Below are 56273 nucleotides of genomic sequence, written 5' to 3' on the forward strand. Positions count from 1 at the left end.
CCGCGGCCGTCTCTTGCAGGGTTTCCTGCAGTACCTCCTGCGGCATCTCGAACGGCGGGACCGGCGGTTCGGGTTCGACCCGCGGGGCCTCCAGCTGCAGCTCGGCCATGGGCAACAGGCCTGGCTCGACCCTGGGCGGGACAGCGCCTGAAGCCGGCGCACCCGACGAGCCGATCAACTGCTCCATGAGCGCCACATAGGCGGCAATGTCCTGATCACCGACCTGGCTGCCCGGCGTGGCAATGCGCATCAGGAAATCGGTGCCCTGCAGCAGCGCATCGATATGCTCGGGATGCAGGTAAAGCCGCCCTTCCTGGGCGCTGACCAGGCAATCTTCCATCACATGGGCCACGCTGACGCCAGCGTCGACCCCGACAATCCGCGCCGCGCCCTTGAGCGAGTGAGCGGCGCGCATGCAGGCTTCCAACTGGTCGGCCTGGATCGGATTGCGTTCCAGCGCCAGCAGGCCGGCACTGAGCACCTGGGTCTGGGTTTCGGCTTCCAGGCTGAAGAGTTCGAGCAGCGAGGCGTCGCGCATTTGATCGGGGGTCATGTCAGGCTCCGGGTCACGGCAGACAGCAACTGCTCTTCATCCAGCCAACGCAGGCTGCGGCCCTTCCATTGCAGGACGCCACGGGTGTACTTGGCACTGGCCTGCTGGCCGGAAACCGCGGCGGCGTCCAGGGTGCGCTCGTCGATGGCATGGATACCCTCCACCTCGTCCACCGGCACCACCACCGGGCCGCCCTGGGCGGCGATGATCAGCATGCGCGGAATGACCCGCGCGCCCGACACGACCGTGCCGCTGGTGTCCAGCCCCAGCAGTTCCACCAACGACAGGCAGGCCACCAGCGCACCACGCACATTCGCCACGCCCAGCAAGGCCCGCGAGCGCTGGTGCGGCAAGGAATGGATCGGTTGCAGCGGCGCCACTTCCACCAGGCAACGGGTGGCAATGCCCAGCCACTCTTCGCCCAGGCGGAACATCAACAGCGAACGGGTGACGACATCCGTATCGGCCTCGGCCGTGTGCTCAGGACGCTCCTGCTGCAACGCATAGCGGTCGAGCAGACGAGTGGCCGCGGCGGAATACACCGAGCAGTTGCGGCAATGCACATGCCCGGCCAGCAACGGGCAACTCTTGTCGCCATGGATACCGATGCGGTTCCAGCAATCGTCGATGGCCTGCGCATCTTCGTGGGTCACGTTCAACGAAACAGAGCCGCTCATGATTTACGCTCACTGTCTGCTGCACGGCCGCTACGGGCCGCACGCTCCTGCAATCGACGGGCACCGGCGACGTCGCCCTGGGAAGCCAGCAAGGCGGCCAGGTGCGCCAGCGCTTCGGCATGTTGCGGGTCCAGGTACAGGGCCTTGCGATAGAAACCCTGGGCTTCCAGGGCGCTGCCCGCCACGTCGCTGAGCAGCCCTAGCCAATAGAACACCTGCGCCACCGGCTCGTGGGTATCCAGGTAGTGCTCGCAGGCCGCCCGGGCCTCGGCGCTTTTACCTTCGTTGGCCAGGGCCGCGATGCTCGCCAGCAGGGTCGTGGCGTCGCTGACCGGCCTGGTCGGCGCCGGGCGCTGGCTCGCCACGGCGGCACTGGAAAACGGCCGGCTGCGCACGGGCGGCGCGATGCTGCGCACCGGCTGGCGTGTCGGCAATGCGCTTGGGACAAAGGCCGGCGCGGGTTCGGGCTCGGGTTCGTTATGCCGGCTGAAGGCAAAGGACTGGGCAATGCCGATCGAACGCATGCCCAAACGGCCCAGCAGGCTGCCTTCGGCCGGGCCGATGAACAGCACGCCTTCAACGTGAGTCAGGCGCTTGAGCACTTCGAACACCTGGCGCTGGGTCGGCTGATCGAAATAGATCAGCAGGTTGCGACAGAAGACAAAATCGTAGGGCGGTTCATGGGCCAGCAAGGTCGGGTCCAGCAGGTTGCCGACCTGCAGGCGCACTTGCTCGCGCACCCGCTCGCTGAGGCTGTAGCGCTCATCTTCGGCGGTGAAGTGCCGCTCGCGAAAATCGCTGTGCTGGCCGCGAAAGGAGTTCTTGCCGTACACCGCCTGCCTGGCCCGCTCGACCGACAGCGGGCTGACATCGAAGCCATCGACCTTGAATTGATGGGGGGCGAGCCCGGCGTCGAACAGGGCCATGGCAATCGAGTACGGCTCTTCGCCGGTGGAGCACGGCAGGCTGAGGATGCGCAATGCGCGCATGCCCTTGAGTTGGGAAAGGCGCGAGAGGGCGAGTTTGGCCAGGGTCGCGAAGGACTCCGGGTACCGGAAAAACCAGGTTTCCGGGACGATCACCGCCTCGATCAACGCTTGCTGTTCATCGCGCGAGCCTTGCAGGGTCTGCCAGTAATGGTCGGTGCTGGGCGCCTGCTGGGCGATGCTGCGCTGGCGCACCGCGCGCTCGATGATCGCCGGCCCCACCGAGGCCACGTCGAGGCCGATGCGCTCCTTGAGAAAATCGAAAAATCGCTGGTCGCTGCTCATGACGACTCCCCGAGCAACGCCGGATCCAGTGGCGGCGAGGGAAACAGCAGCGCGCGCACCTCGGCATCCAGCAGATCGTCGACCCGCACCCATTGCAGCAGGCCCTGGGCGTCTTCATGGACCGGCCCCAGGTACGGCGCATTGCGGTTATCCAGGCCGTAGGCCTTGAAGTCCTGCGGGTTGCACCGCAGGGTGTCGGTGGCCTGCTCGAGGATCAGCCCCAGCAACCGCGCGGGCTGTGCCGCCTGCGGGCGGTAATGCACCAGCACCAGGCGGGTGCTGGTGCGCTCCTGCGCCGGCTGGCCAAAGGTCAGGGCGCTCAGGTCGAGCACCGGCACCACCGCGCCGCGATGGGCAAAGACCCCGGCCACCCAGGACGGCGCCCGGGGAATCGGCTTGAGTTGCAGGCGCGGCAATACCTCGACCACCTCGACGGCCTGCAAGGCGTAACGTTCGGTGCCGATGCGGAACACCAGGAACAGCGCGTCTTTGGTCGCCGTCCCTGCGCCGCCTTTCGCTGCGAGCTCGTTCATCAGACTTTGAAACGCGAGACGCCGCTGCGCAGCCCCACCGCCACCTGGCTCAGTTCATCAATGGCGAAACTAGCCTGGCGCAGCGACTCGACGGTCTGGCTGCTGGCATCGCCCAGTTGCACCAGGGCGTGGTTGATCTGCTCGGCACCGGTGGCCTGGGCCTGCATGCCCTCGTTGACCATCAACACCCGCGGCGCCAGGGCCTGGACCTGATGGATGATCTGCGACAGCTGCTCGCCGACCTGCTGCACCTCGGCCATGCCGCGGCGCACTTCTTCGGAGAACTTGTCCATGCCCATGACCCCGGCCGAGACCGCCGACTGGATCTCCCGGACCATTTGCTCGATGTCGTAGGTGGCGACCGCGGTCTGGTCCGCCAGACGCCGCACTTCGGTGGCCACCACGGCAAAACCGCGCCCGTATTCGCCGGCCTTCTCGGCTTCGATCGCGGCGTTGAGCGACAGCAGGTTGGTCTGGTCGGCGACCTTGACGATGGTCACCACCACCTGGTTGATGTTGCCGGCCTTCTCATTGAGGATCGCCAGCTTGGCGTTGACCAGGTCGGCCGCGCCCATCACCGAATGCATGGTTTCTTCCATCCGCGCCAAGCCTTGCTGGCCGGAGCCGGCCAGCACCGAAGCCTGGTCGGCGGCGGTGGAGACTTCGGTCATGGTGCGCACCAGATCGCGCGAGGTGGCCGCGATTTCCCGGGAGGTCGCGCCAATTTCGGTGGTGGTTGCCGCGGTCTCGGTGGCGGTGGCCTGTTGCTGCTTGGAGGTGGCGGCAATCTCGGTGACCGAGGTGGTGACCTGGACCGAGGAGCGCTGCGCCTGGGACACCAGGGAGTTGAGTTCGGTCATCATGTCGTTGAAGCCGGTTTCCACGGCGCCGAATTCGTCCTTGCGCTCCAGGTTCAGGCGGCTGGTCAGATCGCCCGTGCGCATGACGTCGAGGATCTTCACGATACGGTTCATCGGCGCCATGATCGCGCGCATCAGCAACAGGCCGCACAGGCCCGCCGCCAGCACCGCCACCAGCAGGGAAACGCCCATGGTGACCTTGGCCTCGGCCACCGCATCGTCGATCTGCGAGGCGGCCGAATCGGCGACCCCCTTGTTCTCGTCGATGATGTCGTTGAGTTTCATCCGACCGGCGATCCAGGTGGGCGTCAACTGCTCATGGAACACGCGGACAGCCTCGGCTTCCTGATTACGCCGATGCAGATCCAGGACCGAGGCCTGAATCCTGAGAAATTCCTGATGGCGCTTTTCAAACTCGTCGAACTCCTGCCGGTCTGTCTCGCCGCGAAGCGTTCCCTTGTAGCTGGCCATGTATTTCTGCAGGCGTTGCTCGAAGCTTTTGAAGTCCGCCTCATCCTTGGCACTGACGCCCTTGCCTTCGTTCAGGCCGATGATTTCCTGGGTATGCAGGAAACTGTCGACCCATGAACCGCGAATCATCGAACTGAAATAGACCCCGGGAATGGCATCGGAACGCATGCGGTCTTCACCGGCCTCGATCTTCAACAAGCGGGAGTACGAGGCTATGACCATCAGCAGCATGATGGTGATAATCACCGCAAAGCTCGCCAAAATGCGTTGGCGCAACGTCCAGTTCTTCACAGTCAGTCCTCGGGGCCATTCAAATGGTGGGGAGTATAGCCGAGGGCGTACCATCATTTATCAGCGTGTTGCGCACCACGTCTCACTCAGAGCGAAAGGCAGGGTCCGCTCTGGAGGGCTACTTTCCGCCAGATGGCTCGAGCGCCGCCAGTGATGATCCGGCACAAGCAGAGGGTATTTCAGCCATCAAAGAGGGCGTGCGAAGCTTTCTCCAGCGCACGCCCGATTGGCGTCAAAGACTGGCCTGGCGCACCTGTTTTTCCAGTTCGAGCTTCAACCCCGGCTCCAGCTTGAGCTGACGCGACAGCTCATCCAGGTAGGCCTTCTCCATGAAGTTTTCCTCGTCCACCAGCATCACGCTGGCGACGTACATTTCGGCGGCCATTTCCGGCGTGCCGGCGGCCCGCGCGACATCCGCCGGGTCCAAGGGTTTGTTGAGTTCGGCGTGCAACCAGTGCTGCAGCTCCTGGTCGTTGTCCAGCTTGGTGAACTCACCTTCGATCAGGGCGCGCTCACGCTCGTCGATATGGCCATCGGCCTTGGCTGCGGCCACCAGCGCCTTGAGAATCGCCTGGCTGTGCTGCTCGACCTGCTGCGCGGGCAGGCGGTCGAGGGTCTGCGGCTCGCTTTTCGGCGCACCGGCCTGCTGCGCCTGCCAGTTGCCGTAGGCCTTGTAGGCGATCACGCCCAATGCCGCCAGGCCGCCGTAGGTCAACGCCTTGCCCCCGAACTTGCGGGCTTTTTTATTGCCCAGCAGCAAGCCCATGGCGCCGGCCGCCAACGCCCCGCCACCAGCACCGGATAACAGGCTGCCGAGCCCACCGGCCCCGCCACCGAGCAACCCGCCCAGCGCGCCCTTGTCGGCAGCGGATGCCTTGTTCTGCTGGGCCCCGCCCTTGTTCTGCAACAGCTCCTGGCCGGACTTGAGCAATTGATCGAGCAATCCACGGGTGTTCATCCAAACCTCCAGCAATTTGAGTTGATCGAATCAATAAGGCCACCAGCCTAGATCGAAGTGCCCAGCGCTTGGGCTCGAGTGTGCTTCCAGATGTTGCTTCGCCGGACTCGGCCATGCGCCTGGGCAGTCGTTCGATTAAAAAGATATACACTCGAAAAAATCGATAAAAACGCCTGACCGGTGATTGCCCATGATGACCCTGCGCCAGATCCGTCACTTCATCGCCGTGGCCGAGACCGGATCGATCTCGTCCGCCGCCCAGGCAGTGTTCATTTCCCAGTCGACCCTGACCCTGGCGATCCAGCAGCTCGAACAGGAAATCGGCGTCAACCTGTTCAACCGCCATGCCAAGGGCATGACCCTGACCCACCAGGGCCACCAGTTCCTGCGCCAGGCGCACCTGATCCTGGCCACGGTCGACAACGCCAAGCGCAGCCTGCAACAGAGCACCGACCAGGTGGCCGGCCAGTTGATCGTCGGCGTGACCAGCCTGGTCGCCGGTTACTACCTGGCGGATTTGCTCACGCGTTTCCAGCGCGCCTACCCCAATGTGGAAATCCGCGTGATGGAGGATGAGCGCCCGTACATCGAGCACTTGCTGGTCAGCGGCGAAATCGACGTCGGGGTGTTGATCCTCTCCAACCTAGAGGACCGCCACGCCCTGCAGACCGAAGTGCTGACCCACTCCCCTCACCGCCTGTGGCTGCCTGCCCAGCATCCGTTGCTGGAACACGACAGCATCAACCTGGCGGATGTCGCGCGCGAGCCGCTGATCCAGCTCAACGTCGATGAAATGGACCGCAACGCCCAGCGCCTGTGGTCCGGCGCCGGCCTGCAACCGCGCATCACCTTGCGCACCGCCTCCACCGAAGCGGTGCGCAGCCTGGTGGCGGCCGGGCTTGGGGTGTCGATCCAGCCGGACATGACCTATCGCCCCTGGTCGCTGGAGGGCGACATCATCGAAGCCCGGCCCATCGCCGACCTCAGCCAGACCCTCGACGTCGGCCTGGCCTGGCGTCGTGGCGCGGCGCGCCCGACGCTGGTGGACCCGTTCCTGACCGTGGCCCGCGAACAGCCCCACGGCGGGCGCAAGCCATCTATTTAATCGAACGCTGCATTCAGTATTTAGTATTTGTCGAGCACCGGCCCCGCCACTAGTCTCTGATCATCCGTCCAGAGAGGGCCGGGCCTCCGTCACTGGAGAGCACCATGGCCATACAAGAAAAGAGAACCCGGAAAATGGCTGGCGCGCAGACTCCGTTGTCCACCGCTTTGTTGATCGATGGCGAATTGGTCGCCGGCCAGGGGCTTGTCGAGCCGATCCTCAACCCGGCCACCGGCGAAGTGCTGACCCAGATCGCCGAGGCCAGCAGCGAACAGGTGGAAGGCGCGATCCTCGCCGCCCACCGCGCCTTTACCGACTGGTCGCGCACCACGCCCCAGCAACGCTCGAACATCCTCCTGGCGATTGCCGATGCCGTGGAAAAGCAGGCCGACCACCTGGCCCGCCTGGAATCGCTGAATTGCGGCAAACCGCTGCACCTGGCGCGCCAGGATGATCTGGGCGCCACCGTCGACGTGTTCCGTTTTTTTGCCGGCGCGGTGCGCTGCCAGACCGGCCAGCTGGCCGGCGAGTACCTGCCGGGCTACACCAGCATGGTGCGGCGCGACCCCATCGGCGTGGTGGCGTCCATCGCACCGTGGAACTACCCGATCATGATGGCCGCCTGGAAGATCGCCCCGGCCCTGGCCGCCGGCAACACCCTGGTGTTCAAGCCGTCGGAGCACACCCCGCTGTCGATCCTGGCCCTGGCGCCGACCCTGGCCGAACTGCTGCCGCGCGGCGTGCTGAACATTGTCTGCGGCGGTGGCGAAGGCGTCGGCAGCCACCTGGTCAGCCATCCCAAGGTGCGCATGGTGTCGCTGACCGGCGATATCGTCACCGGGCAGAAGATCCTCCAGGCCGCCTCGAAAACCCTGAAACGCACGCACCTGGAGCTGGGCGGCAAGGCCCCGGTGATCGTCTGCAACGATGCCGACCTGCAGGCCGTGGTCGAAGGCGTGCGCAACTACGGCTACTACAACGCCGGCCAGGACTGCACCGCGGCCTGCCGGATCTACGCCCAGGGCGGAATCCATGACCGCCTGGTGGCCGAGCTGGGCGCCGCCGTGAGTAGCCTGCGGTTCGCCGGCAAGCGCGATGCCGACAACGAGATCGGCCCGCTGATCAGTACCCGCCAGCGCGATCGCGTGGCCAGCTTCGTCGAACGCGCCCTGGGCCAACCGCATATCGAGCGGGTGACCGGCGCCGCGGTGCATTCGGGCGCCGGCTTCTATTACCAGCCGACCCTGCTGGCCGGCTGCCGGCAGCAGGATGAAATCGTCCAGCGCGAAGTGTTTGGCCCGGTGGTCACCGTCACCCGTTTCGACGAGCTGGCGCAGGCGGTGGAGTGGGCCAACGACTCGGAATACGGCCTGGCCTCGTCGGTCTGGACCCAGAACCTGGACAAGGCCATGCAGGTGGCGGCCCGCCTGCAATACGGCTGCACCTGGATCAACAGCCATTTCATGCTGGCCAGCGAAATGCCCCACGGCGGCTTGAAACGCTCCGGCTACGGCAAGGACCTGTCCAGCGATTCGCTGCAGGACTACAGCGTGGTGCGGCACATCATGGCCCGCCACGGCAATGACCTGGAATAACGGCACTAAGCTAATAACAAGCCCTTAGGGCGCGCTCCACCACGTTCACAACTGCCCCGACCATAATTTGAAGAAGAGGGTTTCCCCATGTTCGTGCACAAGACCGCACTGCTCAGTGCAATCACCACCGCCCTGCTGGCCAGCGCCAGCCTCCAGGCCGCCGAACCGCTCAAGGCCGTCGGCGCCGGCGAAGGTCAGCTGGATATCGTGGCCTGGCCCGGCTACATCGAACGTGGCGAAAGCGACAAGAACTACGACTGGGTCACCGGCTTCGAGAAAGAGACTGGTTGCAAGGTCAACGTCAAGACCGCGGGCACCTCCGACGAGATGGTCAGCCTGATGGCCAAGGGCGGCTACGACCTGGTCACCGCATCCGGCGACGCCTCCCTGCGGCTGATCGTCGGCAAGCGCGTGCAGCCGATCAACACCGCGCTGATTCCCAACTGGAAAAACCTCGATCCACGCCTCAAGGACGCGCCCTGGTACGTGGTCGACAAGCAGACCTACGGCACGCCCTACCAGTGGGGCCCGAACGTGCTGATGTACAACACCACCGTCTTCAAGCAGGCGCCGACCAGTTGGAGCGTACTGTTCGATGCGCAGAACCTGCCGGACGGCAAGCCCAACAAGGGCCGCGTGCAAGCCTATGACGGGCCGATCTACATCGCCGACGCCGCGCTGTACCTCAAGAGCGCGAAACCGGAACTGGGGATCCAGAACCCTTACGAACTGACCGAGGCCCAGTACAAGGCGGTGCTCGACCTGCTGCGCGCCCAGCAGCCGCTGATCCACCGCTACTGGCACGACACCACGGTGCAGATGAGCGACTTCAAGAACGAAGGCGTGGTCGCCGCCAGCTCCTGGCCATATCAGGTCAACGGCCTGATCAACGAGAAACAGCCGATCGCCTCGACCATTCCCAAGGAAGGGGCCACCGGCTGGGCCGACACCACCATGCTGCACAGCGAGGCCAAGCACCCCAACTGTGCCTACAAGTGGATGGACTGGTCGCTCACGCCGAAGGTCCAGGGTGACGTCGCCGCCTGGTTCGGTTCGCTGCCGGCCGTGCCGGCGGCCTGCAAGGAAAGCGAACTGCTGGGCGCCGAGGGCTGCAAGACCAACGGCTTCGACCAGTTCGACAAGATCGCCTTCTGGAAAACCCCGCAGGCCGAGGGCGGCAAGTTCGTGCCGTACAGCCGCTGGACCCAGGATTACATCGCGATCATGGGCGGCAGGTGAGCCCCCTGTAGCCGCTGCCGCAGGCTGCGCCAGGTCCGCTGGACCTTCTGCGCCCTGAGGATCGCCGCGCCCCTGCGGGGCGATCGCAGCCTGCGGCAGCGGCTACAGGTTCCTGCGCCAGGTTCGCTCCGGCAGGAGCGGCCTTCGCCGCCAGACCTGATCCCGCTTATTTCGACAGCGCGCTTTTCCGGAGCACCGCACCATGACGCTTGCAGTCCAGTTCACCAACGTTTCCCGGCAGTTCGGCGAGGTGAAGGCCGTTGACCGGGTTTCCATCGATATCCAGGACGGCGAGTTCTTTTCCATGCTCGGCCCTTCCGGTTCGGGCAAGACCACCTGCCTGCGCCTGATCGCCGGTTTCGAACAGCCGAGCGCCGGCTCGATCCACATCCACGGGGCCGAAGCCACTGGGCTGCCGCCCTACCAGCGCGACGTCAATACGGTGTTCCAGGATTACGCGCTGTTCCCCCATATGAACGTGCGCGACAACGTGGCCTACGGCCTGAAAGTCAAAGGCGTCGCCAAGGCCGAGCGCCTCAAACGCGCCGAGGAAGCCCTGGCCATGGTCGCCCTGGAAGGCTACGGCGAGCGCAAGCCGGTGCAGCTGTCCGGCGGCCAGCGCCAGCGCGTGGCCCTGGCCCGGGCGCTGGTCAATCGGCCGCGGGTCCTGTTGCTGGACGAACCCCTGGGAGCGCTGGACCTGAAGCTGCGCGAACAGATGCAGGGCGAACTGAAGAAGCTGCAGCGCCAGCTCGGCATCACCTTCATCTTCGTCACCCACGACCAGACCGAAGCCCTGTCGATGTCCGACCGCGTGGCGGTGTTCAACAAGGGCCGCATCGAGCAGGTCGACAGCCCGCGCAACCTGTACATGAAACCGGCCACCACCTTCGTCGCCGAGTTCGTCGGTACCTCCAACGTGATTCGCGGCGAGCTGGCCGAGCGCCTGAGCGGCAGCCAGCGGCCCTTTTCGATCCGCCCGGAACACGTGCGCTTCGCCGAAGGCCCGCTGTCCAGCCACGAGATCGAAGTCAGCGGCCTGCTGCACGATATCCAGTACCAGGGCAGCGCCACCCGCTACGAGCTGCAGCTGGACAACGGCCAGACCCTCAGCATCAGCCAGGCCAACGACCAATGGCTGGACAGCAGCGCCCAGCACCAGACCGGGCAACGCATCAGCGCGCGTTGGGCCCGCGAGGCGATGATCCCGCTGGCCGATACCCTGGCGAGCGGGGTGTGACATGAACACCCTGGCAATCACTCCCCAAAGCGCCGGCGGCTCGCCGCTGCGGCGCTTTTCCAACCTGCTGTACCGACGGCCGAACCTGTACCTGGCGCTGCTGCTGGTACCACCGCTGCTCTGGTTCGGCGCGATCTACCTGGGCTCCTTGCTGGTCCTGCTCTGGCAAGGCTTCTACACCTTCGACGACTTCACCATGGCGGTCACCCCGGACCTGACCCTGGCCAACTTCGCCGCGCTGTTCCAGCCGTCGAACTTCGACATCATCCTGCGCACCCTGAGCATGGCCATCGCCGTCTCGCTTGCCAGCGCCGTGGTCGCCTTCCCCATCGCCTACTACATGGCGCGCTACACCAGCGGCAAGACCAAGGCGTTCTTCTATATCGCGGTGATGCTGCCGATGTGGGCCAGCTATATCGTCAAGGCCTACGCCTGGACCCTGCTGCTGGCCAAGGGCGGCGTGGCCCAGTGGTTCGTCCAGCACCTGGGGCTGGAGCCGCTGTTGCAGTTCATCCTGGGGATTCCCGGGGTCGGCGGCAGCACCCTGTCGACCTCGCACCTGGGACGCTTCATGGTGTTCGTCTATATCTGGCTGCCGTTCATGATCCTGCCGATCCAGGCGTCCCTGGAGCGCTTGCCGCCGTCCTTGCTGCAAGCCTCCGCCGACCTCGGCGCCAGGCCAAGCCAGACCTTCATGCAGGTGATCCTGCCGCTGTCGGTGCCGGGTATCGCCGCCGGCTCGATCTTCACCTTCTCCCTGACCCTGGGCGACTTCATCGTGCCGCAGCTGGTGGGCCCGCCCGGCTACTTCGTCGGCAGCATGGTCTACGCCCAGCAAGGGGCGATCGGCAACATGCCGATGGCCGCCGCCTTCACCCTGGTGCCGATCGTGCTGATCGCCATTTACCTGTCCATCGTCAAACGCCTGGGGGCCTTCGATGCGCTCTGATTCAGCCACGCACGGGGAAAAAGCCTCAACGGGCCTGCGCCTTGCCGCGTGGGGTGGGTTGCTGTTCCTGCACTTCCCGATCCTGATCATCTTCCTCTACGCCTTCAACACCGAAGACGCGGCCTTCAGCTTTCCGCCCCGGGGCTTCACCCTGAAGTGGTTCAGCGTGGCCTTCGCCCGCCCCGACGTGCTCGAGGCCATCAAGCTGTCGCTGCAGATCGCCGCCATCGCCACCCTGATCGCCCTGATCCTCGGCACCCTGGCCTCGGCGGCGCTGTACCGGCGGGACTTCTTCGGCAAGCAGGGCATTTCGCTGATGCTGATCCTGCCCATCGCCCTGCCGGGGATCATCACCGGCATCGCCCTGCTGGCGACCTTCAAGACCTTGGGGATCGAGCCGGGGATGTTCACCATCATCGTTGGCCACGCGACCTTCTGCGTGGTGATTGTCTACAACAACGTGATCGCCCGTTTGCGCCGCACCTCCCACAGCCTGATCGAAGCCTCGATGGACCTGGGCGCCGACGGCTGGCAGACCTTCCGCTACATCATCCTGCCGAACCTCGGCTCGGCGTTGCTGGCCGGCGGCATGCTGGCGTTCGCCCTGTCGTTCGACGAAATCATCGTCACCACCTTCACCGCCGGCCATGAACGCACCCTGCCGCTGTGGCTGCTCAACCAGCTCAGCCGACCGCGGGACGTACCGGTGACCAACGTCGTCGCCATGCTGGTGATGCTGGTGACCATGCTGCCGATCCTCGGCGCCTATTACCTGACCCGCGGCGGCGAGAGCGTCGCGGGCAGCGGCGGCAAATAAAACCGGCTTGGAACCCGGGCCTGTAGGAGCGAGGCTTGCCCGCGAAGAGGCCTGCACATTCAACATCGATGTTGACTGCTAACGCGTTTTCGCGGGCAAGCCTCGCTCCTACAGAGGCTCGTTTCCATAGAAAAACAATAGCTTCGAAGAGGACACGAACATGCAAACCAAACTCTTGATCAACGGCCAACTGGTCACTGGTGAAGGCCCTGCCCAGCCGGTATTCAACCCGGCACTGGGCAAGGTGCTGGTGGACATCAACGAGGCCAGCGAAGCCCAGGTCGATGCCGCGGTGCGCGCCGCCGACGCGGCGTTCCAGAGCTGGTCGCAAACCGTGCCGAAAGAACGCTCGCTGCTGTTGCTCAAGCTGGCCGACAGCATCGAAGCCCACGGTGAAGAGCTGGCCCGGCTGGAGTCGGACAACTGCGGCAAGCCGCTGAGCGCGGCCTTGAACGACGAGATCCCGGCGATTGCCGACGTGTTCCGCTTCTTCGCCGGCGCCAGCCGTTGCCTCAGCAGTTCGGCCGGCGGCGAATACCTGCCGGGCCACACGTCGATGATCCGTCGCGACCCGGTGGGGGTAATCGCCTCCATCGCGCCGTGGAACTACCCGCTGATGATGGTCGCCTGGAAAATCGCCCCGGCCCTGGCCGCCGGCAACACCGTGGTGCTCAAGCCCTCGGAGCAGACCCCGCTGACCGCCCTGCGCCTGGCCGAACTGGCAGCCGGGATCTTTCCCGCCGGCGTGCTCAACCTGGTCTTCGGCCGCGGCGCCACGGTGGGCCAGCCGCTGGTGACCCATCCGAAGGTGCGCATGGTATCGCTCACTGGCTCCATCGCCACCGGCTCGAACATCATTTCCAGCACCGCCGACAGCGTCAAACGCATGCACATGGAACTGGGCGGCAAGGCGCCGGTGATCATCTTCGACGATGCCGACATCGACGCCGCCGTGGACGGCATCCGCACCTTCGGCTTCTACAACGCCGGCCAGGACTGTACCGCCGCCTGCCGCATCTATGCGCAGGAGGGCATCTACGAACGCTTCGTCGAGAAGCTCGGCGCAGCGGTCGCCAGCATCAAGTACGGCCTGCAGGGCGACCCGGACACCGAGCTGGGCCCGCTGATCAGCGCCCAGCACCGCGACCGCGTGGCCGGCTTCGTCGAGCGCGCCATCGCCCAGCCACATATCCGCCTGGTCACCGGCGGCAAGACGGTGGACGGCGACGGTTTCTTCTTCGAACCGACGGTGCTGGCCGACGCCCAGCAGGACGACGAAATCGTCCGCCGCGAAGTGTTCGGGCCGGTGGTCTCGGTCACCCGTTTCGCCGACGAAGCCCAGGTCCTGGGCTGGGCCAACGACTCGGACTACGGCCTGGCGTCCTCGGTGTGGACCGCCGATGTCGGCCGCGCCCACCGCCTCTCGGCGCGCCTGCAATATGGCTGCACCTGGGTCAACACCCACTTCATGCTGGTCAGCGAAATGCCCCACGGCGGGCAGAAACTCTCCGGCTACGGCAAGGACATGTCCATGTACGGCCTGGAGGACTACACCGTCGTGCGCCATGTGATGTTCAAGCACTGACCCGCATCGCGGGCAAGCCTCGCTCCTACGGACTGTATAAATCCGTAGGAGCGAGGCTTGCCCGCGATGGTCGCGACACGAATCAGAGAACGATGTGGCAAGGCCGCCTGCCCTGCTAATAGCAATTACCGTCGGTTTCAGCGCAGAACTCATAGGGCGTGTTGCTGATGAACCAATCGAGCCAGTGATGCTGCCAATCCGGCCACTGAATGATGTAGGTCTTGGTGGCCTTGATGAACTCCAGGCCAAAGATGCTGATGCTGTTGTCGTCCTCGTACATCCGCAGGTCCAGCGACCAGTCCCGGATCAAGGGCGTGCGGTAGACCCGATCCGGGTCCTCAAGGTCGATGACCTGCAGATAGCCCTTGCCGCCGAAAGGCACCAGCAGCCCGCCGGCCGAGGCATGCTGCAACAGGTAACGACCGGAGGGGCTGGTCGCCGAATAGGGCTCGCGTTCGAGCACTGTGTAGAGCGCGCTGGCGAACACCAGTACACAGGCTCCCAGCAGGCCCCCCACGACCGCCAGGGTCTTCTTGTACTTCATCGCGCGCACGCCGAAAAACCGCAATTCATTTGCCCGATCTCCTTGAAAGGCGGCTATTGAACGAGGCCTGGCCAAGCCGATCAAGTTGCGGCACCATCCGCCGCCACAAAACGCCTGGTTTCCCCGCCCGCGGCGCGGAAACTTCTCCGGCAGCAAGGATGCGCCCATGCCTCGTCATTCCCGAATCGTCAGCCTGATGCTGCAAGTGGCCGTCTGGCTGGTGCTGCCGTTCGCCGCCCTGCAACTGGGCCTGGTACTGACCCACGCCGTCGCCGCGCCCTTTGTCTCGGCGGTGGCGGCTCCCACCGGGGTCCTGTCCCTGGTGCTGATCCAGATCACCCTGGTGTATGCCGCCGCCAAAGGCTGGCACGCCTGCGGCATGCCGGCCCACTATCGCTGGCTGGGCCTGTGGCTGGGTTGCGTACTGGTGCTGTATGCCGTGCCGAGGCTCATGCCGTTGATCAGTAGCAGCCCATGAATCACAGAGGCTGTTCAGCCTGTTGGTGATCTTCACCTGGTGCAAAACCCGCTGAAGATCAGGCCAGCCTGAGGTAAAGATGGATGTCCTCGGGCTCCAGGCGATGCAGCTCTGGATCGGGGGCCGACAACAGCTCGCAGCCCAGGCGGCAGTAGAAATCCACGGTGTTGCGCGATGGCGTGGCCGAGACATAGAGCCCCTCGCCGCCCATGCGCCGTGCCTGCTCGGCGGCCAGGCCGAACAGCCGCTGGCCCAGGCCGCGCCCGCGATAAGCCTGGCTGACATGCAGGAACTTCAGTTGCCGCAGTTGCAAGCCGGCGCTGTGGATAACCAGGCAATCGACCACCGCCGCGGCCACCAGCCGCTGCTCGTCGAACACCCCGTACAGCCAGCCGCCGCGCTGTCCACACGCCTGCAAGACCTGCGCGTCATGCTCGGCTTCGCCAGGCGGCCAGCCGGTCACCACTTCGCGCTGGGGATAACACAGCAGTTGCCCGTCCTGCAGGCGGTAGAACGCTTCGATCAGTTCCGCGCGGTCAATCAGTTTGAACAGCGGGATGTCTTGCGGGGTCAAAGGGCGTTCATTGAGCATCTTGGGTTTCCTGAAGCCGTCCGTGGTTTTACGTATCGATACACGCGGGGCATTTTTTGCCCCGGGCGAACCGATTATTCTATCCGCCAGCTGTTAAAAGTCCGTTGTGTTTGGCCGAAGGCATGACCGAACCTCCATTTCCGATCCAGCGCAGCCAGGAAGGGCTCGGGATCTCCTGACAAGGTTCACTTATGCATCGCAGGCATCTTCTGAAAGCATCCATGGCGCTGGCAGCCTACACCGGCCTGTCGGCCACGGGTCTGTTGGCCACCCGGGCCTGGGCGGGCGCCGCCGACGGCGAAGCGCAGGCCTTCGATTTCGAGATTCTCAAGGCCCAGGCCAAGCAATTGGCCGGCAAGCCCTACGTGGATACCAAGCAAGTGCTGCCGCCGACCCTGGCGACCATGACCCCGCAGAACTTCAACGCGATCCAGTACGACGGCAACCACTCGCTGTGGAAGGAGCTGAACGGCCAGCTGGACGTGCAGTTCTTCCATGTCGGCATGGGCTTCAAGCAGCCGGTGCGCATGTACAGCGTCGACGCCAAGAGCCGTCAGGCGCGGGAAGTGCATTTCCGCCCGTCGCTGTTCAACTACCAGAACACCAGCGTCGACACCGCGCAGCTCAAGGGCGACCTGGGCTTTGCCGGCTTCAAGCTGTTCAAGGCCCCGGAACTGGACAGGCACGACGTGGTGTCCTTCCTCGGCGCCAGCTATTTCCGCGCGGTGGACAAGACCGGCCAGTACGGCCTGTCGGCCCGCGGCCTGGCGATCGACACCTACGCCAAGAAACGTGAAGAGTTTCCCGACTTCACCAAGTTCTGGTTCGAGACCCCGGACAAGGACAGCACCCGTTTCGTGGTCTATGCCCTGCTCGACTCGCCCAGCGCCACCGGCGCCTACCGCTTCGACATCGACTGCCAGGCCGAGCGCGTGGTGATGGACGTCGACGCGCACGTCAACGCCCGCACCGCCATCGAACAGCTGGGCATCGCGCCGATGACCAGCATGTTCAGCTGCGGCACCCATGAACGGCGCATGTGCGACACCATCCATCCGCAGATCCACGACTCGGACCGCCTGGCCATGTGGCGCGGCAACGGCGAGTGGATCTGCCGCCCGCTGAACAACCCGGCGACCCTGCAGTTCAACGCCTTCGCCGACAAGGACCCGAAGGGCTTCGGCCTGGTGCAGACCGACCACGAGTTCGCCAACTACCAGGACACCGTGGACTGGTACAGCCGGCGCCCGAGCCTGTGGGTCGAGCCGACCACCGCCTGGGGCGAAGGCTCGATCGACCTGCTGGAGATCCCCACCACCGGCGAGACCCTGGACAACATCGTGGCCTTCTGGACCCCGAAAAAACCGCTGGCCGCCGGGGACTCGCTGAACTACGGCTACAAGTTGTACTGGAGCGCCCTGCCACCGGTGGGCACGCCGCTGGCGCGGGTCAACGCCACCCGTTCGGGCATGGGCGGCTTCGTCGAAGGCTGGGCCCCGGGCGAGCATTACCCGCCGGTCTGGGCCCGGCGCTTCGCCGTGGACTTCAATGGCGGCGGCCTGGAGCGACTGCCGGAGGGCACCGGCATCGAACCGGTGGTCACCGCGTCGAACGGTCAGGTCAAGGATTTCCATGTGCTGAAGCTGGACGAGATCCAGGGGTATCGCGTGCTCTTCGACTGGTACCCGACCAACGACAGCGTCGATCCGGTGGAGCTGCGGCTGTTCATCCGCACCAACGATCGCACCCTGAGCGAGACCTGGCTGTACCAGTACTTCCCGCCGGCACCGGACAAGCGCAAGTACAGCTGAGGAAGCACTATCGCCTGTAGCCGCTGCCGAAGGCTGCGATCGACCGGGAACCGGTCGTCAACGGGCGCCGCGGATGGAGCGATCGACCGTTGTGTCCAGAGGCGGTCCGCTACGCGGCCCATCGCAGCCTGCGGCAGCGGCTACAGGTCGCGGTGTATGACACGGCATAAAAAACCGGCCCTCACAGGCCGGTTTTTTTATGCCCCGCTCAGCTCACTCACGCAGGTCCGACTCGTGAATCGGCTGGTCGCGATGGGTCGCGCGCTGGTACTGCGCCGGCCAGATCGCCTTGTGCCCGCTCAGGTCGTCGTCGGCATGCAGCGGCCAGTACGGGTCGCGCAGCAACTCGCGGGCAAGGAAGATGATGTCGGCCTGACAGGTACGCAAAATGTGCTCGGCCTGGACCGGCTCGGTGATCATGCCCACGGTGCCGGTGGCGATCCCCGACTCCTTGCGCACCCGTTCGGCGAAGCGGGTCTGGTAGCCCGGGCCGGTGGGGATCTCGGCATTGACCGCGGTGCCGCCCGAGGAAACATCGATCAGGTCCACACCCAGGGCCTTCAGGCGGCAGGCCAGCTCGACGGTTTCGTCCGGGTTCCAGCCGTCCTCCACCCAGTCGGTCGCCGACACCCGGACGAACAGCGGCAACTCTTGCGGCCAGACCGCCCGCACCGCCTCACACACCTGCAGGACCAGGCGAATGCGGTTATCGAAGGAGCCACCGTACTGGTCACGGCGCTGATTGCTCAGGGGCGAGAGGAATTGATGCAGCAGGTAGCCGTGGGCGGCATGCACTTCGACCACCTTGAAGCCGGCGACCAGGGCGCGTTTGGCCGAGTCGACGAAGGCCTGGACGATCGCGGCGATCTGCCCCTCGTCAAGTTGGGTCGGCGGTGTATGTTGCGGGTCGAAGGCAATCGGCGAAGGGCCTACCGGGACCCAGCCGCCCTCCTCGGGCTTGACGCTGCCATGCTTGCCCAGCCACGGCCGATGGGTGCTGGCCTTGCGTCCGGCGTGGGCCAGCTGGATGCCGGCGACTGCGCCCTGGGCGGCGATGAACCGGGTGATGCGTTGCAAGGGTGCGATCTGTTCATCGTTCCACAGGCCAAGGTCCTGGGCGGTGATGCGCCCGTCGGCGGTGACCGCCGTGGCCTCGGTGAAAATCAGTCCGGCGCCGCCCACGGCACGACTGCCGAGGTGCACCAGGTGCCAGTCATTGGCCAGTCCATCTACGCTGGAGTACTGGCACATGGGCGATACCGCGATGCGGTTGAGTAAGGTCAATTGACGAAGGGTATAGGGTTCAAGCAGCAGACTCATGGGGCACCTCTCGATCAGTGGTCAGGCTCCAGGGTTCTGTTTGAAAAGTCGACGAGTGACTGGAAAGGAACAGCGCCCGCCCCCGCGGGAGAAAAAGGACAAGACGTCACAAGGCCAATCAAGCAGTGTTTAGAGACTAGTCGACAACGGCGCGACCAGCAGGGTTCCGAGACATTTTGCCGAGGAAGGTAACGGTGGCCTGGCGTTTTTTCGCGAGCAAGCTCGCTCCTACAGAAGCAACACACTCCCTGTAGGAGCGAGCTTGCTCGCGATAGCGTCAGCAGCCTTAACGCGGTTCGATATGGGCGATCATCAGTTGCACGGTTTCCTGGCCGCGGAACTCGTTGAGGTCCAGCTTGTAGGCCAGTTCCACCCAGCGGATGGTCGGGTTCGGCCAGATATCGCGGTCGATGCCGAAGGCGATGCCGTCGAGTTTCACCGAGCCGCATTCACTGCGCAGTACCACCTTGAGGTGACGCTCGCCGACCACGCGCTGTTCCACCAATTGGAATACGCCATGGAACAGCGGCTCGGGAAAGTGCTGGCCCCAGGGCCCGGCATGGCGCAGGGCGCGGGCCAGTTCGAGGTGGAACTCTTCCACCGCCAGGGTGCCGTCCGACAGCAGGCGTCCGGTCAGGTCTTCCTCGCGCAGCTGGCGGCGCACCTCGGTGTCGAAGGCTTCGGCGAAGGCCGGGAAGTTCTGCTCCGGCAGCGACAGGCCGGCGGCCATGGCGTGACCGCCGAACTTGCTGATCAGGTCCGGATGCTTGGCCGCCACCGCGTCCAGGGCATCGCGGATATGAAAGCCCGGCACCGAACGCGCCGAGCCCTTGAGCATGCCTTCGCCGGCGTCGGCAAAGGCGATGGTCGGCCGGTGGTAACGCTCTTTCAGCCGCGAAGCGAGAATCCCGATCACCCCCTGGTGCCAGTCGGGCTCGAACAGGCACAGGCCGAATGGCATCGACTCCACCGGCAAGTCCTTGAGCTGGGCCAGGGCTTCGCGCTGCATGCCCTGCTCGATGGATTTGCGATCCTGGTTCAACTCGTCCAGCTGGCCGGCCATTTCCCGCGCCAGGGCCATGTCATGGCTGAGCAGGCATTCGATGCCCAGGCTCATATCGTCCAGGCGCCCGGCGGCATTCAGCCGTGGGCCAAGGATGAAGCCCAGGTCGGTGGAGGTGATGCGCGACGCCTCGCGCTTGGCCACTTCGAGGATCGCCTTGATCCCCGGCCGCGCGCGCCCGGCACGAATCCGCTCCAGCCCCTGGTGCACCAGGATGCGGTTGTTCGCGTCCAGCGGCACCACGTCGGCGACGCTGCCCAGCGCCACCAGATCCAGCAGTTCGCCGATGTTCGGCTGCGGCTTGGTTTCGTACCAGCCAAGGCTGCGCAGGCGGGCCCGCAGCGCCATCAGCACATAAAAGATCACCCCGACCCCGGCCAGGGCCTTGCTCGGAAACTCGCAGCCGGGCTGGTTCGGGTTGACGATGGCATCGGCCGCCGGCAACTCGTGGCCCGGCAAGTGGTGGTCGGTGACCAGCACTTTCAGCCCGGCCGCCTTGGCTGCCGCCACGCCCTCGACACTGGAGATGCCGTTGTCCACGGTGATCAGCAGCTGGGGCTGGCGCTCCAGGGCTACCGCGACGATTTCCGGGGTCAGGCCGTAGCCGTATTCGAAACGGTTCGGCACCAGGTAATCGACATGGGCCGCGCCCAGCAGGCGCAGGCCAAGCATGCCCACGGTACTGGCGGTGGCGCCGTCGGCGTCGAAGTCGCCGACGATCAGGATGCGTTCGCGCTGCTCCAGCGCCGTCACCAGCAGGTCCACCGCGGCCTCGATGCCCTTGAGCTGCTGGAACGGGATCAACCGCGCCAGGCTCTTGTCCAGTTCAGCCTCGGACTGCACGCCACGGGCGGCGTACAGGCGGGTCAGCAACGGCGGCAGATCACCGAGAAACGGCAGGGTGGCGGGCAACTCACGAGGTTCGATACGCATGGGGTGACAGAAGCTTCTCTTCGATACGGGGGATACAGCGAAACAGCGCGCGGCGTGGCGAACTCAGCGCTCGCCCAACAGCCATTCCAGCTGGACTTCGTGCTGGCCACGATCGTCGGTGACGAAGATCGTGCCTTCGCTGATCATCACGTCCCACTTGATAACGCGCGGCATGTCCTTGGCCAGGACTTCCAGGACGTCCTGGGGCACGCCGGCGATATTGAGGTTCTTCAGGTTCTTCACCGCGTCCACCACCCGGGTCTGCCACACGCGCAGGCTGCCGTAGGCCAACAGGCTGGTGCGCTCGGTACGGCGCGAGCACCAGGTCAGGCGCTCGGCGTCCGGCTGGCCGACTTCGATCCAGTGCAACACACGGTCGTCCAGGCTTTTTTCCCACAGGGCCGGCTCATCCACTTCCGACAGGCCACGACCGAACGACAGGTGTTCGTTGTACCAAAGGGCGTAGGCCAGCAGGCGCACGGTCATGCGCTCTTCGGTTTCCGACGGATGGCGGGCGATGGTTTGCTTGACGCTTTCGTACACCCCGCGATCGAGGTCAGTCAGGTTCAATTCAAACTTGTAGGTGGTAGACGGCTGGGCCATGGACGGGGCTTCTTGATACGAGGAAAGGCGGCAAGTCTAACCGATGCACGGGCCAATCCACGAATCGCGCACCATCATCCTTTGGCGAGGGAGCGCCGGGCTATGTTAAAACGCTCTACCGTCCAATCTTTGTCCTACAAGGATCTTCCATGCCGCTTACCGCCAAACCCCTTGCCGGCCTGAAAGTCGTCGAACTCGGCACCCTGATCGCCGGCCCGTTCGCCTCGCGTATCTGCGCCGAATTCGGCGCCGAGGTGGTCAAGGTCGAATCGCCCGATGGCGGCGACCCGCTGCGCAAGTGGCGCAAGCTGTATGAAGGCACGTCGCTGTGGTGGTTCGTCCAGGCGCGCAACAAACAGTCCCTGACCCTGAACCTCAAGCACCCGGACGGCCTGGAGGTGCTGAAGAAGCTGTTGGCGGAGGCCGACATCCTGATCGAGAACTTCCGCCCCGGGGTCCTGGAAAAACTCGGCCTGGGCTGGGACACCCTGCACGCGCTCAACCCCAAGCTGGTGATGGTGCGCCTGTCCGGCTTCGGCCAGACCGGGCCGATGAAGGACCAGCCCGGCTTCGGCGCGGTCGGCGAGTCCATGGGCGGGCTGCGCTACATCACCGGTTTCGAGGACCGCCCGCCGGTGCGCACCGGCATTTCCATCGGCGACTCGATTGCCGCCCTGTGGGGCGTGATCGGCGCGCTGATGGCCCTGCGGCACCGCGAGGTCAACGGCGGCCAGGGCCAGGTGGTGGACGTGGCGTTGTACGAAGCGATCTTCGCCATGATGGAAAGCATGGTCCCGGAGTTCGACGTCTTCGGTTTCATCCGCGAACGCACCGGCAACATCATGCCCGGCATCACGCCCTCCTCCATCCACACCAGCGCCGATGGCAAGCACGTGCAGATCGGCGCCAACGGCGATGCGATCTTCAAGCGCTTCATGCAGGTGATCGGCCGCGAAGACCTGGCCAACGACCCGGCCCTGGCCAGCAATGACGGCCGCGATAGCCGGCGCGACGAGCTGTATGGGGTCATCGATCGCTGGGTCAACTCGCTGCCGCTGGAGCGCGTGCTCGAGTTGCTGAATCAAGCGGAAGTCCCCGCCAGCCGCATCTTCAGTGCCGAGGACATGTTCAGCGATCCGCAGTTTCTCGCCCGGGAAATGTTCCTCCAGGCCAAGCTGCCGGACGGCAAGGCATTCAAGATGCCCGGCATCGTGCCGAAACTCTCGGACACCCCAGGCTCGTCCGAATGGGTCGGCCCCGCGCTCGGCGAACACAATGCCCAGGTACTGGGCGCCCTGGGTTACGACGAGCAGCAGATCAAAAGCCTGCGTGACAGCGGCGCGATCTAGCGTTGAACACGATTTCGCGACAATGAGAGTTTTACCGACAAGGATCAGCAGCCTGATGAACCCATGCAGTGGCGGGCGAATGATTCGCGGGATAGGTGTGTTTTGTATGTTGCTGGCACTCGGCACCTGGCCCCAGGTCAGCCAGGCCAGGAACACCTTGATCTGGGTCCTGCGCGACCTGCCGCCAACGACGATTTTCGAAGGCCCGCAAAAAGGCCGCGGGGTGATCGACCAGGCCTTGCCTGTGCTGATGGCCAGCCTGCCGGAGTACGACCACCAGATCGTGCACGTCAACCGCGCCCGGGGCATGCAGATGCTCCGGGAGCAACCCTTCGTCTGCGATCCGGCGCTGATGTTCAACCTGCAGCGGGCACAGTGGATCGCGTTTTCCATCACCAGTTTTCGCGTGTTCAGCAACGGCCTGGCGGTGCGTCGCAAAGACCGTGATGGCGTGCAGCCGTTTATCCACGACGGCCAGATCGACTTGCGTGCGCTCCTGGCCAGCGCCCCGCACAACGTTGGCGTGGTGGCCGAGCGCAGTTATGGCGAGCAGATCGACAGCCTGCTCGCACAGGCGCCGCCCGGAGCCCTGATGGCCCACTACGGCAACAGCGCCATCGGCAACCTGCTGCAGATGCAAAGGCACGGACGCCTCAAAGCCCTGATCGGCTACCAGCCGGAGATTCGTTTCCAGGCGCAACAGCAAGGGATCGATCCGAACGAGCTGGAGTTCTACCCGATCCAGGGCATGCCCAAGTATCAATCGGTGAACGTCGGCTGTTCGAACACAGCGCAGGGCCGCCAGGCGGTGGAGCGCATCAACCGGGCGCTGCTCGAACTGCGCCCGGACACCTTGCTGGAGCTTTATGCCCAGTGGCTGGAACCGTCGCTGCGCGAGCAATACCGCAGCGATGCCCTGGCGTTTTTCCACGACGCGCCGCAGCGCTAAAAAATCCGGGCAAAAAGAAACCCCGAGCAGTGGGGAGACGACTCGGGGTTAAACGTGGTCTGCAAGCAGACCCGTGCAACAAGCGACAAGCACCGGAGCACAATGCTTGATCCTGTTGCCAAGGGTCTGACTGATGGGCTGAAGCGAAGGTTCCCGAAAATTTCCAATCAGCGTGCGCTGTCGAACGCCTTCTCCTGGGCCACATTGCGCAAGGCCGCGATGACACAGGGTTCCAGGCGACCTTCGGCGATCAATACGTCGCGGTGCAGGCCGTCGACGACATCGGTCAACTGGCGCTTGTCGGTCAACTGGACCTGGTTGAACTCACGCTCGACCACGATGGCCCCCAAGGCATTCTTCAGGGTCACCAGGCATTCCCCTTGCGCGCGCGGGGTCAGAGTTACCTGATACGGGCTCAAAGCTTCACCCAACAATAGGCTGATACTTTCCATCTCGATCACCACTCAATAGCTGGAATTAAGGCTCGAATACACCAATGCCGGTAGCTTTCTGGCATTCAAGTGACCACCGCCCAGAGAAGAAAGTTCGCAACCGCTGGCGGTTGCCGACCTGAGTTGATCCAGCATGCCCGCAAAACATGACAGATAAAAAACAGCCCGTATCAGACTAGAATCGGCACTTCAAACCAGAAACGAACGCGACGGTGCCGGCTGATCGATCAGCGCCTCGATCTTCTTGTAGCGCGATACCGCCTGTTGGCAGGAGTAGCGCCGAGGGTCGATCCGGACCGGCATCGCAACCTGCTCCCGGGGCGGATTTTCAGGCCTTGCGCAGGTCTTTCTGGCAGGTGGGGTTGTGGCCATGGGGGCCCTCTCCTCAAGCGGTTGGCAAAGCCCGGCGGCGCAGCGATGACGGTTGCCCGGCTGCTGGGCCTGGCCAAAATGCTGCCTTCTCACCGGAGCGAGTCTTGAATCAAACACTCAATAAAAAACTGCGGATCGTCCTGGCCGACGATCACCCGATTTTCCTCATCGGCCTGCGGGCCGTGCTGGAGCGCGACGACAACCTGGAGATCGTCGGCGAAGCCAGCTCCCCGACCGCCCTCGGCGAACTGCTGCAAAGCTGTCCCTGCGAAGTCCTGGTCACCGACTTCATGATGCCGGGAGAGCAGCAGAACGATGGCCTGCGCCTGATCGAGCAACTGCGCCGGCATCACCCCGAGCTGCCGATCGTGGTGGTGACCATGCTCAACAACGCCGGGCTGTTCCGCTCGATTCTCGACCTGGGCGTCATGGGCCTGCTGAGCAAGGCCAGCCTGGCCGATGAGCTGCCGGCGGCGATCAGCCATGTGCGTCGCAACAAGGTGTTCGTCGCCCAGGCCATCCAGCAACTCCTCAGCCTGGCGGGCGAGGTCGGGCCGGATCGCCTGCTGTCCGGGGAACAGCTGTCGCCCCGCGAACTCGAAGTGATCCGCCTGCTGGCGGCCGGGCTGACGGTCGGGGAAATCGCCGCCAAGCTCAGCCGCAGCAAAAAGACCGTCAGCACCCAGAAGGTCAGCGCCATGCGCAAGCTCGGCCTGTCCAGCGCCGCGGCGCTGTACATCTATGTGCAGGAACACGGGCTTGCCTGAGTACGGGCTCAGCCAGCCAGTTCGTCGAGGTCGTCACGCAAGCGCCGGGCGATCCACTGGCGCACGGCGACCGCGCTCATGGGTTCGGCGATGAAGCAGCCTTGCAGGCGCGCCTGCCCCAGCCGTTTGGCCGCCTGGTAGTCGGCGGCGCTCTCGATACCGGCCAGCACCAACCCCAGCGACATGCGCCGGGCCATGCTCATGGCGCCGGCCACCACCGCCGACTTGCGCTCATCGGCCGCCAGCCCACAGACAAAGGCCGGCGGGATCTTCAGCTCGGTGAACGGCAACTCCAGCAGGCGCTGCAGGCTGGTGCCACCGGTGCCGAAGTCGCCAATCGACAGCTTGCAACCGATCATGCGCAGGCGCAGCAGGGCCTCGACATGGGCGGTGTCGGTTTGCAGCTCGGTGGTCTCGACGATTTCCAGGGTCAGCAGGCGTGCCGGTACTTCAAAACGGCGCAGCAGGGCTTCCAGCTGGCGCGCGAAGTTCGGCAGTTCCAGCATGCCCACCGGGATGTTCACCGAGATCGCCAGCGAACGGCCCATGACCAGGCGCACCCCGGCCGACAGCTGCATGGCCTGCTCCAGCATGAGCCAGGTGAAGGCTTCTTCCAGCCCGGCGAACTCGATCACCGGGAGGAACTCGGCGGGCAGCATCAGGCCATGCTCCGGATGCTGCCAGCGGGCCAGCGCCTCGACGCCCTGGACCTCGCCGTCCTGGCTGACCACCGGCTGAAAGTGCGCGACCCCATGGCGCAGTACCGCCGCCTGCCCTTCCTCGGCAGTCGGCACTTCAGGCTGGAATACATCCAGCCCCAGGGTTTCGCGCACCTGGGCCAGCGACAAGGCTTGCGGGCCCGGCTCGAAACATTGCTGGTACAGGCTCAGCAGTTCATTGACCAGGGTCACCGAAGCCGGCTTGGGCAGGCAGCCCAGCACATTCAGGCCCTGCTGCCGGGCCATGGCCGCGGCGCCTTCGCGGACATCCGCTTGCGCGTCGCTGAGAATGATCAGCGCCTTCGCCCGCTGTTGCTCCGCCAGGTAACGAATCAGCTCCAGGCCGTCGGCCTGCTCCAGGTACAGATCGCAGATGGCGATGTCCACCGGCCCCTTGCTGTCCAGGGATTGCCGGGCGGCGGCAACGCTTTCGGCGTTCAACACGTTGAACACGCCGTTGGCGTTGAGCATCTGGTGCAGGGCCATCAACTGGAACGAATTGTCTTCAAGAACGAGCACTTTCAACGAGTGCATGCAACGACCTCCGATACGGCGAGAGCGGCGAGAATCCGCAGCGGGCCGGTACGTTAATCGCAGAGGGCAGGTCGCCCCATAAGACAAGTCTTAATCGCTACCCAGGTGCGGCTCGATATCGCTGCGCAAGCAACCGATGGCTTCCTTAAGACGCAGCCAGTGCTCCGCCAGCACCGCCGTCGAGCGGGCCCGGGCAACGCCCTCCAGGTCGATGCAGACCTGGGCCAGCGGCAGCGCATCGATCAGGCAGCACACCCCTTTGAGGCGGTGGGTGGACGCGCCGATACGCGCCCAGTCCTGCTCCAGCACCGCCGACTCCAGGGCCACCTGCTCCTGCCCCAGGTTGCTCCACAGCTCGCGCAGCATGCGTTGCAGGATCGGCTCGTCGGCCTGGGTCATGCTGCGCAGGGTCTGGATATCAAAGGATGGCGGCGGCAAGAAACGCGCAAGCATCTGCGCCAGCCGGTCCAGGGTCACCGGCTTGACCAGCAGCTCGTCCATGCCGGCCTGCTCGCAGCGCTGCTGTTCATCCTCGAAGGCATTGGCGGTGCAGCCGATCAGCGGGCAGGCGTCGCGCCCTTCCCGGGCCTCGATCTCACGTATCGCTTCGCTCAACTGATAACCGCTCATGCCCGGCATGTGGCAGTCGGTCATCACCAGGTCGAACGCCTCGCCCTGCCAGCGCGCCAACGCCGCCTCGGCGCTGTCGAGCGCCACCACCTTGTGCCCGAGGAACATCAGTTGCTGGCTGAGCACCATGCGATTGGCCCGCACATCGTCGACCACCAGCACCGACATGCGACGGCTCTGCGGACGCTCGCTGGTCACCTGGGGCGACTGGCTGAAAGCCTCGACCACTTGCTCCGGATAGAGCTCTAGGGTCACGCGGGTCCCCGCGCCGGGTTGGCTTTGCAGCAGAATGCGGCCGCCCATCAGCTCCACCAGTTGCTTGCAGATACTCAGGCCCAGGCCGGTTCCGTCCTGCTCCGGCGTCGTCTGCACATGGGCCTGAATGAACGGATCGAACAGGCTCGCCTGTTTCTCCGGGCTGATGCCTGGCCCGGTGTCGACCACGCTGATGCACAGGCGATCGGCGCCATGTTCATCGGCCTGGCGCTCGACGGATACCCGCACCTCGCCGACCTGGGTGAACTTCAGGGCATTGCTCAGCAGGTTGTGCAGCACCTGGCGCAGGCGCAATGGATCGAGCCAGTAGAAGCCGTCCGCCGCCTTGTCGAAGGCCAGCGTCAGGTGCAGCCCCTTGTTGCGCGCGGTGACCTCGAACAATTGCTGTATGTCTTCGAAGAAGCCTCGCAGGGCCACGGTCTGCGGCGCCAGCTGCATATGCCCGGCCTCGATCTTGGCCAGGTCGAGGTTGTCGCCCATCAGGCCGACCAACTCCTGCGCCGACTGATAAGCCACGCGCAAGGCATCGGAAAACGGCATGCCGCGCAGGCGCGCCTGTTCCTTTTCCAGCTCCAGCAAACCGATGATCGCGTTCATCGGCGTGCGAATCTCATGGCTCAGGGTCGAGAGAAAGGCGCTCTTGGCGTAGTTCGCCTGATCCGCGGCGCGACGTGCCTCCAGCAGATCTTCCTCGAGGCGCTTGCGCTCGGTGATGTCGATCCAGCCCCCCAGCAGCCCCTGCAACTCGCCCTGGGCGCTGTAGAACGGCACCGTCCATTGATAGACCTGCACCGGGCCGTTCCTCGATTCGATCTGCCGGTCGACGAACACCGACTCCTGGGTCTCCAGCTGCTCCAGGAACTCGCGGTGCAGTTGCCGGGCCGTGGCCTCGGGCAACACATCCAGCTCGGTCAGGCACAGCCCCTTGATCTGTTCCAGGCGCATGCCGGTCTGGGTTTCGTAGCTTTTGTTGCAGGTGATCAGGCGTCCGGCCAGGTCGCGGACGAAGATCGGGTTGGGGATGCCGTCGAGCAAGGCGCGCTTGAACGCCAGCTGGTCGTTGAGCCGTTGCTCGGCTTGCAGGCGCTGGCGGATCTGCCCCTTGAGCCGGGTGTTCCAGGCCAAAGACAGCAGGCCGAACAGGATCGCGGTAAAGGTGACCCAGTAGATCCACGCTGGCACTCGCTGCCACATCGGCACCGGCACCGGCGTCACCCCCAGCCATTTCAGGCGGATGGCGCTGAGCTCGGCCACCGGGAAGGCTTCCAGGGCCTTGTTCAGGATACTCAGCAGCTCGGGCTGGTCCCGGCGCACCGACAACTCGTCGGCCGACCACTTGCCCTCGACGCTGCGGCCGATGCGCAGGCCGTTCGCCGGGTAGCCCTGCACCTCGACTTCGTTCTGGATGGTCGCGTCGGCCTCGCCGCTGGCCACCAGGGCCCGCGCCTCCAGGTAGGTGTCGACCAGACGCAGGTGGACCTTCGGGTAGTTCTGCCGGACGTAGCTCTCCAGCGCATGCTTGGCCGGAAGCGCCAGGACCTTGCCGGCCAATTGGTTGAAGGTATTGAGCTGGATGTCGTCGGCGCGCACCACGAACACCCAGGCCGAACCGCCAAAGGCATGGGTGAAGTCGAGGAAGCCGCAGCGCTCATCGTTGGCCGACAGCGTGGTGTTCATCTGCGCCCGGCCCTTGAGCAGCAGATCCAGGGTGTGGGCCGTGGAGAAGGTTTCCTCCTGGACGAATTGCAGCCCGGTCATCCTCGAGATGCGGTTGAGCAGGTCGATATTCAGCCCGGCCCACTGGCCGTCCTTGTCCTTGAACACGTAGGGCGGAAACTGCTGGGACGCCACCACCACATGCTGATGCTCGAGCAGCCAGGCGCGCTCCTGCTTGCTCAGCTTGATCCGCTCGTCGCCAGTGCTGGCACCCAGCCCGGTGGTCCAGCGGGCCAGGATCTCCCGCCGCGTGGAGTCGTCGATGCTTTGCAGCGCCTGTTCGATCAGGCGGCCGAGCAGCGGGTCGGTCTGGCGCGTGGCGAAGGCAAAGCCGATCGGCGGCAACCGGCTTTCCGTGCGGACCTGCAACCCCAGGTAAGGGCGCAGCGCCTTGTAGGCACGGACGATCACCTCGTTGCCGATAAAGGCATCGACATCCCCCTGTTTCAGGGCTTCCAGGCCGCTGTACAGATTGGGCGAAAGAATGATCTGGCTGTGGGGATAGGCCGCATGGGCAATCTTGGCGTCCGCATAGCCCTCCAGCAGCACCACTTTCTTGCCAGCCAGGTCTTCGGGAATTTCCGCCTCGTCCCGGCGCACCACCACGACCGCGCGGTCGGGCATGTAGTCACTGGAGAAATGCAGCCCCGCGGCGCCACGCTCATAACCGTTGGCGCTGGTCAGGATATCGATCGCCCCGGTGCGCAGCGCCTCGACCGCCTGTTCGCGCTCGGAGAACCCCAGGACTTCCAGGGACACGCCCAGGCGTTCGCCGACCAGGCTCAGGTAATCGGCGCTGATGCCCTGGTAACGGTTGCGGTCGCGGGTGATGTCGATCGGCTGGTAGTCATCGATCGAAATGCCCACCTTCAAGGTGCCACGGCCCGCCAGCCATTGCCGTTCGGCCGAAGCCAGGGTGAGCGGTTGCAGCTGGACGAAGGCCGGCACCAGCTTGAAGGGCAGGTTCTGCGCCGCCATCAGGCACGGGGCCAGGGACAGCATCGCCAAAACCATCAATGTGCGGAAAACCGGGCGCAGCAACATAAGCATCCTGTGAGTGATCCTCGACGCGGCGTCGCCCTGTCCTTGTGCCCTGTCCTTGAGCTCGATCCTTAAAAGACGCATCGCGATAAACAGCCTGTGTATAAAAAGACAAGGCCCGTCAGAGACGGGCCTTGTTGACGATCGATGTCACTCGATCAGAGCGGTTTGCCGCGATTGCCATGCTGGCTGACGAAGGCCTGGACGGCCTTCAGGTCGTTGGCCAGGACGGTGCAACGCTCTTCGCGCTGGAACAGGTCGGACAGGTGCGCCGGCAATTCCAGGGCCTTGCCGATCCCGGCCTTTTCCACCGCTTCCGGGAATTTCACCGGATGCGCGGTGCCCAGCACCACCATCGGGATATCCAGGCTGCGACGGCACTCACGGGCGGCCTTCACGCCGATCGCGGTGTGCGGGTCGAGCACTTCGCCGGTCTGGGCGAAGACTTCGGCGATGGTCTCGCAGGTCTGGGCGTCGTCCACGGCCAGGGAATCGAACAGCTTGCGCGCTTCGGTCCAGCGCTCCTGCTCGACGCTGAAACCGCCACCTTGCTTGAAGGAGTCCATCAGCGCGGCCAGCGCGGCACCGTTGCGACCGTGCAGGTCGAACAGCAGGCGCTCGAAGTTCGACGAGACCATGATGTCCATCGACGGCGACAGGGTGGCGTGCAGGGTTTCCTTGACGTACTGGTTGCCGCTCATGAAGCGGTGCAGGATGTCGTTGCGGTTGGTGGCGACGATCAGCTGGTTGATCGGCAGGCCCATGTTGCGGGCCAGGTAACCGGCGAAGATATCGCCGAAGTTGCCGGTCGGTACCGAGAACGCCACCGAACGCGCCGGGCCGCCCAGCTGCAGGGCCGCGTGGAAGTAGTAGACGATCTGGGCCATGATCCGCGCCCAGTTGATCGAGTTCACCGCCACCAGGCGAGTGCCCTTGAGGAAGCCCTGGTCGGCGAAGCTGGCCTTGACCATTTCCTGGCAGTCGTCGAAGTTGCCTTCGATGGCGATGTTGTGGATGTTCTCGCCGAAGATGGTGGTCATCTGCCGACGCTGCACTTCGGACACACGGTTGTGCGGGTGCAGGATGAAGATATCGACGTTGTCGCAACGCTTGCAGCCTTCGATGGCGGCCGAACCGGTATCGCCGGAAGTGGCGCCGATGATCACCACGCGCTCGCCGCGCTTCTCCAGCACATAGTCCAGCAGGCGACCCAGCAGTTGCAGGGCGAAGTCCTTGAACGCCAGGGTCGGGCCGTGGAACAGCTCCAGGACCCACTCGTTGCCGTTCAGCTGGCGCAGCGGGGCAATGGCGTTGTGGGAAAAGGCACCGTAGGTTTCCTCGAGGATTTTCTTGAAGTCGGCATCCGGAATGCTGCCGGTGACGAACGGGCGCATCACCCGGAAAGCCAGCTCGTGGTATGGCAGGCCGGCCCAGGAAGCGATTTCCTCCTGGGTGAAACGTGGCAGGTTTTCCGGTACGTACAGGCCGCCGTCGCTCGCCAGGCCGGCCAGCAGGACGTCTTCGAAATTCAGGGCTGGTGCCTGGCCGCGGGTGCTGATGTAACGCATGACTGGCTCCTCTAAAAAGAGTTCTCAAGCGGGAGCCGCCGGGGCTCCCGCAACGAAGCGGATTAGTTCAGGTGCTCGACGCGGATCCGTACGACCGGACCGACCACGCCCTGCAGGGCTTCCAGCGCGGTGATCGCATCGTTGATGCGCTGTTCCACCACCCGGTGGGTCAGCAGGATCATCGGCACCAGGCCGTCGTGTTCCTCGACCTCTTTCTGCATGATCGACTCGATGTTGATGCCGCGCTCGGACAGGATGCTCGCCACCTGGGCCAGTACGCCCGGGTGATCCTTGGCCTGGATCCGCAGGTAGTAGGCGCTTTCGCAGGCCTCGATCGGCAGGATCGGGTGGGCCGACAGCGAGTCCGGCTGGAAGGCCAGGTGCGGCACGCGGTTCTCCGGGTCGCTGGTCATGGCGCGAACCACGTCCACCAGGTCGGCGATCACCGACGAAGCGGTCGGCTCCATGCCGGCGCCGGCGCCGTAGTACAGGGTGGAGCCGACGGCGTCGCCGTTGACCATCACCGCGTTGAACACGCCATTGACGTTGGCGATCAGGCGATCGGCCGGGATCAGCGTCGGGTGCACGCGCAGCTCGATGCCGGCATCGGTGCGGCGGGCCACGCCCAGGTGCTTGATGCGATAGCCCAGGGCCTCGGCGTAGTTCACGTCGGCGGTGGTCAGCTTGGTGATACCTTCGGTGTAGGCCTTGTCGAACTGCAGCGGGATACCAAAGGCGATGGACGCCAGGATGGTCAGCTTGTGCGCCGCGTCGATGCCTTCGACGTCGAAGGTCGGGTCGGCTTCGGCGTAACCCAGGGCCTGGGCCTCGACCAGCACGTCTTCGAAGGTGCGACCCTTCTCGCGCATTTCGGTGAGGATGAAGTTGCCAGTGCCGTTGATGATCCCGGCCACCCAGTTGATGCGGTTGGCCGCCAGGCCTTCGCGGATCGCCTTGATGACTGGAATACCACCCGCCACGGCGGCTTCGAACGCCACGATCACCCCCTTCTCACGGGCCTTGGCGAAAATTTCGTTACCGTGTACGGCGATAAGCGCCTTGTTGGCGGTGACCACATGTTTACCATGCTCGATGGCCTTGAGTACCAGCTCGCGGGCAACGGTATAGCCGCCCATCAGCTCTATGACGATGTCGATCTCAGGGTTCGTGGCCACTTCGAACACATCGTTGGTAATCGCAATACCGGTCGTCTGGAACTGAGGCTTTGGCGTGCGCATGGCAATTTGTGCCACTTCGATTCCACGCCCGGCACGACGAGCAATTTCCTCGGCGTTACGCTGAAGTACATTGAAGGTACCGCCACCGACGGTACCCAGCCCACAGATGCCCACTTTGACCGGATTCACTCTGAACTCCCCATGAAACGGCCGACACTAGGTCGGCCGTGGAAAACAGCCGCAAACCACACGGCTCTCTATTAATGACGCGTCGGCCACAACCGCCGCGCCATGATCGTCAAAGGCTCGACGACGCAGGATTATTTCGCGCCCAGCGCCAGTTTGGCGACTTGTGGCGCAGGCTGGTAGCCCGGAATCACTTGGCCGTCGGCCAAAACGATGGCCGGCGTGCCGTTCACACCGATCGACTGGCCAAGGGCGAATTGCTTGGAAACCGGGTTGGCGCACTTGGCGGCCTTGATTTCCTTGCCATCGACCATCTTGTCCATGGCCGCTTTCTTGTCGGCCGAACACCAGACCGCCTGCAACTGCTCGTCGCCCGGCGAACCCAGGCCCTGGCGCGGGAAGGCGACGTAACGCACTTCCACGCCCATCTTGTTCAGCTCAGGCACTTCGGCGTGCAGCTTGTGGCAGTACGGGCAGGTGGTGTCGGTGAAGACGGTGATGTGGGTCTTGGTTTCGCCGATGGCCGGGTAGACCACGGTTTCAGCGACCGGAATGGCGTTGATCAGCTTGGCCACGCCCAGGCGCTCGGTCTTTTCGGTCAGGTTGACCGGCTTGCCGTCCTTGAGCTGGAACAGGTAGCCCTGCATCACGAACTGGCCGTCGGCGCTGGCGTACAGCACGCGGCTGCCCTTGAGCTTGACTTCATAGACACCGGGCAGCGGACTGGCGCTGATGCTTTCTACCGGGACTTCGAGCTGCAGGCCCTGGAGGCTTTTACGAATCGCTTTTTCGGCGGCGTCATCGGCCATAACAAAGGTACTGGCCAACGCAATGGCTGCGGCGGCGATAATCTGGGTCACGCGCATTGGGAACTCCTGAAGGCGGACAAATGGGACGGTCAGAACGCCCGTACTGGAACACCGGGTCATAACGGCCCACTTTGCAAACCGGCAAAGCCTACCACATAAGGCCCGCCTGGCGGGCTCCCGCTGAGCCAAGCCGGTCATTTGCCGATCAGCGCAGAGCCGCTCTTGTAGCCGCTGCCGAGCCTGCGAGGCTGCGCTCGGCGGCGAAGCCGACGCAAAACCAAGCACCCTGGTATTTCAGATTGGCGACGGCTACGCCGCCGAACGCAGGCTGCGCCAGCGGCTACAGGTTCAACCGCGGGGATGGTGCTTGGCGTGCAGGTCCTGCAGACGGGCCCGGGCGACATGGGTGTAGATCTGGGTGGTCGACAGGTCGCTGTGGCCGAGCAGCATCTGCACCACCCGCAGGTCGGCGCCGTGGTTGAGCAGATGGGTGGCGAAGGCGTGCCGCAAGGTATGCGGCGACAGCGACTTGCCGATCCCGGCGACCTTGGCCTGATGCTTGATCCGGTGCCAGAAGGTCTGCCGGGTCATCTGCTCGCCGCGCTGGCTGGGGAACAGCACATCGCTGGGCCGCCCGCCGAGCAGCTCGCCCCGGGCATCGCGCATGTAGCGCTCGACCCAGACAATCGCTTCCTCGCCCATCGGCACCAGGCGCTCCTTGCTGCCCTTGCCCATCACCCGCAGCACGCCTTGGCGCAGGTTGACCTGCTCCAGGGTCAGGCTGATCAGCTCGGTGACCCGCAGGCCGCAGGCATACAGGACTTCAAGCATGGCGCGGTCGCGCTGGCCAATGGCCTCGCTGAGGTCGGGAGCGGCCAGCAGGGCTTCGACATCGGCCTCCGACAGGGACTTGGGCAACGGCCGCCCCAACTGCGGCATGTCGACTTGCAGCGTGGGGTCCACGGCGATCAGCTTTTCCCGCAGCAGGTAACGATAGAAACCGCGCACCCCAGAGAGAAAACGCGCGGTCGAACGCGGCTTGTAGGCTTGTTCCACCCGCCAGGCGAGGTGGTCGAGAATCAGCTCGCGGCCGGCATTCACCAGTTCCAGCCCCTTTTCCTGCAGCCAGCCGTTGAACAGCGCCAGGTCGCTGCGATACGCCTCGCGGGTGTTGTCCGAGAGGCCCTTTTCCAGCCATAGCGCATCGAGGAAGCGGTCTATCAGGGGATGGTCGATGGCGGGCATAAATACTCGAAAGGCGCGGGCTTGAGGCCAGGCGCAAATAAATAGTGAACTGTGCAGAGGGTCGCTAGTCTTTCATAGCCCGCTATTTCAAGGAACAGGGAGCTTCAATGAACGAACAACAGATTCTGTTGGCCTTTGGCGGCATAGGCGTGGCGGCAGTGGGCTGCCAATGGCTGGCCTGGCGCCTGAAACTACCGGCCATTCTGTTCCTGCTTTTGAGCGGCATTCTCGCCGGCCCGGTCCTGGGCTGGCTCGATCCACAAGCGTTGTTCGGACCGCTGCTGATGCCGCTGGTGTCGCTGGCGGTGGCCTTGATCCTGTTTGAAGGCAGCCTGACCCTGCACCTGTCGGAATGGCGCGAGATCGGCAAGGTGGTGCACCGGCTGGTGACCATCGGCGCGCTTTCGACCTGGGCAGTGATCACCCTGGCCACCCATTGGCTGCTGGGCTTCGACTGGCTGCTGGCGCTGCTGTTCGGCACCCTGACCCTGGTCACCGGGCCCACCGTGATCGTACCCATGCTGCGGGTGGTTCGGCCCAAGGCGTCGATCGCCAACATCCTGCGCTGGGAAGGCATCGTCATCGACCCGATCGGCGCCCTGCTGGCGGTGGTGGTCTACAGCTTCATCATCGCCAGCGCCGAGGGCCAGGGCCTGCAGCACAGCCTGATGACCTTCGGCGGGGTGATTCTCTGCGGCAGCCTGTTCGGCATCGTCGGCGGCTGGGTGCTGGGGACCATCATGCGCCGCCAGTGGCTGCCGGAATACCTGCACAACCTGGCCACGCTGGCGGCGGTGCTGGGCATCTTCATCGGCGCCAACCAGGTGATGCATGAGTCCGGCCTGCTGGCCGTGACCCTGATGGGCATGTGGATGGCCAATATGAAGGACGTCGACGTCCGGCACATCCTGCACTTCAAGGAAAACCTCAGCGTGCTGCTGATTTCCGGGCTGTTCATCCTGCTGGCGGCACGCCTGGACCTCAATGCGCTGATCGCCCTGGGGCCGCTGGTGTTGATTCTGCTGCTGGTGATCCAGTTCATCGCCCGGCCCTTGAACGTGCTGCTATCCACCGCCGGCTCCAATCTGAACTGGCGCGAACGGGCCTTGCTGGCCTGGATCGCACCGCGGGGCATCGTTGCCGCGGCTGTCTCGGCGATCTTCGCCATTCGCCTGGACCAGGCCGGCCATGAAGGCGCGCTGCTGCTGGTGCCGCTGACCTTTGCCGTGATCATCGGCACCGTGGTGCTGCAAAGCGCCACCGCGCGGCCGCTGGCCCGCCTGCTGAAAGTCGCGGAACCGGCGCCGAGTGGCTTCCTGATCGTCGGGGCGAACGCTCCGGCGCGGACCATCGGCAAGGCCCTGCAACAACTGGGCAGTCGCGTGCTGCTGACCGATTCGAGCTGGGAAAACATCCGCGCCGCGCGCATGGACGGCCTGCCGACCTACTTCGGCAATCCGGCGTCGCAACACGCCGATGCCCATCTGGACCTGGTGGGGCTTGGCCATCTGCTGGCGCTGTCGCCCTCCGGCGAACTGAACACCCTGGCCTCCATGCGCTTCCGTCACGACTTCGGCCATCAGCGCCTATTCGGCCTGGCCAACAGCCAGGAAAGCCGGCGCACCGACAAGCACCGGGCCAGCCATGAACACCGCGGGCATCTGCTGGGCAGCGAGGCGCTGTCCTACAGCAAACTGGCCAGCCTGCTGGGACAGGGTGCGGAGCTGTACAGCACCAACCTCACCGAAGGCTTTGGCTGGGAGGATTATCAGGCGCTGCACGGCGAACGGGCGACCCTGCTGTTCGCTCGCGACAGCAGCGGCTGGGTGCATGTGGTGACGCCGGGTAGCGCCCTCAAGCCCACAGCGGGCTGGACCCTGGTGGCGTTGATTCAGAAGGATATGGCGGCCTGATAGCCCATCGCGGGCAAGCCTCGCTCCTACAGAACGGTGAAATCCCGCAGGAGCGAGGCTTGCTCGCGATCAGTCGACAAACCCCGGCAGCACCGGCACCGGGCGCTTGTCGTCATCGATGGCGACAAAGCTGAACAGGCCGTGGATGGCTTTCTCCCGCCCATCGCAACTCATACTCTCGACGAAGACCTCAACCTCGACCTTGAGGCTGGTGTTGCCGACCTTCACTACCCGTCCCACCAGCTCGACGATGGAGCCCGCGGCAATCGGGTGATTGAAGTCGATACGGTCGGTGGACACGGTGACCAGCGGCAACCGGCAGAAACGGGTCGCGGCGATGAACGACACTTCGTCCATCCAGGCCAGCGCCGTGCCGCCAAACAGGGTGTTGTGGTGATTGGTGGTCGACGGGAATACCGCCTTGGTCACGCGGGTAACCGACAGCTCGGTCCGGCGTTGGATTTCTTGCTCGCGGGGGCTCATGGTTCTACTGCCTGAAACACACTTCGGGGATAAATGACGGGCAACAAAAAAGCAGCCCGTAGGCTGCTTTTTTCTGCATCGGAAGCTGGACTTAAGCCAGTTTTTCCTTGATGCGAGCTGCTTTACCCGACAGGTCACGCAGGTAGTACAGCTTGGCTTTACGTACGTCACCGCGACGCTTGACAGCCATGCTGTCGATTTGCGGGCTGTAGGTCTGGAAAGTACGTTCTACGCCAACACCGTTGGAGATTTTACGAACGGTGAATGCACTGTTCACGCCGCGGTTACGCTTGGCGATTACAACGCCTTCGAACGCTTGCAGACGGGAACGATCGCCTTCCTTCACTTTCACCTGAACGACAATGGTGTCGCCCGGGGCAAAGGCTGGGATCTCTTTGGTCATCTGCTCTGCTTCGAGTGCAAGAATGATTTTGTTGGTCATGCTGTGCTCCTAAGGTAAATCGTCGGATCTACCATCGATACGTTGTTAACTATCGTCCCGCTCGCGGATGTATTCCTCGAGCAGCTTCTTCTCTTCTCCAGAAAGCGAGCGGCTTTCCAGAAGATCGGCGCGTCGTTCATAGGTCCGACCAAGGGACTGCTGTAAACGCCAACGCCGGATGTGTGCGTGGTTGCCACTCAGCAACACGTCGGGAACACGCTGATCCGCATACACCTCCGGTCGGGTGTAGTGCGGGCAATCCAGCAGACCATCCGTGAAGGAATCTTCCTCCGCGGAATCCGCATGCCCTAAAGCTCCGGGCAGCAGTCGCGTAACCGCATCAATCAGGACCATCGCCGGCAGCTCGCCACCGGAGAGTACATAGTCGCCAATCGACCACTCTTCATCGACATGAGCTTCAATAAAACGCTCGTCAATGCCTTCATAACGACCGGCAATCAGGATCAATGCATCCTCATTCGCCAACTCGCGTACCGCCGACTGAGTCAGTTTGCGGCCTTGGGGCGACAGGTAGATCACCTTCGCGCCCTCCCCGGCTGCCTGCCTGGCCTGAACCAGAGCATCTTCCAGGGGCTTGATCTTCATCACCATGCCCGGGCCACCGCCAAATGGGCGATCGTCCACAGTGTGATGTCGATCCGTGGTGTAGTCTCGCGGATTCCAACAGGTCAGCTGCAAGAGCCCCTGTTTCACCGCGCGGCTGGTTATGCCGTAGTCGCTGATGGCGGAAAACATCTCGGGAAACAAACTGATCACTTCTACGCGCAGGCTAGCCACGTTCAGAAGTCCGCGTCCCAATCCACCTTCATCTCGCCCGCTGCCAGGTCGACGGCCAACACGCATTGCTCGGTATAGGGCAACAGGCGTTCGCGATCATCCAGGCTGCCAGCGCAAGGCTTGACCACCATTACATCGTTCGAGCCGGTCTCCAGCAGGTGATCGATCTTCCCGAACAGTTGTCCGTGAGTGTCGATGACCTTGAGACCTTGCAGCTGGTACCAGTAGTACTCGCCGTCGGTCAGTTCAGGGAACAGGTTGCGCGGCACGCAGATCTCATAACCGGCCAGAAGACGCGCTTCTTCACGATCATCGAGACCCTTGAGCTTTGCGACCAGGAATTTTTCATTCCCGCGTCCGCTGACCAGCTCAACCTGTTTCACGCTACCTTCGCGCTTGAGCGTCCAGGTTTTGTAATCCAACAGGTTTTTTATCGGATCAGTAAAGGAATAAACCTTCACTTCGCCGCGAACGCCGTGAACAGAGTAGATTTTGCCGATAACGATCAAATCATCAGCAGGAGCAGGCGTCGCGTTCATAGGGTTCAGGCTGCAGCCTTAGCCGATTCCTTCAACAGCTGAGCAACGCGCTCAGACGGTTGTGCACCAACGCTCAGCCAGTAGGCTACGCGCTCTTGGTTCACGGACAGGCGGACTTCTTGACCACGAGCGATCGGGTTGAAGAAGCCAACTTGTTCTTTGTGCGAACCGTCGCGTGGGTTGCGGCTGTCGGTCACGGTCAAGTGGTAAAACGGGCGCTTTTTGGAGCCGCCAAGGGCAAGACGGATTGTTAGCATGTGAACATCGTTCCTGTAGTCGGTGCTGCAAATCTAAATGCACAGCGGGCATGGGTGCCCGAAAGGCCGCATATTCTAAGGAATATCCGGACTTTTGCAAATGACTTTTTCCGGCGCCTACCGGCTGCCATCCAGATTTGCTATAGGGCCGTTGGCAACAACGGCGAGTCAGCTCCCGCCAAGCGCGGGTTTGCTGGAGGTCCCGCGTCCCCGCGGGAAACGCCGGCATGGCTGCCGGCGTGGATTCTTCAGATCTTCGGCATGCCGCCGCCGGGCAACATTCCGCCCATGCCGCGCATCATTTTCGCCATTCCGCCCTTGGCGGAGAATTTCTTCATCATCTTCTGCATCTGCTTGTGCTGCTTGATCAAGCGACCGATGTCCTGCACCTGGGTGCCGGAGCCCATGGCGATCCGACGCTTGCGCGAACCGCTGATCAGCTCAGGGTCGCGGCGCTCGGCCGGGGTCATGGAGTTGATGATGGCTTCCATCTGCTTGAACTGCTTCTCGGCCGCGCCCTGGGCATTGCCCATTTGCGCCAGGTTCACGCCACCGATATTCGGCAGCTTGTCCATCAGGCCACCGAGGCCGCCCATGTTCTTCATCTGTTGCAGCTGATCGCGGAAGTCTTCGAGGTCGAAGCCTTTGCCTTTTTTCAGCTTCTTCGCCAGCTTGTCGGCTTTTTCCTTGTCGAGGGTCTGTTCGGCCTGCTCGATCAGGCTGAGCACGTCGCCCATGCCGAGGATGCGCGAAGCGATACGCTCAGGGTGGAACGGCTCGAGCGCTTCGCTCTTCTCGCCCATACCGATGAACTTGATCGGCTTGCCGGTGATCGCACGCACCGACAGCGCAGCACCGCCACGGGCATCGCCGTCGACCTTGGTCAGGATCACACCGGTCAGTGGCAGCGCGTCGCCAAAGGCCTTGGCCGTGTTGGCGGCGTCCTGGCCGGTCATGGCGTCGACCACGAACAGGGTTTCCACCGGCTTGACCGCCGCGTGCAACGCCTGGATCTCGTCCATCATGTCGGCGTCGATGTGCAGACGACCGGCGGTGTCGACGATGACCACGTCGATGAACTTGAGCTTGGCTTCTTTAATAGCCGCTTCGGCGATCGCGACCGGCTTCTGGCTCAGGTCGGACGGGAAGAAGGTCACGCCAATGTCATTGGCCAGGGTTTCGAGCTGCTTGATCGCCGCCGGACGGTACACGTCGGCGGACACCACCATCACGCTCTTCTTCTTGCGCTCTTTAAGGAAGCGCGCAAGCTTGCCGGCGGTGGTGGTCTTACCGGCGCCCTGCAAACCGGCCATCAGCACGACGGCAGGCGGCACGGCGCTCAGGTTCAAATCTTCGTTGGCCGCGCCCATCAGGCTTTCGAGCTCGGCCTGGACGATCTTCACGAACGCCTGGCCCGGAGTCAGGCTGCGCGACACTTCAGTGCCGACGGCACGTTCCTTCACCGAGTTGACGAAGTCCTTGACCACCGGCAGGGCGACGTCGGCTTCGAGCAACGCCATGCGCACTTCGCGCAGGGTGTCTTTGATGTTGTCCTCGGTCAGCTTGGCCTTGCCGGTGACATGGCGCAGCGTCTGCGAGAGACGGTCGGTTAGGTTTTCAAACATGCGCGATCCTTTCAGGCCCTAAGTAGACCGAGGTAATGGCGGCTCGGGCCCCTTATATAAAGGGTGCTCCGTGGGCAGGTCGCGGATTATAGCGAAGACTGCGCGCGACGCACAGCCGCCGTCTGGTTGCGCGGTCTTTCGTGTGGTGGCGGTTCTATGCCAAACTCAACGACTTTCGGGCTTGCCTAACAGGATTTATGCTCCCCTTGTCACCCAGCTTGCTAACCACCCTCGCCGCCGCCTGTCTCTATGCCGCTGCGACCCTCTATCAAGGCACTCGTCTGGCTCAAGCCGCCAAGACGAACAAGCGCCTGCTGGTCTCGCTCGGCATCCTTGCCCTGCTCGCCCACAGCGCCAGCCTCCTGACCCACCTGATGACACCCGTGGGCCTGGGACTGGACTTCTTCAGCGCCGCCAGCCTGATCGCCGCCGCGGTGATTGCCCTGACCCTGCTGGCCTGCTCGCGCATTCCGGTGGAGAACCTGCTGGTCCTGCTGTTTCCGCTGGGGGCGCTGACCGTGCTGCTGGCGCAGTTCGTGCCCACCGGCACGGTGCCGGTGATCGACGAAGAACCGGGCATCCTCGCCCATATCCTGCTGTCGATCCTTGCCTACGGCATGTTCACCATCGCCGTGTTCCAGGCCCTGTTGCTGCTGGTGCAGGACCACCAGCTCAAGCACAAGCACCCGTCCGGGCTGATCAAGAACTTTCCGCCGCTGCAGACCATGGAAAGCCTGCTGTTCGGCTTCCTCTGGGCCGGCTGGACCCTGCTGTCGCTGTCGCTGATCTCCGGCTGGCTGTTCGTCGAGAACCTGTTCGCCCAGCACCTGGTGCACAAGACCCTGCTGGCGTGCCTGGCCTGGGTGGTGTTCAGCGTGCTGCTGTGGGGCCGCAACCGCCTCGGCTGGCGCGGACACAAGGCGATTCGCTGGACCCTGGCCGGCTTCTGCCTGCTGATGCTGGCGTACTTCGGCAGCAAGCTGGTCCGTGAATACATCCTGCATATCTGACGAGCGGCGATAATGGACAACCTGCCCATAGAGCCGATGCTCGTGGTCCTGGCCTTGCTGGTGCTGTGGTCGGGGCTGTTCACCGCCATCGAAGCCGCCCAGCAACACCTGCTGACCCTGCGCACTGCTTCGCGCTCCGGCGACAAACCGCTGGCGCGCCTGAGCTTCCCGCGCGACAGCCTGATTCTCTGCAACACCCTGTGCCGGGTGCTGGCGGTCATCATCAGCACCTTGCTGGCGCTCCTGCAGTGGGCGGAAAACGGCCCGTGGCTGGCCTGCCTGATCGCCACCAGCGTGTTGCTGGTACTCGCCGACTACCTCCCGCGCACCCTGGCTACCCGTTATCCGGACGCCATCCTCAGCCTGGGCAACACCCTGCTGGGCGTGCCGCTGAAGATCATCTACCCCGCGGCCTGGCTGCTCGACAGCATCAGCCAGCTGTTGCTGCGCCCCTTCAGCCGCAAGGCCGGCGCCGTCAAGCAGAGCGAAGACGAGCAGGCCGCCGACCCGGACGACGCCGAGGAACATGCCAACGGCCGCCCGCACCCGGTGTCGGGCATCCATGCCCTGGACAACATCACCGTCAATGACATCCTGGTGCCGCGCAGCGAAGTCGCCGGGATCAACCTGGACGAGCCCATCGGCGAGATCATCGAGCAGCTGCGCCTGTCCAAACGCACCCGCCTGCCGGTGTTCCACAGCGACATCAACCAGGTCGAGGCGGTTCTCAACACCCGCCAGATCCGCCACCTGCTACCGGATGCCAGCCTGACCAAAGAGGCCCTGCTGGCGGCCTGCCACGAACCTTACTTCGTGCCGGAAAGCACCCCGCTGCAGCTGCAACTGCTGAACTTCCACAAGCAGCAGCGCCGCCTGGGCATGGTGGTGGACGAGTACGGCGAAGTGCTGGGCATCGTTACCCTGGAAGACATCCTCGAAGAAATCGTCGGCGAATTCGAAAGCGAACACAGCCTCGACAACCCGCATATCCATCCCCAGGCCGACGGACGCTTTGTCATCGAAGGCGCTGCCTCGATTCGCGAGCTGAACAAGAGCCTGGGCTGGCACCTGCCCAGCGACGGCCCGAAAACCCTCAACGGCCTGGTCACCGAAGCGCTGGAGACCATTCCCGACAGCGCCGTCTGCCTGAAAATCGGCCGCTACCGCCTGGAAATCCTCGAGACCGAGGACAACCGGGTCAGCCGCGTGCTGATCTGGCACACCAAGCCAGGTGCTCCCTCGTCCCTGTAGCCGCTGCCGAGCCTGCGAGGCTGCGATCGATCTGGGCGGCATTCCGACGAAGCGGGCGCTAACCGGGATACAACAATCCGCCTGAAATACCGCGCCGCCTGGTTTTACGACGGCTGTGCCGCCGATCGCAGCCTCGCAGGCTCGGCAGCGGCTACAGGGCTACAGGGACAAGTCCTGCTTGTTGAATCGTTAGGGGCCTTCCTATAATCGATCCGCTTACCCAAGCCCCGCAGCACCCGCGTGCTACCCGCACCCAGCGGCTTCTGCCCTGCTCTGCCCGCTTCTGGCAGGCTGCGCTCCCACCCCGAGCCACGCCCGCGCCAAACCCACATCCCTGGGTGTTCGACCATAATAATTCGCTCCGATGGAGCACATGACTGTCAGGGATAACCGCATGACGACCAGCACCACTTACAGCGCCTCCGTGCCCGCCCAGCCGACCAACTCCGCCAGCCGCGTGGCCACCGCCAGCTTTATCGGCACCGCCATCGAGTTCTACGACTTCTACGTGTACGCCACCGCCGCCGCGCTGGTGATCGGCCCGGTATTCTTCCCGCAGACGTCCGGCACCGCGCAGATGCTCTCGGCCTTCCTGACCTTCGGCATCGCGTTCCTCGCCCGCCCCCTGGGTTCGGCGCTGTTCGGCCACTTCGGCGACCGGATCGGCCGCAAGTCGACCCTGGTGGCATCGCTGCTGCTGATGGGCGTGTGCACCACGCTGATCGGCGTGCTGCCCGGCTATGACAGCATTGGCGCCTGGGCCCCGATCCTGCTGTGCCTGCTGCGTTTCGGCCAGGGCCTGGGGCTAGGCGGCGAATGGGGCGGAGCCGCGCTGCTCGCCACGGAAAACGCGCCCAAAGGCAAACGCGCCTGGTTCGGCATGTTCCCGCAACTGGGGCCATCGATCGGCTTTCTCGCGGCCAACGGCCTGTTCCTGACCCTGGCCATGAGCCTGAGCGACGAACAGTTCCGCTCCTGGGGCTGGCGGATCCCGTTCCTGCTCAGCGCCGCGCTGGTGCTGGTCGGCCTGTATGTGCGCCTGAAACTCCACGAAACCCCGGTATTCGCCAACGCCATCGCCCGCCAGGAACGGGTCAAGATGCCGCTGGTCGAGCTGTTCAGCCAGTACTGGCTGCCGGTATTGCTGGGTGCTTCGGCGATGGTGGTGTGTTACGCGCTGTTTTACATCTCGACGGTGTTCTCGCTGAGCTACGGCGTCGCGACCCTTGGCTACAGCCGCGAAACCTTCCTCGGCCTGCTGTGCTTCGCGGTGTTGTTCATGGCCGCGGCCACGCCGCTGTCGGCCTGGGCCAGCGATCGTTATGGACGCAAACCGGTGCTGATCATCGGCGGCCTGCTGGCGATTCTCTCCGGCTTCACCATGGAACCGCTGCTGACCCAGGGCTCGACCTGGGGCGTGGCGCTGTTCCTGTGCATCGAGCTGTTCCTGATGGGCGTGACCTTCGCCCCGATGGGCGCCCTGCTGCCCGAGCTGTTCCCGACCCACGTGCGTTATACCGGCGCGTCGGCGGCCTATAACCTGGGCGGCATTGTCGGCGCCTCGGCGGCCCCCTTCTTCGCCCAGAAGCTGGTGGCGATGGGGGGCTTGAGCTGGGTCGGCAGCTATGTGTCGGCGGCAGCGGTGCTCAGCCTGATCGCTGTGCTGTGCCTGAAGGAAACGCGCAATAACGACCTGAACCAGGTCGATTGAAAGATCGCTTCGCGAGCAAGCTCGCTCCTACAAGGGCTGCGCCGAACCTGTAGGAGCGAGCTTGCTCGCGATGCTTTTACAGCTCGACTACGACCGCCTGGGAAGCGCGGGTCGCCTTGGCCCGGGCGGCCTCGATCGACTCGTCGCGCGCCAGGGCCACGCCCATGCGGCGCTGGCCGTTGACTTCAGGCTTGCCGAACAGGCGCAGGGCCGTGTCCGGCTCGCTCAGGGCCGCGCCCAGGTTGGCGAAAGCGGTCTGGGTCGACTGGCCTTCCACCAGGATCACCGCCGAAGCCGACGGGCCGAACTGACGGATCAACGGGATCGGCAGGCCGAGGATCGCCCGCGCATGCAGGGCGAACTGCGACAGGTCCTGGGAAATCAGGGTCACCAGGCCGGTGTCATGGGGACGCGGCGACACTTCGCTGAACCAGACCTGATCACCCTTGACGAACAGTTCGACGCCGAACAGGCCACGGCCACCCAGGGCCTCGGTCACCGCCTTGGCCACGCGCTCGGACTCGGCCAGGGCTTTCGGGCTCATGGCCTGGGGCTGCCAGGATTCCTGGTAGTCGCCCTTCTCCTGGCGGTGGCCGACCGGCGCGCAGAAGGTGGTGCCGCCGACATGGCGCACGGTCAGCAGGGTGATTTCGTAATCGAAATCGATGAAACCCTCGATGATCACCCGGCCCTTGCCGGCGCGCCCGCCTTCCTGGGCGTAGTCCCAGGCCTTCTGCACGTCGTCGACACTGCGCAGCAGGCTCTGGCCCTTGCCCGAGGAACTCATCACCGGCTTGACCACGCAGGGGAAGCCCAGGTCGTCCACCGCCTTGCGGTAGTCTTCGAAGGTATCGGCGAAGTGGTAAGGCGAGGTCGGCAGGTCCAGCTCTTCGGCGGCCAGGCGACGGATGCCTTCGCGGTTCATGGTCAGCTGGGCGGCACGGGCGGTCGGGATCACGGTGAACCCTTCGGACTCCAGCTCCACCAGGGTGGCGGTGGCGATGGCTTCGATCTCCGGCACGATGAAGTGCGGCTTCTCCGCCTCGATCACCGCCCGCAGCGCGGCACCGTCGAGCATGTTGATCACATGGCTGCGATGGGCGACCTGCATCGCCGGCGCATTGGCGTAGCGATCCACGGCAATCACCTCAACGCCCAGGCGTTGCAGCTCGATCACCACTTCCTTGCCCAACTCACCACAGCCACACAGCAAAACGCGGGTCGCGGTTGGCGACAATGGAGTTCCGATACGGGTCATCTGAAGGTCCTCAAAAAGGAGCGGATCATCGGGGGTCGCGCACCAGGCGGGCGGCCCATGGGGAAGAAAGCGCGGCATTTTACATGAACCGCGCGCTTTGGCCTCAGCTGGCGCACGCCGCCTTGCGCACACGCCAGGCCATGGCCAGCCAGACCACGGTCACGCCAGCGAACTTCGACCCCAGCGCCGTGAGGATCACGCCCGGGGTCAAGGCGTCGATCAGTCCGAAAAAGATAAAGGTGTCCAGGGGAATGCTCAACGCCGAACTTATCCACAGGCGGTCGTGCAGCGGGCGCTTGGTGATGCTGAACACCAGCCAGTCGATGCACTCGGAGACCGCGAACGCCGTGGCGCTGGCCAGGGCGATGGCCGGGTCGGAGGTCACGTAGGACAGCACCAGCGCCACCAGCATGGCGACGAGCGCGCCATGGCCGAAGCGGGTCTGCACCATGTCCCGCAGGACGAACACCAGCCCGCCCCAGGCCGACCAGATGATGTCCAGGTGCGGAGCGGTGGAAAAGGCGTAGTTGATCAGCACGACACTGCCGATATAGGCGATCAGGAAGAGCATGGGGCGAAAAGTACCTGTCAGTAAGGCACACAGGGTACTTCAGGTGGGTGGGATGGACCAGACGGGAGCTGGCGCCGATACCGCGGGCAGGCTCGCTCCGGCTGGGGCGAGGCTGCTCGCGACAGCCGTTTAGCCGGACTGGGTGCCGATCATCCACAGCAGCCCGCTGGACTTGGCGCGCTCATGACACAGCGCCAGCACCTCGCGGCGCTCGGCGTTGTCCATGCGGCTCCAGCGGGTGATCTCGCTCACCGTGCGCTGGCAGCCAGTGCAGATATCGTCATCGTCCAGCGCGCAGATGCTCACGCAGGGCGAGGGAACGGGTTTTTCGGGGGTGGTCATTATTCTTGCTCGGCCAGGTCGCGGGCGTAACGCTGGGAATTATGCACATAGTGCGCGGCGCTGGCTTCGAGCATTTTCTTCTGTTGCTCGGTCAGCTCGCGGACCACCTTGCCCGGCGAGCCCATCACCAGCGAACCGTCGAGGATTTCCTTGCCTTCGCCGATCAGCGAATTGGCGCCGATGATGCAATTCTTGCCGATCTTCGCGCCGTTGAGAATCACCGCGTTGATGCCGATCAGGCTGTAGTCGCCGACGGTGCAGCCATGCAGCATGGCGTTATGGCCAATGGTCACGCCGGTACCGATGGTCAGCGGAAAGCCCATGTCGGTGTGCATCACCGTGCCATCCTGCACGTTGCTGTTCCTGCCGATCAGGATCAGCTCGTTGTCGCCACGCAGCACCGCGTTGAACCAGACGTTGGCCCCCTCCTCCAGCTTGACCTTGCCCACCAGCGTGGCATTGGGTGCGACCCAGCTTTGCGGGTGGGTTTCGACGCGGGCGTCGCCCAGGCGGTATTTCATATTGTTGTCCTCAAGGCCAGGCAGGTTCAGGTACACAGCAGGGTTCAGGCCATACGAGCGATGGCTTCAAATATTGATAAAGCTTTTGGGCGGTTGGTGCAGGCTGATCTTGGCGTCATACAGCAGGTTGATCAGCTCGACGATCATGATCGCTGTCAGGCCCCAGATCTTGTACTCGCCGAAGCGGTAGCTCGGCACATACCAGCTGCGGCCCTGATAATCGATGCGGTGGGTATGTTCGCGCGGGTCCTGGCGGAAAAACTCCAGCGGCACGCTGAATACCGCGGCGATCTCGGCGTCATTGGCCAGGTACTCGACATAATCGGGAATCACCCCGACATAAGGCGTGACCTTGATCCCGTGCAGGGAAATCAGCGGGCTCAAAGGGCCGATCACTTCCACCAGCCCCGGGGGCAGGCCGATTTCCTCTTCGGCTTCGCGCAGGGCGGTAAAAACCAGGTCGGGATCTTCCGGGTCGCGGCGGCCGCCGGGGAAGGCCACTTCGCCGCCGTGGGTGGACAATCCTTTGGCACGCAGGGTCAGCACCAGCTCAGGCTCGTCACTGCGGGTAATGGGCACCAGCACGGCGGCCTCGGGGAAACGTCGATCCGTCTCCAGCGGTCGCGGCGTATGGTTGCTTACCCGGTGCAGTAGCTCGTCCAGCATGAGTCTTCTCGATCTGTCGACTACCTTGCATCATGCACCAAACAAACCGACCGCCCAACCCCCGAACCGCGTCATGTCGCGTAACGACAACTTGCCGACAAAGCCCCGTGCGCGCCAAGATAGGCGCAGCCTTTTCGGATACCCAGCATGAAATTCTGCAGCCAGTGCGGTCACCCGGTCACCCAGCGTATTCCCGAAGGCGATTCGCGCCTGCGTTTTGTCTGCGACAACTGCCAGACCATCCATTACCAGAACCCGAACATAGTCGCCGGCTGCCTGCCGACCTGGGGCACCCAGGTGCTGCTGTGCCGGCGCGCGATCGAGCCGCGCCGTGGTTACTGGACGCTGCCGGCCGGTTTCATGGAGAACGGCGAGACCGTCGAACAGGCGGCGATTCGCGAGACGTTCGAGGAAGCCTGCGCCCGGGTCCGCAACCTGAGCATCTATACCCTGATCGACGTCCCGCACATCAGCCAGGTGCATGTCTTCTTCCGCGCCGAGCTGGCGGACCTGGATTTCGCCGCCGGCGAAGAGAGCCTGGAAGTCCGGCTTTTCGAAGAAGCCGACATTCCCTGGTCCGAGCTGGCTTTTCGCACGGTCGGACGTACCTTAGAATGTTTCTTCGCTGACCGGCGGAACGAGCAATACCCCGTGCGTTCCGAGTCCATTCCGCCCCTGGCTCAGCCGGCCCTCACTTAAACAACAAAACGTACGCGGCACCTGTGTACTCTTAGGGATATCGTTTCAATGCGCTGGTTGCTCGCTCTTTTCTGCTGCTCGGTTATCGCTGTCTCCCACGCCTCCGCGACGGATACCCTGGACGGCAAGGTCATCGAGAAAGTCCTGGTCCTCAAGTCGGCCCATCAGTTGCAACTGATCAACGACGGCAAACCCTTCAAGACCTACCGCATTTCCCTGGGCAAACAGCCCAAGGGGCCGAAGCTCATGGAAGGCGACAAGCGCACGCCGGAAGGCTTCTACTGGCTGGACTGGCGCAAGACCAGCGACCGCTTCAACCTGGCCATGCATATTTCCTACCCGAACATCAGCGATTCCGCGCGTTCGCGCCGCGAGGGCGTGGAGCCCGGCGGCATGATCATGATCCACGGCACCCCGGACAGCGAAGACTACCCCGAGCAGTACTTCCACACCCTGGACTGGACCGATGGCTGCATTGCCATGCGCAACGTCGACATGCGCGAAGTCTGGGGCCTGGTCCCGGACGGCACGATGATCGAAATCCGCCCCTGATTCCTCGCTGAAACGCCGCTAAAACACCTCAGTTACAAAAAAAATCGCAGGCCGCGCCGGCTTCGAAAGGTGAATACCAATTCCCCCTCGAAGAACCGCCGCCCCTGCGATTTTCGCATTCATGGCCAGACCGCCCTAATACCACTTTCCCAAACCAAGCCCGCCAACCCCCATAAAGCTCCCGTTCTCGCGCGCCATCGCCGTAGTACTGGCGTTGACATGGTATTTAAGTGGTATTAGTTTTCGCCACATTACCGGGCGACAACAAACCAATAACGCATCGGAACCTCGACAGATGAACCACATCCTGGCCCTGCGCCCCGACGATACCCAGCCGACCCCGCTGTACCTGCAACTGGCGCGCAACCTTGAAGCCGCGATCCATGCCGGCCAGTGGAAAGCCGAACAGGCCCTGCCCTCGGAACGCAACCTGAGCGAGATGCTCAACATCTCCCGCGTCACCGCGCGCAAGGCCCTGGAAGTGCTGTTCGAACAAGGCCTGATCCGTCGCAGCCAGGGCTCCGGCACCTTCATCACCCCACGCCTGGAACAACCGTTGTCGCGGCTGTCCGGCTTCAGCGAAATGCTCCGCCTCAAGGGCTTCGTCCCCGGCTCCCAATGGCTGGAGCGGGAAATCACCACGCCGACCCACGAAGAACTGATCCGCCTCGGCCTGTCGCCGAACGACAAGGTGGCGCGCCTCAAGCGCCTGCGCAAAGCCGACGACACGGTGATGGCGATCGAAATGAGCACCCTGCCGGCCTCGATCATTGCCCAGCCGGACGCCATCGGCGATTCGCTCTACGCCTACCTCGATGGCATCGGCCGCCCGGTGGTCCGAGCCCTGCAGCACATCCAGGCGATCAACGCCTCCGCCGAGTTCGCCGCCCTGGTGGGCATCGCCCCCGGCACCGCGATGCTGCTGATGACCCGTGTCGGCTACCTCGAAGACAACACCCCGATCGAAGTCACCGACACCTATTGCCGCAACGACTACTACGACTTCGTCGCCGAGCTGCGTCGCTAAACCAGGCCGCTGAGCCAGGCCGCTGAGTCGCCAAGAACCCGTCCCAGAGAGCAGCCCATGTCCGAATACAACATCCTCACCCCGCAAGGCTGGATTCGCGGCCACCTGAACCACCGGGACGGCAAGGTCACCGGCATCGAAGGCAGCCCCTGCGACCCCGCGGACAACGACCTGCCCTACCTGCTGCCGGGCTTCATCGACCTGCATGTGCACGGCGGCGGAGGCAAGGACATCATGGAAGGCGCCCCGGCGTTCGAGACCATCACCCGCACCCACGTACGCTTTGGCACCACCTCGCTGCTGGCCACCACCATGACCGCGCCGACCGAGGAGATCACCCGGGTCCTGGGCGCCATCGGCGAATATTGCGAGCAGCGCCCCAGCGGCAGCGCCCGGGTGCTCGGCGTGCACCTGGAAGGTCCGTATATCAATCCAGGCAAGCTCGGTGCCCAGCCCAATTTCGCCCATACCGCGCTGATGGCCGAAGTCGAGGCCTATCTGCGCCTGGCGCCGATCCGGGTGATCACCATCGCCCCGGAAATCGCCGGCCATGACGCGCTGATCCGCGCCCTCAGCGCCCGCGGCATCCGCATGCAGATCGGCCACACCCTGGGCAGCTACGAGGAAGGCGTGGCCGCGCTCGACGCCGGGGCCACCAGCTTCACCCACCTGTATAACGCCATGAGCCCGCTGCATCACCGCGAGCCGGGCATAGTCGGCGCCGCCCTGGCCCACGCCCAGTACGCGGAACTGATCCCCGACCTGCTGCACGTGCATCCCGGCGCCATGCGCGTGGCCCTGCGCTCGATCCCCTGCCTGTACTGCGTGACCGACTCCACCGCGGCCGCCGGCATGCCGGATGGCGAATACAAGCTCGGCAGCCACACCGTGACCAAATGCCTGGGCGGCGTGCGCCTGCCGGACGGCACCCTGGCCGGCAGCACCCTGACCATGGACCAGGCCTTGCGCAACCTGGTGAAGATCGGCCTGCCCCTGGCCGAAGCTTCGCAACGCTTGTCACAGTTTCCCGCCGATTATCTCGGCCTGGCCGAACGCGGGCGTTTGCAGGTCGGCAGCTGGGCCGACTGCGTGTGCCTGGATCGCTCACTCACACTGACCGCCGTCATGGTCGAAGGAGAAGACATTGACTTCAAAAATGCTTGAAGAGGCGCTGTCCTCTGCCGCGGCCGTCGAAGGCCAGTTGCAGCACCTGGACCCGCAACTGATCGAAGTGGCCGGGCGCCTGAACCGCCAGCCGCCGCAAGTGGTGATGACCGTCGCCCGCGGCAGCTCCGACCATGCCGCCAGCTACTTCGCCTACCTGACCATGCAGCAGCTGGGCTTCCCGGTCGCGTCCTTGCCGATGTCGGTGGTGACCATGCAACAGGCGCCACTGCGGGTCAGCGGCCAGGCGGCATTCGCCTTTTCCCAGTCCGGACAGAGCCCCGACCTGGTCAACAGCATGCGGCTGCTGCGCAAACGCGGGGCCTTGAGCGTGGCCATGGTCAACGCCCAGGACAGCCCGCTGGAAGCCGCCAGCGAGTTCTGCCTGCCGCTGCACGCCGGCGCCGAACGCAGCGTGGCGGCGACCAAGAGCTTTATCGCCACCCTCAGCGCCAGCGCCCGCCTGATCGCCCACTGGAAACAGGACGCGCAATTGCTGGAAGCCGGCCTCGCCCTGCCCCAGGGACTGCGCGAAGCCGCGATCCAGGACTGGAGCCCGGCCGTCGAGGCCCTGCGCGATAGCCAGCGGCTGATGGTGATCGGCCGCGGCGCCGGTTTCGCCATCGCCCAGGAAGCCGCGCTGAAACTCAAGGAAACCTCGGCGATCCAGGCCGAAGCCTTCAGTAGCGCGGAAGTTCGCCACGGCCCGATGGCGCTGATCGGCGACAACTACCCGCTGCTGGTGTTCGCCCCACGGGGCGCGGAACAGGCCGGCCTGATCAGCCTCGCCGCCGACATGCGCCAGCGTGGCGCCCGAGTGCTGCTGGCGGCGCCGGACGACATCGCCGAGCGCGACCTGACCCTGAGCCGGGCCGAACACCCGGCGCTCGATCCGATCCTGGCGATCCAGAGTTTCTACGGCATGGCCGCAAGCCTTGCCGAGGCCCGCGGCATGGACCCGGACCAGCCACGACACCTGAGCAAAGTGACCCGCACCCACTGAGCCTTTCCTTCAACGGATGAGTACTGCGCCATGCACAACAACAATAAAGACCTGACGCTCGGCGCTCCCTTGAGCGGCCCGGTGCTCACCCTCGCCAGGGTCCCCGACCTGGTGTTTTCCAGCGGCGCCATGGGCGACGGGATCGCCATCGACCCGCTGAACAACACCCTGCACGCCCCGTGCGCCGGCGTAGTGGTGCATGCCGCCCGCACCGGCCACGCAGTGACCCTGCGCGCCGACAATGGCGCGGAACTGCTGCTGCACCTGGGCCTGGACACTGTCCAGCTGCAAGGCGAGGGTTTCTCCATGCTGGTGCAGGAAGGCGCCCGGGTCAGCAGCGGCCAGGCCCTGCTGCGCTTCGACCTCGACCAGGTCGCGCGGAACAGCAAAAGCCTGATCAGCCTGATGATCCTGACCAACGGTGAACACTTCCAGGCCCTGCCCATCACCCTGAAATCGGTGAAAGTCGGCGAACCGCTGCTGCACATCGTTCCGCGCGCGACCAATGGGGCCCAGGCGCAAGCCAGCGACACCTCGACCGACGAGGTCGAAGGCCATACCCGGGTCAATCACCGCGGTGGCCTGCATGCCCGGCCCGCTGCGCTGGTCCGCCAGACCGCCCAGGGTTTCAGCAGCAAGGCGCAACTGCATTTCAACGGCAAGTCGGCGTCCTGCGACAGCCTGGTCAGCCTGATGGGGCTGGGGGTCGGTGAGCAGGACGAGGTGCGGGTCAGTTGCCAGGGCAAGGACTGCAAAGCCGCCCTGCTGGCGCTGCTGGACGCCCTCGCCACCCCGCTGGCCGAAGACGCCCACGCCGCGGCGCCGGCGGTGAAGGCCGCCACACCCCAGCGCCCCGCCGAAGCCGGGGTGATCCAGGGTGTCTGCGCCGCCCCCGGACTGGTCTGCGGGCCGCTGTTTCACCTGACCGCCATGACCCTGCCCGAAGACAATGGCGGTCACCTGCCCCAGGAACAACTGCAGGCGCTGGACCAGGCCCTGGAAAAGGTTCGCAGCGACATTCGCGGCACCCTGGACCACGCCCGGCAACGCAAGGACAACCAGGAAGAAGCGATCTTCGCCGCCCACCTGGCCCTGCTCGAAGACCCGGCGCTGCTGGACGCCGCCCACCAGAGCATCGCCCAGGGACGCGCCGCCACCCACGCCTGGAGCGACGCCATCGGCGAACAGTGCGAGATCCTGCTGCAACTGGGCAATGCCCTGCTCGCCGAACGCACCAACGACCTGCGCGACCTGCAACAACGGGTGCTGCGCGCCCTGCTCGGCGAAGCCTGGCATTACCAGCTGCCGGCCGGCGCCATAGTCGCAGCCCACGAACTGACCCCGTCCGACCTGCTGCAACTGAGCGAGCAAGGCGCCGTTGGCCTGTGCATGGCCGCCGGCGGCGCCACCTCCCACGTAGCGATCCTGGCCCGGGGCAAGGGCCTGCCCTGCCTGGTGGCCCTGGGCTCGGAGCTTGTCGATGTGCCTCAAGGCCAGCAGGTGGTGCTGAACGCCGATCAGGGTCGCCTGGAACTGACACCGGACACCGCCCGTATCGAACAGGTCCGGCAGAGCCATCTGCTGCGCCAGCAACGGCGCGAGCAACAACAGCAACAGGCCCAGCTGCCGGCCAGGACCCTCGACGGCCAGGCGATCGAAGTCGCCGCCAATGTCGCCTCCAGCCAGGAAGCCGAGAACGCTCATGCCAACGGTGCCGACGGCGTCGGCCTGCTGCGTACCGAGTTTCTGTTCGTCGACCGGCATACCGCCCCCGATGAGCAGGAGCAGCGCCAGGCCTATCAGGCCGTACTCGATGCCATGGGCGACAAGGCGGTGATCATCCGCACCATAGACGTGGGCGGCGACAAGCAACTGGACTACCTGCCATTGCCGGTGGAAGCCAACCCGGTGCTGGGCCTGCGCGGCATTCGCCTGGCCCAGGCCCGCCCGGAACTGCTGGACCAGCAACTGCGTGCCCTGCTGCAGGTCAGCCCACTGCAACGCTGCCGCATCCTGCTGCCGATGGTCAGCGAGCTCGACGAACTGCTGCATATCCGCGAGCGCATCGATTGCCTGTGCGCCGAGCTGGGGATCGGCCAGCGCCCGGAGCTGGGGGTGATGATCGAAGTCCCGGCCGCCGCGCTGCTCGCCGAGCAACTGGCCGAATACGCCGACTTCCTCTCCATCGGCACCAACGACTTGTCGCAATACACCCTGGCCATGGACCGTGACCATGCCGGCCTGGCCACGCGGGTCGATGCGCTGCACCCGGCGCTGCTGCGGCTGATCGCCCAGACCTGCGCCGGCGCGGCCAGGCACGGCCGCTGGGTCGGGGTGTGCGGCGCCCTGGCCTCCGATCCGCTGGCGACGCCGGTACTGGTCGGCCTGGGGGTCAGCGAGCTGTCGGTGAGCCCGCCGCAAGTGGGCGAGATCAAGGAACGGGTCCGCCAGCTGGACGCCGCCGAATGCCGGCGGCTCAGCCACGACCTGCTGAACCTGAGCAGTGCCTCGGCGGTGCGCCATGCCTGCCACCAACACTGGCCCCTGAGCTGAACAACAAGAACACCGGGAGACACGCCATGTACCAATTATTCATCGAAGGCCTGCAGCGCCTGGGCCGGGCCCTGATGCTGCCGATCGCGATCCTGCCGATCGCCGGCCTGCTGCTGCGCCTGGGCGACACCGACCTGCTGAACATCGCGATCATCCACGATGCCGGCCAGACCATCTTCGCCAACCTGGCGCTGATCTTCGCCATCGGCATCGCCGTGGGCTTCGCCAAGGACAACAACGGCACCGCCGGCCTGGCCGGCGCCATCGGTTACCTGGTGATGGTGGCGACCCTCAAGGTGCTCGACGCCAGCATCAACATGGGCATGCTCGCCGGGATCATCAGCGGCTTGCTGGCCGGCGCCCTGTACAACCGCTTCAAGGACATCAAGCTGCCGGAATACCTGGCATTCTTTGGCGGGCGGCGCTTCGTGCCGATCGTCACCGGCTTCAGCGCCGTCGGCCTGGGGGTGGTGTTCGGCCTGATCTGGCCGCCGATCCAGCACGGCATCAACAGCTTCGGCGCCCTGCTGCTGGACAGCGGCAGCTTCGGCGCCTTCGTCTTCGGTGTGTTCAACCGCTTGCTGATCGTCACCGGCCTGCACCACATCC

General features: G+C 64.4%; 53 protein-coding genes (2 of these 53 cut by a window edge). 23 read left to right on the forward strand and 30 right to left on the reverse strand.

From position 1 onward, the window contains the following. The 6 genes from NRG23_RS13520 to NRG23_RS13545 all read right to left on the reverse strand — a co-directional run. On the reverse strand, positions 1-553 hold the start of the coding sequence (locus NRG23_RS13520) for a hybrid sensor histidine kinase/response regulator (protein WP_257374757.1). It extends 1784 nt beyond the left edge of the window; the window shows 553 of its 2337 coding nt (coding positions 1-553); the start codon lies at positions 551-553; its stop codon lies off the left edge, out of view. Beyond that, positions 550-1230 carry a chemotaxis protein CheW gene (locus tag NRG23_RS13525; protein WP_009047172.1) on the reverse strand — a complete coding sequence of 227 codons (681 nt, stop codon included), beginning with the start codon at positions 1228-1230 and terminating at the stop codon, positions 550-552. Before NRG23_RS13525 ends, NRG23_RS13520 begins: the two co-directional genes overlap by 4 nt. Then, the gene (locus tag NRG23_RS13530) at positions 1227-2501 is read right to left on the reverse strand and encodes a protein-glutamate O-methyltransferase CheR (protein ID WP_257374760.1); all 1275 of its coding nucleotides are present in this window, start codon (positions 2499-2501) and stop codon (positions 1227-1229) included. The genes NRG23_RS13525 and NRG23_RS13530 overlap by 4 nt, the downstream gene beginning before the upstream one ends. Next, positions 2498-3034, reverse strand: coding sequence for a chemotaxis protein CheW (locus tag NRG23_RS13535; RefSeq protein ID WP_009047170.1), 537 nt, complete (start codon positions 3032-3034; stop codon positions 2498-2500). The genes NRG23_RS13530 and NRG23_RS13535 overlap by 4 nt, the downstream gene beginning before the upstream one ends. Further along, a complete protein-coding gene (locus NRG23_RS13540) occupies positions 3034-4656 on the reverse strand; it encodes a methyl-accepting chemotaxis protein (RefSeq protein ID WP_009047169.1) in 1623 nt (540 codons plus the stop codon). The genes NRG23_RS13535 and NRG23_RS13540 overlap by 1 nt, the downstream gene beginning before the upstream one ends. Positions 4657-4888: 232 nt before the next feature. Beyond that, the gene (locus NRG23_RS13545) at positions 4889-5614 is read right to left on the reverse strand and encodes a tellurite resistance TerB family protein (RefSeq protein ID WP_257374762.1); all 726 of its coding nucleotides are present in this window, start codon (positions 5612-5614) and stop codon (positions 4889-4891) included. Between the two features lie 190 nt (positions 5615-5804). Between NRG23_RS13545 and NRG23_RS13550 the strand changes: the two genes are divergently transcribed. From NRG23_RS13550 to NRG23_RS13580, 7 genes are all read left to right on the forward strand, one after another. Further along, positions 5805-6719, forward strand: a complete 915-nt coding sequence (locus tag NRG23_RS13550; protein WP_257374764.1) for a LysR family transcriptional regulator — start codon at positions 5805-5807, stop codon at positions 6717-6719. A gap of 104 nt (positions 6720-6823) precedes the next feature. Continuing rightward, positions 6824-8314: a gamma-aminobutyraldehyde dehydrogenase gene (locus NRG23_RS13555; protein WP_028681738.1), complete on the forward strand. Its 1491-nt coding sequence runs from the start codon at positions 6824-6826 to the stop codon at positions 8312-8314. Positions 8315-8401: 87 nt separating this feature from the next. After that, on the forward strand, positions 8402-9553 hold the full coding sequence (gene ydcS, locus NRG23_RS13560; RefSeq protein ID WP_124314761.1) for a putative ABC transporter substrate-binding protein YdcS: 1152 nt from the start codon (positions 8402-8404) through the stop codon (positions 9551-9553). Between the two features lie 202 nt (positions 9554-9755). Then, complete coding sequence (locus tag NRG23_RS13565; protein ID WP_009047164.1) at positions 9756-10793, forward strand: ABC transporter ATP-binding protein; 1038 nt, start codon at positions 9756-9758, stop codon at positions 10791-10793. A 1-nt stretch (position 10794) separates the two neighbouring features. Further along, positions 10795-11742, forward strand: coding sequence for an ABC transporter permease (locus tag NRG23_RS13570; protein WP_009047163.1), 948 nt, complete (start codon positions 10795-10797; stop codon positions 11740-11742). Then, positions 11732-12559 (forward strand): ABC transporter permease, encoded by an 828-nt coding sequence (locus tag NRG23_RS13575; RefSeq protein ID WP_124354626.1) that lies wholly within the window; start codon positions 11732-11734, stop codon positions 12557-12559. Before NRG23_RS13570 ends, NRG23_RS13575 begins: the two co-directional genes overlap by 11 nt. A 160-nt stretch (positions 12560-12719) precedes the next feature. Beyond that, positions 12720-14144, forward strand: coding sequence for a gamma-aminobutyraldehyde dehydrogenase (locus NRG23_RS13580; protein ID WP_009047161.1), 1425 nt, complete (start codon positions 12720-12722; stop codon positions 14142-14144). A gap of 115 nt (positions 14145-14259) precedes the next feature. On the opposite strand, the gene NRG23_RS13585 is transcribed toward NRG23_RS13580, so the two are convergent. Then, the gene (locus tag NRG23_RS13585) at positions 14260-14688 is read right to left on the reverse strand and encodes a hypothetical protein (RefSeq protein WP_257374767.1); all 429 of its coding nucleotides are present in this window, start codon (positions 14686-14688) and stop codon (positions 14260-14262) included. Positions 14689-14854: 166 nt separating this feature from the next. On the opposite strand from NRG23_RS13585, the gene NRG23_RS13590 reads away from it, so the two are divergent. Continuing rightward, a complete protein-coding gene (locus NRG23_RS13590) occupies positions 14855-15166 on the forward strand; it encodes a hypothetical protein (RefSeq protein ID WP_016702746.1) in 312 nt (103 codons plus the stop codon). Positions 15167-15224: 58 nt separating this feature from the next. Here NRG23_RS13590 and NRG23_RS13595 read toward each other — a convergent pair whose 3' ends face one another. Continuing rightward, entirely contained in the window at positions 15225-15758 is a 534-nt protein-coding gene (locus NRG23_RS13595) for a GNAT family N-acetyltransferase (protein ID WP_257374770.1), read from the reverse strand. Between the two features lie 191 nt (positions 15759-15949). Between NRG23_RS13595 and NRG23_RS13600 the strand changes: the two genes are divergently transcribed. Further along, positions 15950-17569, forward strand: coding sequence for a glucan biosynthesis protein D (locus tag NRG23_RS13600; RefSeq protein ID WP_257374772.1), 1620 nt, complete (start codon positions 15950-15952; stop codon positions 17567-17569). Positions 17570-17782: 213 nt separating this feature from the next. Here NRG23_RS13600 and NRG23_RS13605 read toward each other — a convergent pair whose 3' ends face one another. From NRG23_RS13605 to NRG23_RS13615, 3 genes are all read right to left on the reverse strand, one after another. Further along, positions 17783-18889 carry an NADH:flavin oxidoreductase/NADH oxidase gene (locus tag NRG23_RS13605; RefSeq protein ID WP_257374774.1) on the reverse strand — a complete coding sequence of 369 codons (1107 nt, stop codon included), beginning with the start codon at positions 18887-18889 and terminating at the stop codon, positions 17783-17785. A 286-nt stretch (positions 18890-19175) separates the two neighbouring features. Continuing rightward, the gene (gene recJ, locus NRG23_RS13610) at positions 19176-20885 is read right to left on the reverse strand and encodes a single-stranded-DNA-specific exonuclease RecJ (protein WP_257374777.1); all 1710 of its coding nucleotides are present in this window, start codon (positions 20883-20885) and stop codon (positions 19176-19178) included. A gap of 63 nt (positions 20886-20948) precedes the next feature. Then, positions 20949-21488 (reverse strand): YaeQ family protein, encoded by a 540-nt coding sequence (locus NRG23_RS13615; protein WP_007923023.1) that lies wholly within the window; start codon positions 21486-21488, stop codon positions 20949-20951. A 149-nt stretch (positions 21489-21637) separates the two neighbouring features. Between NRG23_RS13615 and NRG23_RS13620 the strand changes: the two genes are divergently transcribed. Together NRG23_RS13620 and NRG23_RS13625 are read left to right on the forward strand one after the other, a co-directional pair. Then, positions 21638-22837: a CaiB/BaiF CoA-transferase family protein gene (locus tag NRG23_RS13620; RefSeq protein ID WP_009047154.1), complete on the forward strand. Its 1200-nt coding sequence runs from the start codon at positions 21638-21640 to the stop codon at positions 22835-22837. A 106-nt stretch (positions 22838-22943) separates the two neighbouring features. Beyond that, a complete protein-coding gene (locus tag NRG23_RS13625; RefSeq protein ID WP_009047153.1) occupies positions 22944-23786 on the forward strand; it encodes a TIGR02285 family protein in 843 nt (280 codons plus the stop codon). Between the two features lie 167 nt (positions 23787-23953). On the opposite strand, the gene NRG23_RS13630 is transcribed toward NRG23_RS13625, so the two are convergent. Both NRG23_RS13630 and NRG23_RS13635 read right to left on the reverse strand, forming a co-directional pair. Continuing rightward, positions 23954-24238, reverse strand: coding sequence for a DUF3509 domain-containing protein (locus tag NRG23_RS13630; RefSeq protein ID WP_016702741.1), 285 nt, complete (start codon positions 24236-24238; stop codon positions 23954-23956). Between the two features lie 189 nt (positions 24239-24427). Further along, positions 24428-24610 (reverse strand): hypothetical protein, encoded by a 183-nt coding sequence (locus tag NRG23_RS13635; RefSeq protein ID WP_257374781.1) that lies wholly within the window; start codon positions 24608-24610, stop codon positions 24428-24430. 104 nt (positions 24611-24714) lie between these two features. On the opposite strand from NRG23_RS13635, the gene NRG23_RS13640 reads away from it, so the two are divergent. Continuing rightward, positions 24715-25377 carry a response regulator transcription factor gene (locus NRG23_RS13640; RefSeq protein ID WP_038630679.1) on the forward strand — a complete coding sequence of 221 codons (663 nt, stop codon included), beginning with the start codon at positions 24715-24717 and terminating at the stop codon, positions 25375-25377. Positions 25378-25385: 8 nt separating this feature from the next. Here NRG23_RS13640 and NRG23_RS13645 read toward each other — a convergent pair whose 3' ends face one another. The 6 genes from NRG23_RS13645 to xerD all read right to left on the reverse strand — a co-directional run bounded on the left by NRG23_RS13645 (position 25386) and on the right by xerD (position 35279). Then, the gene (locus NRG23_RS13645; protein ID WP_257374783.1) at positions 25386-26630 is read right to left on the reverse strand and encodes an EAL domain-containing protein; all 1245 of its coding nucleotides are present in this window, start codon (positions 26628-26630) and stop codon (positions 25386-25388) included. A 90-nt stretch (positions 26631-26720) separates the two neighbouring features. Further along, a complete protein-coding gene (locus tag NRG23_RS13650) occupies positions 26721-30296 on the reverse strand; it encodes a transporter substrate-binding domain-containing protein (RefSeq protein ID WP_257374785.1) in 3576 nt (1191 codons plus the stop codon). Positions 30297-30451: 155 nt separating this feature from the next. Next, a complete protein-coding gene (thrC, locus tag NRG23_RS13655) occupies positions 30452-31861 on the reverse strand; it encodes a threonine synthase (protein WP_016702738.1) in 1410 nt (469 codons plus the stop codon). Between the two features lie 62 nt (positions 31862-31923). Continuing rightward, the gene (locus NRG23_RS13660) at positions 31924-33228 is read right to left on the reverse strand and encodes a homoserine dehydrogenase (protein WP_009047147.1); all 1305 of its coding nucleotides are present in this window, start codon (positions 33226-33228) and stop codon (positions 31924-31926) included. 131 nt (positions 33229-33359) lie between these two features. Continuing rightward, the gene (locus NRG23_RS13665; protein WP_007927673.1) at positions 33360-34091 is read right to left on the reverse strand and encodes a thioredoxin fold domain-containing protein; all 732 of its coding nucleotides are present in this window, start codon (positions 34089-34091) and stop codon (positions 33360-33362) included. A 291-nt stretch (positions 34092-34382) separates the two neighbouring features. Continuing rightward, on the reverse strand, positions 34383-35279 hold the full coding sequence (gene xerD / locus NRG23_RS13670; protein WP_009042324.1) for a site-specific tyrosine recombinase XerD: 897 nt from the start codon (positions 35277-35279) through the stop codon (positions 34383-34385). A gap of 107 nt (positions 35280-35386) precedes the next feature. Here xerD and NRG23_RS13675 point away from each other — a divergent pair, with 107 nt between their 5' ends. Continuing rightward, positions 35387-37192 (forward strand): sodium:proton antiporter, encoded by a 1806-nt coding sequence (locus tag NRG23_RS13675; protein WP_009047144.1) that lies wholly within the window; start codon positions 35387-35389, stop codon positions 37190-37192. Positions 37193-37261: 69 nt separating this feature from the next. Here NRG23_RS13675 and NRG23_RS13680 read toward each other — a convergent pair whose 3' ends face one another. From NRG23_RS13680 to ffh, 6 genes are all read right to left on the reverse strand, one after another. Next, entirely contained in the window at positions 37262-37675 is a 414-nt protein-coding gene (locus NRG23_RS13680; protein ID WP_007927676.1) for an acyl-CoA thioesterase, read from the reverse strand. A 91-nt stretch (positions 37676-37766) separates the two neighbouring features. Then, positions 37767-38117, reverse strand: coding sequence for a 50S ribosomal protein L19 (gene rplS, locus NRG23_RS13685; RefSeq protein WP_009047143.1), 351 nt, complete (start codon positions 38115-38117; stop codon positions 37767-37769). A gap of 45 nt (positions 38118-38162) precedes the next feature. After that, positions 38163-38873, reverse strand: coding sequence for a tRNA (guanosine(37)-N1)-methyltransferase TrmD (trmD, locus tag NRG23_RS13690; protein WP_230589668.1), 711 nt, complete (start codon positions 38871-38873; stop codon positions 38163-38165). Between the two features lie 44 nt (positions 38874-38917). Then, complete coding sequence (rimM, locus tag NRG23_RS13695; RefSeq protein WP_007927679.1) at positions 38918-39454, reverse strand: ribosome maturation factor RimM; 537 nt, start codon at positions 39452-39454, stop codon at positions 38918-38920. A 5-nt stretch (positions 39455-39459) separates the two neighbouring features. Then, positions 39460-39711: a 30S ribosomal protein S16 gene (gene rpsP, locus NRG23_RS13700; protein ID WP_007927680.1), complete on the reverse strand. Its 252-nt coding sequence runs from the start codon at positions 39709-39711 to the stop codon at positions 39460-39462. Between the two features lie 248 nt (positions 39712-39959). After that, the gene (ffh, locus tag NRG23_RS13705; RefSeq protein ID WP_007927681.1) at positions 39960-41336 is read right to left on the reverse strand and encodes a signal recognition particle protein; all 1377 of its coding nucleotides are present in this window, start codon (positions 41334-41336) and stop codon (positions 39960-39962) included. A gap of 197 nt (positions 41337-41533) precedes the next feature. On the opposite strand from ffh, the gene NRG23_RS13710 reads away from it, so the two are divergent. From NRG23_RS13710 to NRG23_RS13720, 3 genes are all read left to right on the forward strand, one after another. Next, positions 41534-42346 (forward strand): inner membrane protein YpjD, encoded by an 813-nt coding sequence (locus tag NRG23_RS13710; protein WP_007927682.1) that lies wholly within the window; start codon positions 41534-41536, stop codon positions 42344-42346. Between the two features lie 12 nt (positions 42347-42358). Continuing rightward, complete coding sequence (locus tag NRG23_RS13715; RefSeq protein ID WP_038630673.1) at positions 42359-43597, forward strand: transporter associated domain-containing protein; 1239 nt, start codon at positions 42359-42361, stop codon at positions 43595-43597. A gap of 394 nt (positions 43598-43991) precedes the next feature. Continuing rightward, the gene (locus NRG23_RS13720) at positions 43992-45308 is read left to right on the forward strand and encodes an MFS transporter (protein ID WP_257374795.1); all 1317 of its coding nucleotides are present in this window, start codon (positions 43992-43994) and stop codon (positions 45306-45308) included. 76 nt (positions 45309-45384) lie between these two features. Here NRG23_RS13720 and purT read toward each other — a convergent pair whose 3' ends face one another. From purT to NRG23_RS13745, 5 genes are all read right to left on the reverse strand, one after another. Further along, on the reverse strand, positions 45385-46566 hold the full coding sequence (gene purT, locus NRG23_RS13725; RefSeq protein ID WP_009047140.1) for a formate-dependent phosphoribosylglycinamide formyltransferase: 1182 nt from the start codon (positions 46564-46566) through the stop codon (positions 45385-45387). Between the two features lie 103 nt (positions 46567-46669). Further along, positions 46670-47137, reverse strand: a complete 468-nt coding sequence (locus NRG23_RS13730) for a VUT family protein (RefSeq protein WP_016702731.1) — start codon at positions 47135-47137, stop codon at positions 46670-46672. Positions 47138-47266: 129 nt separating this feature from the next. After that, a complete protein-coding gene (locus tag NRG23_RS13735; protein ID WP_016702729.1) occupies positions 47267-47479 on the reverse strand; it encodes a DUF1289 domain-containing protein in 213 nt (70 codons plus the stop codon). Then, a complete protein-coding gene (locus NRG23_RS13740; protein WP_257374798.1) occupies positions 47479-48000 on the reverse strand; it encodes a gamma carbonic anhydrase family protein in 522 nt (173 codons plus the stop codon). The genes NRG23_RS13735 and NRG23_RS13740 overlap by 1 nt, the downstream gene beginning before the upstream one ends. 66 nt (positions 48001-48066) lie before the next feature. Beyond that, positions 48067-48666, reverse strand: a complete 600-nt coding sequence (locus NRG23_RS13745) for a CoA pyrophosphatase (protein WP_009047136.1) — start codon at positions 48664-48666, stop codon at positions 48067-48069. 147 nt (positions 48667-48813) lie between these two features. Here NRG23_RS13745 and NRG23_RS13750 point away from each other — a divergent pair, with 147 nt between their 5' ends. From NRG23_RS13750 to nagE, 7 genes are all read left to right on the forward strand, one after another. Continuing rightward, a complete protein-coding gene (locus tag NRG23_RS13750; protein WP_009042316.1) occupies positions 48814-49365 on the forward strand; it encodes an NUDIX hydrolase in 552 nt (183 codons plus the stop codon). A gap of 48 nt (positions 49366-49413) precedes the next feature. Further along, positions 49414-49917, forward strand: a complete 504-nt coding sequence (locus NRG23_RS13755) for a murein L,D-transpeptidase family protein (RefSeq protein WP_009047135.1) — start codon at positions 49414-49416, stop codon at positions 49915-49917. Between the two features lie 295 nt (positions 49918-50212). After that, entirely contained in the window at positions 50213-50944 is a 732-nt protein-coding gene (locus tag NRG23_RS13760) for a GntR family transcriptional regulator (protein ID WP_016702727.1), read from the forward strand. A gap of 57 nt (positions 50945-51001) precedes the next feature. After that, positions 51002-52108, forward strand: a complete 1107-nt coding sequence (gene nagA, locus NRG23_RS13765) for an N-acetylglucosamine-6-phosphate deacetylase (RefSeq protein WP_016702726.1) — start codon at positions 51002-51004, stop codon at positions 52106-52108. After that, a complete protein-coding gene (locus NRG23_RS13770; protein WP_009047132.1) occupies positions 52089-53111 on the forward strand; it encodes an SIS domain-containing protein in 1023 nt (340 codons plus the stop codon). The genes nagA and NRG23_RS13770 overlap by 20 nt, the downstream gene beginning before the upstream one ends. A gap of 30 nt (positions 53112-53141) precedes the next feature. After that, entirely contained in the window at positions 53142-55664 is a 2523-nt protein-coding gene (gene ptsP, locus NRG23_RS13775; RefSeq protein ID WP_257374804.1) for a phosphoenolpyruvate--protein phosphotransferase, read from the forward strand. Between the two features lie 26 nt (positions 55665-55690). Next, on the forward strand, positions 55691-56273 hold the 5' end (the start) of the coding sequence (gene nagE / locus NRG23_RS13780; RefSeq protein WP_257374805.1) for an N-acetylglucosamine-specific PTS transporter subunit IIBC. The gene runs 1139 nt beyond the window's last position; the window shows 583 of its 1722 coding nt (coding positions 1-583); it begins with the start codon at positions 55691-55693; its stop codon lies beyond the right edge, outside the window.

Source organism: Pseudomonas sp. T8 (assembly GCF_024610635.1).
Classification (GTDB): domain Bacteria; phylum Pseudomonadota; class Gammaproteobacteria; order Pseudomonadales; family Pseudomonadaceae; genus Aquipseudomonas; species Aquipseudomonas chlororaphis_I.

Excerpts from the sequence above, each read along its gene's own strand:
- NRG23_RS13525 (WP_009047172.1), bottom strand. The coding sequence starts at position 1,230 with ATGAGCGGCTCTGTTTCGTTGAACGTGACCCACGAAGATGCGCAGGCC.
- NRG23_RS13530 (WP_257374760.1), bottom strand. The coding sequence starts at position 2,501 with ATGAGCAGCGACCAGCGATTTTTCGATTTTCTCAAGGAGCGCATCGGC.
- NRG23_RS13535 (WP_009047170.1), bottom strand. The coding sequence starts at position 3,034 with ATGAACGAGCTCGCAGCGAAAGGCGGCGCAGGGACGGCGACCAAAGAC.
- NRG23_RS13545 (WP_257374762.1), bottom strand. The coding sequence starts at position 5,614 with ATGAACACCCGTGGATTGCTCGATCAATTGCTCAAGTCCGGCCAGGAG.
- NRG23_RS13550 (WP_257374764.1), top strand. The coding sequence starts at position 5,805 with ATGATGACCCTGCGCCAGATCCGTCACTTCATCGCCGTGGCCGAGACC.
- NRG23_RS13555 (WP_028681738.1), top strand. The coding sequence starts at position 6,824 with ATGGCCATACAAGAAAAGAGAACCCGGAAAATGGCTGGCGCGCAGACT.
- ydcS (WP_124314761.1), top strand. The coding sequence starts at position 8,402 with ATGTTCGTGCACAAGACCGCACTGCTCAGTGCAATCACCACCGCCCTG.
- NRG23_RS13565 (WP_009047164.1), top strand. The coding sequence starts at position 9,756 with ATGACGCTTGCAGTCCAGTTCACCAACGTTTCCCGGCAGTTCGGCGAG.
- NRG23_RS13570 (WP_009047163.1), top strand. The coding sequence starts at position 10,795 with ATGAACACCCTGGCAATCACTCCCCAAAGCGCCGGCGGCTCGCCGCTG.
- NRG23_RS13575 (WP_124354626.1), top strand. The coding sequence starts at position 11,732 with ATGCGCTCTGATTCAGCCACGCACGGGGAAAAAGCCTCAACGGGCCTG.
- NRG23_RS13580 (WP_009047161.1), top strand. The coding sequence starts at position 12,720 with ATGCAAACCAAACTCTTGATCAACGGCCAACTGGTCACTGGTGAAGGC.
- NRG23_RS13585 (WP_257374767.1), bottom strand. The coding sequence starts at position 14,688 with ATGAAGTACAAGAAGACCCTGGCGGTCGTGGGGGGCCTGCTGGGAGCC.
- NRG23_RS13590 (WP_016702746.1), top strand. The coding sequence starts at position 14,855 with ATGCCTCGTCATTCCCGAATCGTCAGCCTGATGCTGCAAGTGGCCGTC.
- NRG23_RS13595 (WP_257374770.1), bottom strand. The coding sequence starts at position 15,758 with ATGCTCAATGAACGCCCTTTGACCCCGCAAGACATCCCGCTGTTCAAA.
- NRG23_RS13600 (WP_257374772.1), top strand. The coding sequence starts at position 15,950 with ATGCATCGCAGGCATCTTCTGAAAGCATCCATGGCGCTGGCAGCCTAC.
- NRG23_RS13605 (WP_257374774.1), bottom strand. The coding sequence starts at position 18,889 with ATGAGTCTGCTGCTTGAACCCTATACCCTTCGTCAATTGACCTTACTC.
- recJ (WP_257374777.1), bottom strand. The coding sequence starts at position 20,885 with ATGCGTATCGAACCTCGTGAGTTGCCCGCCACCCTGCCGTTTCTCGGT.
- NRG23_RS13615 (WP_007923023.1), bottom strand. The coding sequence starts at position 21,488 with ATGGCCCAGCCGTCTACCACCTACAAGTTTGAATTGAACCTGACTGAC.
- NRG23_RS13620 (WP_009047154.1), top strand. The coding sequence starts at position 21,638 with ATGCCGCTTACCGCCAAACCCCTTGCCGGCCTGAAAGTCGTCGAACTC.
- NRG23_RS13625 (WP_009047153.1), top strand. The coding sequence starts at position 22,944 with ATGTTGCTGGCACTCGGCACCTGGCCCCAGGTCAGCCAGGCCAGGAAC.
- NRG23_RS13630 (WP_016702741.1), bottom strand. The coding sequence starts at position 24,238 with ATGGAAAGTATCAGCCTATTGTTGGGTGAAGCTTTGAGCCCGTATCAG.
- NRG23_RS13635 (WP_257374781.1), bottom strand. The coding sequence starts at position 24,610 with ATGGCCACAACCCCACCTGCCAGAAAGACCTGCGCAAGGCCTGAAAAT.
- NRG23_RS13645 (WP_257374783.1), bottom strand. The coding sequence starts at position 26,630 with ATGCACTCGTTGAAAGTGCTCGTTCTTGAAGACAATTCGTTCCAGTTG.
- NRG23_RS13650 (WP_257374785.1), bottom strand. The coding sequence starts at position 30,296 with ATGTTGCTGCGCCCGGTTTTCCGCACATTGATGGTTTTGGCGATGCTG.
- thrC (WP_016702738.1), bottom strand. The coding sequence starts at position 31,861 with ATGCGTTACATCAGCACCCGCGGCCAGGCACCAGCCCTGAATTTCGAA.
- NRG23_RS13665 (WP_007927673.1), bottom strand. The coding sequence starts at position 34,091 with ATGCGCGTGACCCAGATTATCGCCGCCGCAGCCATTGCGTTGGCCAGT.
- xerD (WP_009042324.1), bottom strand. The coding sequence starts at position 35,279 with ATGCCCGCCATCGACCATCCCCTGATAGACCGCTTCCTCGATGCGCTA.
- NRG23_RS13675 (WP_009047144.1), top strand. The coding sequence starts at position 35,387 with ATGAACGAACAACAGATTCTGTTGGCCTTTGGCGGCATAGGCGTGGCG.
- NRG23_RS13680 (WP_007927676.1), bottom strand. The coding sequence starts at position 37,675 with ATGAGCCCCCGCGAGCAAGAAATCCAACGCCGGACCGAGCTGTCGGTT.
- rplS (WP_009047143.1), bottom strand. The coding sequence starts at position 38,117 with ATGACCAACAAAATCATTCTTGCACTCGAAGCAGAGCAGATGACCAAA.
- trmD (WP_230589668.1), bottom strand. The coding sequence starts at position 38,873 with ATGTTTTCCGCCATCAGCGACTACGGCATAACCAGCCGCGCGGTGAAA.
- rimM (WP_007927679.1), bottom strand. The coding sequence starts at position 39,454 with ATGAACGCGACGCCTGCTCCTGCTGATGATTTGATCGTTATCGGCAAA.
- rpsP (WP_007927680.1), bottom strand. The coding sequence starts at position 39,711 with ATGCTAACAATCCGTCTTGCCCTTGGCGGCTCCAAAAAGCGCCCGTTT.
- ffh (WP_007927681.1), bottom strand. The coding sequence starts at position 41,336 with ATGTTTGAAAACCTAACCGACCGTCTCTCGCAGACGCTGCGCCATGTC.
- NRG23_RS13710 (WP_007927682.1), top strand. The coding sequence starts at position 41,534 with ATGCTCCCCTTGTCACCCAGCTTGCTAACCACCCTCGCCGCCGCCTGT.
- NRG23_RS13715 (WP_038630673.1), top strand. The coding sequence starts at position 42,359 with ATGGACAACCTGCCCATAGAGCCGATGCTCGTGGTCCTGGCCTTGCTG.
- NRG23_RS13720 (WP_257374795.1), top strand. The coding sequence starts at position 43,992 with ATGACGACCAGCACCACTTACAGCGCCTCCGTGCCCGCCCAGCCGACC.
- purT (WP_009047140.1), bottom strand. The coding sequence starts at position 46,566 with ATGACCCGTATCGGAACTCCATTGTCGCCAACCGCGACCCGCGTTTTG.
- NRG23_RS13730 (WP_016702731.1), bottom strand. The coding sequence starts at position 47,137 with ATGCTCTTCCTGATCGCCTATATCGGCAGTGTCGTGCTGATCAACTAC.
- NRG23_RS13735 (WP_016702729.1), bottom strand. The coding sequence starts at position 47,479 with ATGACCACCCCCGAAAAACCCGTTCCCTCGCCCTGCGTGAGCATCTGC.
- NRG23_RS13740 (WP_257374798.1), bottom strand. The coding sequence starts at position 48,000 with ATGAAATACCGCCTGGGCGACGCCCGCGTCGAAACCCACCCGCAAAGC.
- NRG23_RS13745 (WP_009047136.1), bottom strand. The coding sequence starts at position 48,666 with ATGCTGGACGAGCTACTGCACCGGGTAAGCAACCATACGCCGCGACCG.
- NRG23_RS13750 (WP_009042316.1), top strand. The coding sequence starts at position 48,814 with ATGAAATTCTGCAGCCAGTGCGGTCACCCGGTCACCCAGCGTATTCCC.
- NRG23_RS13755 (WP_009047135.1), top strand. The coding sequence starts at position 49,414 with ATGCGCTGGTTGCTCGCTCTTTTCTGCTGCTCGGTTATCGCTGTCTCC.
- NRG23_RS13760 (WP_016702727.1), top strand. The coding sequence starts at position 50,213 with ATGAACCACATCCTGGCCCTGCGCCCCGACGATACCCAGCCGACCCCG.
- nagA (WP_016702726.1), top strand. The coding sequence starts at position 51,002 with ATGTCCGAATACAACATCCTCACCCCGCAAGGCTGGATTCGCGGCCAC.
- ptsP (WP_257374804.1), top strand. The coding sequence starts at position 53,142 with ATGCACAACAACAATAAAGACCTGACGCTCGGCGCTCCCTTGAGCGGC.